We start from the raw sequence: 44275 nt of genomic DNA, 5'->3' as shown, positions 1-44275 counted from the left end.
CGCGACCGCAGGGAGCGCCCTTGACAGGCCGGCCCGACACGGAGAGACGATGAGACTGACGGGAAACCCCCAAACCCTCCCTGATGCCGCCCCGCAGGCTCCCGACCCCCGAAGCCACCGACCAGCAGAACGGACCCGCCTCACCGATCTCCGCCCCCAGAGCCCGGCCCCGGCCCGCCCCGTAGGCCCCGAGGCTCATGCGCCCGTTCGTCGTGTTCGGATGGGGGACAGGGCTATCGGGACGAAGGTCAGGGACAGGATGGCGGCTCCCGTCCACAGGGTCGTGCGGAGGGTGGTTAGCTCCGCCAAGATGCCCGAGGCGGCGGAGCCCAGGGCCAGGGCGCCCGTCAGCATGAAGCGGAAAGTGGCGTTCATGCGGCCGAGGAGGGGGTCCGGGGTCAGGTGTTGGCGGAGGCTGACTCCCAGGACGTTGTCCGAGCCGGTCTTCATGGTGGACAGCATCCAGCCCGCGCCCGCCAGCCAGAGCCACGGCCCGTGGTCCAGCAGCGGGACCAGCAGGGCCGCCGGGCTCAGGCCCAGCAGCAGGGCGCGGCCGTAGCCCACGCGGGCCGCGAAGGGCCGGGCCAGCCGGGCGCCCAGGAGCAGCCCCAGGCCGCCCGCGGCCCAGAACAGGCCCAGGGAGGCTGGGGACAGGCCGAGCTCCCGGATGAAGAGGATCGGCAGCATGGCGTTGATCACCGAGCCGCCCAGGTTGTTCAGCGTGGCCGCCAGTGCCAGGGCCCGTAGTTCGGGGTGGCCCAGTACGTGCTGGAGGCCCTCCTTGATCTGGGCCGGCAGCGGGGTCCGGTCCTTCGCGGGCGGGGCAGGGGTGGGCCGGATCCGGGTGAGGCGCAGCGCCGAGGCGAGGTACACGGCAGAGGAGCAGGCCAGCGCGAGCGGAGCGGTGACGGCGGCGACCAGGGCGCCTCCGGCGCCGCGGCCGGCGATGTTGGCGGCGGCCATCAAGGTCACCATGGCGGCGTTCGCCCGGACCAGGCCGCCGCGGCCGACGAGCAGTGGCAGCACGCTCTGCGAGCCGACGTCCGAGAAGACGGTGGCGCAGCCGTTGAGGAGGACGACGGCGTACAGCTGCGGCAGGGTCAGCGCGTCGAGCCACCATGCGAGCGGGAGCGAGGCGAAGAGGGCGGCCCGGGCGAGGTCCGCCGTGATCAGGACGCCGCGGGTGCGCAGGCGGTCGACCCAGGCGCCGGCCGGCAGGCCGATGACGAGGAAGGCGAGCGTGGACAGCGCGGCGAGGGTGCCGACCTGGCCGGGGCTCGCGTCGAGGGCGGTGAGGGCGAGCAGCGGGACGGCGACGTAGCCGGTGTTGGTGCCGAGCTGGTTGAGGGTGGCGGCACCAAAGAGGGTGCGGAAGTCCCTGCTCTGCCAGGGAGAGGACGGAGAGGACGGAGAGGACGGAGAGGACGGAGAGGACGGAGAGGACGGAGAGGACGGAGAGGAGGGAGGGGAAGGAGGGGCAGCAGGGGAAGCAGGAGAGAGCGACGAAGGGGATGACGCGGATGAGGAAGGCGAGCCGGCAGCGAGTGAGGGGCCCGATAAAGCGACGGGCGACGGGCCAGCCGACGGGCCAGCCGTGCCCCCCGCCAAAGGAACAGGCGACGGCTCAGCTGCCATTGCCGCCGAGGCGACAGGCGAAGTACGGGTATGCCGCTCCCGCTCCCGGGGTTCGTGCGGCGTCGGTGTCATGGGCAGAACCGTGCCGAAGGCCGACACGCAGGACAAGTGAAAGCTTCTACATGATCATTTAAGCAGTGCTACGCGGCGTGTGAGTTCCGGGGTCGTGGCCGGAACCGAGCGGGGACATGGCAGGCTTGGGGGCATGGCCGCTCAGATTTTTCCCAGCATCCTGTCCGCCGACTTCGCCCGACTCGCCGAGGAGGCGAAGGCCGTCGAGGGAGCCGACTGGCTGCATGTCGACGTCATGGACAACCACTTCGTCCCGAACCTCACCCTCGGCATGCCGATCGTGGAGTCCCTGAGCAGGGCCACGGACATTCCGCTCGATCTCCATCTGATGATCGAGAACCCGGACCGCTGGGCCCCCCAGTACGTGGAGGCCGGTGCGGGTTCGGTCACCTTCCATGCCGAGGCGGCGGCCGCCCCGGTGCGGCTGGCGCGGGAGATCCGGGCCAAGGGGGCGCGGGCGTCCATGGCGCTCAAGCCCGCGACCCCGATCGAGCAGTACGAGGACATCCTCCCCGAGCTCGACATGCTGCTGATCATGACGGTCGAGCCGGGCTTCGGCGGCCAGGCCTTCCTCGACATCATGCTGCCCAAGATCCGCCGTACCCGGGAGCTGATCACCAAGCACGGACTGGAGCTGTGGCTCCAGGTGGACGGCGGGGTCTCGGCGTCGACCATCGAACGCTGTGCCGAGGCCGGCGCCGACGTCTTCGTGGCGGGCAGCGCGGTCTACGGCGCGGTCGATCCGTCCGCCGCCGTACGTACGCTGCGTGAGCAGGCGGACGCGGCGATCTCCGTTGCGCCGTGGGCTTGCGACCACTGAGCCAAGCGTTGATGGACGGCTCGGTGAACGGAAGCTGTCCAGGCTGATCAACAGCCGTTGGATCTGACAGGATGAACGACGAGTCGAGAGTGTGAACACGAGAGTGTGAACAGCAGTGAGGAGAACGCGGTGTCTGCAATGTCGGCGGGACGGTCAGCCCTGCGGATGGGACCCGCGGAGCTGGTGCAGGCGGCGGCCATGGCGCGTCGCTTCTACCTCGAGGGCAAATCCAAGATCCAGATCGCCGAGGAGTTCGGCGTGAGCCGCTTCAAGGTGGCCCGGGTCCTGGAGACCGCGCTGGAGCGCGACCTCGTACGGATCGAGATCCGCGTACCGGCGGAACTGGACGCGGAGCGGTCGGACGCGCTCCGGGCCCGCTACGGGCTCCGGCACGCCGTCGTGGTGGAGTCGCCCGCCGATGCCACCGAGGACGCGCCCGATCCGGAGAACCTCGGCGCCGTCGCCGCCGATCTGCTGGGCGAGCTGGTGAACGAGGGCGACGTACTGGGCCTCGCGTGGGGGCGGTCGACCATCCACATGGCGGCCTCCCTGCACCGGCTGCCGCCGTGCACCGTGGTGCAGCTGACCGGTGTCTACGACGCGGGAACCGCCGAGCGTGGTTCGGTCGAGGCCGTGCGCCGGGCCGCCCAGGTCTCGGGCGGCGACGCGCACCCGATCTACGCGCCGATGCTGCTGCCCGATCCGGCGACCGCGGCCGCGCTGCGGAACCAGACCGGGATCGCGCGCGCCTTCGAGTACTTCGACAAGGTGACGGTCGCGGCCGTCTCCATCGGGTCGTGGGAGCCGGGCATCTCCACCGTCCACGACATGCTGACCGACGAGGAGCGCGCCCACTACGCCTCGCTCGGCGTGGCCGCCGAGATGTCCGCACACCTGTTCGACTCCGAGGGTCGGCGGGTCGGCCGGGACCTCGGCGAGCGCTGCATCACCGTCGAGGCGGACCGGCTGCGGCGGATCCCCGAGGTCGTGGCCATCGCGGGCGGGCTGCGCAAGGCCTCCGCGATCGGCGCGGTGCTGCGGTCGGGGCTGGTGACCAGCCTCGTCACGGACACGGCGGTCGCCGACTACCTGCTGACCGAGTCGGCCCCGGGCCTGCGGCCGGCGCTGGAGCGGGCCGACCCCGACGACCTGTAGGCGCGGTGGTCGCCGGGGACGCCGCCGTCGGTGCGGATGGTGCCGGAATTGAGATCCGAACGGCGGACCGCGCGGCGGCCTGCTGGGCGCATACTGGTTCCAATGACAAAGTCAGCAGTACCTCGCCGCCATTTGCCGTCCAGCCCGTTCAAGGCCCCCGTGGAACAGCCCATCCGGCAGTTCAGCGTCGGCGATCGGGTCACTCACGATGAGCACGGTCTCGGCCGTGTCGTCGGAATCGAGGAGGGGATCGCTGTTCTCGTCGACTTCGGTTCGGTCCAGAAACGAGTCCTGAGCCCATACACCAAGATGAACGCCCTCTGAGGGCACGGGGCGATTCGCAAGCGAATCGGATATTTGGCACGATCGGTGCATGATCTTTCGGAACGTGCCCCGATCGTTGCTGCGTTTGCTGGGGGCTGTGTTCCTCTGCGCCGCGCTGGTCGGTGCGGTGGGCTGTGGCGGGCAGAAGCCTGCGCCTGCCGCCGCCAGTGCCAGTGCCTCCGGTAGTGGGACCGCGGGGATCGGTGGCACCGCCGCGCCCGGGTGGGCCAAGGGGATGGCTACCGTACGGGCGGACGCGCTGCCGCAGCAGGCACGGGACGTGCTCGCGCTGATCGACAAGGGCGGGCCGTATCCGTACCGGCAGGACGGGACCGTCTTCGGGAACTTCGAGAAGGCCCTGCCCAAGCAGAAGCGTGGCTACTACCACGAGTTCACGGTGAGGACGCCGGGGGAGCGGGACCGCGGGGCCCGGCGGATCGTGACGGGTGAGGGTGGGGAGTTCTTCTACACGGACGACCACTACGACACCTTCAAGGCGGTTATCCGATGACCCCGTCCCTGGAACCGCAGCCGCTCGCACCGGCGCTCGAAGCCGCCGAGAAGGCGGGCTGGACGACCGTACGGCTGGACCTGGACGGCGTACGGAGCAAGGCCGAGCTGATGAGGCGCTGCGGGGATGCCTTGCGGCTGCCGGACTGGTTCGGGGGGAACTGGGATGCGCTGGCGGACTGCCTGATCGACCTGTCGTGGCTGCCGGATGCCGCGGGGCGGCTGGTGGCGGTGACGTCGTGGCGGGGCTTTGCCGATGCGCGGCCGCGCGACTGGCAGGTCCTGGTGGAGATCCTGGAGGAGGCCGTCGACTTCTGGCGGTCGCAGGACGAGGGTCCGGCGCTGACGGTGCTGCTGGCCGACTCGGCCGCCGCCGAGGCTCCGCCCCGGGCCCCGCGCCTCAAGCGCCGGCGGGGCTGAAAGGACCGGGGGCTCCGCCCCCGTACCCCCGCGCCTCAAACGCCGGCGGGGCTGGATGTGGCCGGGCGGGGGCGCGAAGCCTGGGGCTCGTCCCGCTGGAAAGACCTGGGGCTCCGCCCCGGGCCCCGCGCCTCAAACGCCGGCGGGGCTGGATTCCCCGCGCCGCATGCGTCGGCGAAGGTGGAGTCAGACCCCGCCTCACACGCTGGCGAAGCAGGATTGGGGCCGGGGCGGGGCCGTTAGTTCGTGGTGGTCTTCGGGATCCAGGGTGGGGTTTGGCCCCAGGACCAGACCGGGATCTTGGCCGCGTCGACCGGGGGCGGGTTGGGGCCCGAGTAGATCAGGGCCATGCGGGTGCCCCACTCGATGTAGTAGGCGAACACCGCGCGGAATTCGGGGTCCGTCGGGAGGCCGACCTCGTCGGCCGTGTCCATCAGGAGGTCCACCCAGCGGCGGCGCTGCTTCTCGGTGATGCCGCGGCCCAGGTGCTTGGTGGCCATGTGCTGGTGGCCGCCGTGGTGGGCGGTGTAGTCGGACGGGCCGCCGAAGACCTCCGACAGCCAGACCGCGACGTGCTGCGGGTGCTCCGAGTCCATGCCGGCGAAGACCGGGGCCAGGATCTCGTCCCGCAGGGCGTGGGCGTAGAAGGCGTCGGTGAGGCGGTTCATCGCCTCCGCGCCGCCCATCCACTCGTAGATGGTGGGTGTGGTGCTCATGGCTATGCGGAGGCCTTTCCCGTTCCCACGACGCCGGTCACGAGGTAGTGCTGCATCTCCTCGATGGCCGTCACGTACGGACGGATCGCGCTGAAGAAGGCAGGGAAGTGCTCGCCCTTGCGGAAGCCGCCCAGGTGGGCGTCGATCGAGGTCCAGCGGATGCGGAGGATGTAGCGCTCCTTCTCCTCGTCGCAGCGGGCCAGCTCGTAGTCGATGCACTCGGGCGAAGCGGCCAGGGCCTCGGCGGCCCGGGCGTAGGCGTCCTCGAAGGCCGGCTGGTCGTCCAATGCGATCCGGTAGCGGATGTATTCGACGGTGGTGGTCATGGTGCGTGCCCTCCCTGGGTGGTGGTCGTGGCCAGCCTTACGCGATCATGCGCCGGCGTGGGGCTGTTTACTCATTCGGACTCGGACTTCATGGAGTCAGGCGCGTCCGGGCCCTGTGCGCGGACCTGGCGGACCTTGTCCAGGGAGTCGCGCAGTTCCGTGAGCCACGCGTCGGTGTTGCGTCCGACGAGGCGGACGCACCAGGCGAGGGCGTCGGCCCGGCTGCGGGCGACGCCGGCGGCGACCAGGGTGTCGAGGACCTGGCGTTCGGACTGGCGCAGGCGGGTCATCACCGGGACGGCGAGGTGGGTGAAGAGGGTCGTCTCCTCACCCACCCGTACGCCCCAGGCGACCTTGCGCCGGTAGAGCTCCTCGGCCTCGCGGGCCACGTCGATGCGCTGCTCGCGGGTGCGTTCGCGGAACGCCTTGGCCGACTCGGTCGCCGGGATGGTGCCGACGACCGTGATCTCCTCGCGGTCGACCGTGACCGAGACGAGGGATTCGTAGATGTCCACCGGCAGGCGCTCGGCGAACCATGCGCGGAGCTGTTCGCTCTGTTCGGCTGTAATCATGTAATCAACGTTGCATCCGATGCCTTCTTGATCGCAAGGGCGTGGCGTTCGCTCTCAGCCCATCGAGCGGTAGCGGTGGATGAGGGAGACCGCCATCGCGCCCTCGCCGACGCCCGAGGCGACCCGCTTCACCGAGTGGGCGCGGACGTCGCCCGCGGCGAAGACGCCGGGGACGCTCGTCTCGAGCGGGTACGGGGCGCGTTCCAGGCTCCACTCGGCCGGGAGTTCGCCGCCGTTCGAGATCAGGTCCGAGCCGGTGAGGACGAAGCCGTACTCGTCCCGCTCGACGACGCCGGACAGCCAGTCGGTGTGCGGGCGGGCGCCGATGAAGGTGAACATGAACCGGGCCGGGACCTCCTTGTCCTCGCCCGTCGCGGCGTCGTGCAGGGTCAGCCGTTCGAGGTGCTCGTCGCCGTCCAGGCTCACCACCGTCGTGCGGACCTTCACCTCGATGTTCGGGGTGCGGTCGATCTCGTCGATCAGGTAGCGGGACATGCTCGCGTCCAGGGAGGCCGCGCGGACCAGGATCGTCACGCGGGCGGCGTACTTGGCGAAGTGGACCGCCGCCTGGCCGGCCGAGTTGGCGCCGCCCACGATGAACACGTGCTGCGAGATGCAGGCGGAGCTCTCGGTGGTGGCCGCGCCGTAGTAGAGCCCCGCGCCCTCGAAGCGGTCCGCGCCGGGCGCCTCCAGGCGGTTGTACGAGACCCCGGTTGCCAGCAGGACCGTCTCCGCGGAGATCTCCGTGCCGTCGGCCAGCGTGAGGATCTTCGCGGGGTCGTCCCGGGTCAGCGAGACCACCTCCACCGGGTGCAGGATCTCGGCGCCGAACCGGGAGGCCTGGATGGTGGCGCGGCGGGTCAGGTCGCCGCCCGAGAGGCCGGAGGGGAAGCCGAGGTAGTTCTCGATCAGGCTGGAGGTGCCGGCCTGGCCGCCCGGGGCGCGGGAGTCCAGCATCAGGGTGGACAGGCCCTCGGAGGCCGAGTAGACGCCCGCCGCCAGGCCGGCCGGGCCCGCGCCGACGATGACGCACTCGTAGTGCGGGCGGGAGGCCGTGGTGGCCAGGCCCAGGCGCTGGGCGAGCTGGGTGTCGGTGGGCGCGGAGAGCACCGATCCGTCCGGGAAGCGGACGAGGGGGAGCGCGGCGTCGGGCTGGGCGGCGATCAGGGTCAGGGCTTCCGGGTCCCGTTCGACGTTGAGGAAGCGGAACGGCTGGCCGTTGCGGGTGAAGAAGTCCCGGACGGCGTGGGTGCCGGGGGAGACCAGGTGGCCGGCGACGATGATCCCGTCGTACGCGGGGCGGTAGGTGGCCAGCCAGTCCGACAGCAGGTCGTCGAGGACCGGGAAGAGCCGCTCGTGCGGCGGGTCCCACGGCTTGAGCAGGTAGTAGTCCAGCCGGACCCGGTTGATGGCGGTGATCGCCGCGTCCGTCTCCGCGTACGCCGTGAGCAGCACGCGGCGGGCGTCGGGGAAGCGGCTGACCGCTTCGAGGAGGAACTCCACGCCGGTGACGTCGGGCATCCGCTGGTCGACGAGGAACAGCGCCGGGTCGTGGCCGCGTTCGTCGAGGGAGTCCAGGATCTTCAGGGCGTCGGCGGCGGAGGACGCGCCGAGGACCCGGTAGCGGTCGCCGTAGGCGCTGCGCAGGTCGCGGCGGACGGCGCGCAGCACCTGCGGGTCGTCGTCCACGGCCAGGATGACCGGCTTCCTGTTCTCGGCGCGTTCGGCGGCCGCTTCGGTCGTGACGGCGGCGGCGCCGTGGTCCGGGGCCGCGCTCACGCCGGGTCCAGCATCAGCTTGTCGGCGTAGCACCAGGCCCAGTCCTCGCCGGGCTCGTGCGAGGCCGCGATGGGGTGTTCGGTGCCGCGGTAGTGCCGGGTGGCGTGACGGTTCTTCGAGGAGTCGCAGCATCCGACATGCCCGCAGCTCAGGCACATGCGCAGGTGCACCCAGGTGTCGCCGGCGATGAGGCATTCCTCGCAGCCCTCGGTGCCGGGCTTCACCGGACGTATCTGATCGATGTGTGTGCACAACAGGTCCATCGTCATCGTCCCCGTCCCTCTCCTCGTGCTCATGCTCGTTCGTTGGCACAGCCCGCGCGCCCGTGAATCCCGGCGCGTCCAGACCATAAGACGGGGTCCCGGTAATGGTTCACTGATTCAGCCGAAGTCAGGTAGTCCTGAAGCTACTTCATGACGTCGCGGGACGACTTCCTGAGGTGCCCCCATGACCTGGTCCGCTACCTCACGAAGTCGCATACCCGCGCTTTGACGCAGCCTCCGGGCCCGGCCAGTGTGGTGGACGCCAACGACAACAGGCGGCGCCTGGAGGAATACGTGAGCAGAAAGATTCTGGTCATTGTCTCCGAACACGGTTACTGGGCCGAGGAACTGATAGGGCCCGTATCGAAGTTCGACGAACGCGGCTACGAGGTCATATTCGCCACGCCGACCGGAAAGCGTGCGCACGCTCTTCCGCCGAGCCTCGACGCGAACTACATCGATCCTCCACTGGGACGCTCGGTCACCACCGAGGAGAACGCCCGGCTGGGACGGGAGTTCGAGCAGTCGAGCCGGCTGGACTCGCCGCTGGACATCGAGGCGTGGGTCCCCGAGCGCCCGTACACGAGTGACGAGGGCTACCTGCGCAAGCTGGAGCAGTACCACCGCGATCTGGACAAGCTCGACGCCGACATCGCCGGCTACGACGCGATCCTCATCGTCGGCGGCAGCGGCCCGATCGCCGACCTCGCCAACAACGAGCGCGTGCACGCCCTGATCCTGGCCTTCAAGAGGGCCGGCAAGGTCGTGGCCGCGGAGTGCTACGGGGTCGCCTGCCTGGCCTTCGCCCGGGACTGGAGCGACCGCAAGAGCATCATCTGGGGCAAGCACGTGACCGGCCACTGCAAGGAGTACGACTACAAGGACGGCACCGGATTCCTCGGTACCGACTTCAACATGGGGCCGCCCCCGTATCCGCTGGAGTACATCCTGCGCGACGCCACGGGCCCGCGCGGCGCGTACCACGGGAATTTCGGCAAGCCCGTTTCGGTCATCGTCGACTTCCCGTTCGTGACCGGACGGTCCACCCCTGACTCGTACCTCACGGGACAGAAGATCGTGGAAGTCCTGGAGGACGGTCTCACCCGTTACGGCTGGTAATTCCGGCAACTCGTGGGAATGAGGGGGAGTTCGATGAATACCGGAGCCACTCCCGGACGGGAAAGGCTGATCGAGCAGTTCAAGGCCGACGGCCTGAAGGTGATGTTCGGAAATCCCGGGACGGTGGAGCAGGGATTCCTCGACGCGGTGGACGCGGCCGAGGACTTCAGTTACGTCCTCGCCCTCCAGGAGACCGTGGCCGCCGGTATCGCCGACGGATACGCCCGGGCGACCGGCGGCGCGGCCCTCCTCCAGCTGCACTCCGGGGTGGGGCTGGGCAACGGCATCGGGATGCTCTACCAGTCGCTGCGCGGCCACACCCCGCTCGTCGTGGTCGCCGGCGACGCCGGGGTGCGCTACGACGCCATGGACGCGCAGATGGCGTCCGATCTGGTGGCGATGGCGAAGCCGGTGACCAAGTACGCGACGCGGGTCACCGACCCGCGGTCCGTGCTCCGCACCATCCGGCGGGCCGTGAAGATCGCGCTCACCCCGCCCCGCGGGCCCGTGTTCGTGGCGCTGCCCATGGACGTGCTGGACGAGCTCAACTCCGAGCCCGTGCTGCCCGCCACGGTGCCGCTCACCGACGTGGCGCCCTCGCCGGCCTCGGTGGGGCGGGCGGCCGAGCTGCTCGCCTCCGCCGAGCGCCCGGTCGTCCTCATCGGCGACGGGGTCTCCCTCTCCGGGGCGCAGAACGAACTCGTCGCCGTCGCCGAGCTGCTGGGCGCCGACGTGTACGAGGTCGACTCCTCGGAGGTCAACATCGCGGCCTCGCACCCGCTGCGGCGGGGCCAGACGGGCCACATGTTCGGCCCGCACAGCAAGGACCTCGTGGGCGACGCCGACGGGGTGCTGATCGTCGGCACCTATGTCTTCCCGGAGGTGTTCCCCGAGCTGGAGAGCCCCTTCCGGGCGGGCGCGAAGGTCGTCCACATCGACCTCAACGCCTATGAGATCGCCAAGAACCACCCCGTGGACCTGGGCCTCGCCGCGGATCCCAGGCAGGCGCTGCGCGCGCTGGCCGGCGTACTGGAGCACCGGCTGACCCCGCAGCGCCGGGCCGCCGCGGCCGCCCGGCTCGACGTACGGACCCGGGAGCGGGTCCGCGAAGCGCAGGCGGTGACGGACGAGGACACGGCGATGTCCGCCTTCCTGCGGACGCTGGCCGAGCGCACCGGCGGGGACCTCATCGTCTTCGACGAGGCGCTGACCACCTCCCCGCTGGTCACGAAGTACCTGCCGCCGGAGCGCCCGGGCGACTACCACCTCACCCGGGGCGGTTCGCTGGGCGTGGGCTTCCCGGGCGCGGTCGGCGCCAAGCTCGCCCACCCGGACCGGCTCGTCGTCGGCTTCGCGGGCGACGGCGGGTCGATGTACACCTACCAGGCGCTGTGGACGGCGGTCCGGCACGGGATCGACGCCAAGTTCGTGGTCTGCAACAACCGCAAGTACCGGCTGCTGGACGACAACATCGCCCAGTACTGGCGCGAGCGGGACATCCCGGAGCACGGATTCCCGGGCTCCTTCGACCTCTCCCACCCCGAGATCGACTTCGCCGGGCTGGCCCGGTCCCTCGGCGCCGGCGGGATACGGGTGGAGAAGCCGGACGAGGCGGTCACCGCCGTGAGCCGGATGCTGGCCCACCCCGGACCGTTCCTCGTCGACATCCAGATCTGAGACACCCACCGGACAGGAGGAGACCGCATGCCCGCCGAGCGGCAGTTGACCGAGGACGCGATCCGCAGGTTCGCCGAGGACTGGTACGTGGCGCTGGACCGGCACGTAGAGCTCGATCAGGTGCTCGCCCTGATCACGGACGACCTGGAGTTCAAGGTCCCCGAGGACACCTTCCTCGGACACCAGGGCTTCGGCCGCTGGTACGAGGCCGTCACCAACCGGTTCTTCGACGAGGTGCACACTGTCACCAAGGTGGAGCCGGTCATCGAGGGCGACCGGGCGGTCGTCCGGGTCCTCGTCAACTGGCAGGCGAAGATCTGGGACCCGCCGGCCGCCCGCAGCGAGTGGCTCGGCTTCGACGCCGACCAGACGTGGACCGTGGTGGCCGGTCCCGACGGACCGCTGATCAAGCAGTACACCGTCAACGACCTGGCTCCGATGCCCGGTTCCGGCTCGCTCTGACCGCCGGCGAAGGAGAAGCGACGATGACCGAAGTGACACGGGAGCGGGTCGAGGCGGCCTACGCCGCCCTCGGCTCCGGCGACCGGGCGCGCATCCTGGAGTACTACTCCGAGGACCTGCGCTGGCTGGTGCCGGGCAACCACCCGCTCGCCGGCTGGTACGAGAGCCTGGACGCCTTCCTGGAGCTGATGGGGCAGACCCACAAGCTCACGGGCGGCACCTTCCGGATGGACCTGGAGGCGATCCTCGTCGGCGAGGACTGTTCCGCGGACGTGTGCCGCAACGTCGCCCTGCGGGACGGCGCGGCCCAGGACAGCCGGTCCCCGTACGAGCGGATGGACTACCCCGTCTTCCACTTCTTGCGCTGGCAGGGCGGCCGGGTCGTGGAGGGCCGCGACGGGCTCTTCGGCGACACGGCCTCCGCCTTCAGCCAGTTCTGGGCGCCGTTCGCGCCTGACGGAACCCGCAGGGACCGATAGGGGGATGAGCGCGATGGAAGCGAAGCAGATCCTGCAGAAGTACTACGAGTACGCCAACGCCGGGGACTGGGACCGCTGGTGCGACCTGTTCGCCGACGACCAGGTCATGGACGAGCAGCTCGCCGGCCACATCGAGGGCCTGGACGTCCTGCGCTCGATGATGAAGGGCATGGGCACGATGTACCGGGTCTTCCGGAACGAGCCCGTGCACTTCCTGGTCGACGGGGAGAAGGCCGCGGCCGTCTCGCACCTGACGGCCGTCAGCGCCTCCGGCGAGGCCATCGAGGCCGAGGTCATGAACTTCTTCCGGATCGTGGACGGGAAGATCGCCTACATGGCGAACTACCACGACACCGTCCCCTTCCAGGTGCTGAACCAGGGCTGAGGGGGGCCGATCCGTGAGCGCTGAAGAGTACGACTACATCGTTGTGGGATCCGGCACCGCCGGCAGCGTGCTGGCCAACCGGCTCTCCGAGGACCCGGACGTCTCCGTCCTCGTCCTGGAGGCGGGCGGTTCCCGGATCCCGCCCGAGGTGGACGATCCGTCCTCCTGGTACAAGCTGCTCGGCGGGCCCGTGGACTGGGGCTACACCAGCACCCCGCAGCCCGGCCTGGGCGGCCGCCGTACGTACGAACCGCGCGGCAAGGCCCCGGGCGGCAGCAGCAACCTCTACATCATGATGCACATCCGGGGCCACGCCTCGGACTTCGACAACTGGGCCTACCAGGGCGCGGCCGGCTGGGCGTACGAGGACGTGCTCCCGTACTTCGCCCTGCTGGAGGGCCAGGAGGACGCCACCGCCGCCACCACCGGCACCCGGGGACCGCAGCGGATCACCCACGCCGGGCGGCACAGCCCCAACCCGGCCTCCCGCGCCTTCATCGACGCGGCCGTCGAGCTGGGGCACGAGGAGATCGCCGACTTCAACACCGACGGCCCGCGGCGCGGCCTGTTCGGCACCGGCTGGCACCACATCGACGTCGCCGACGGCCGCCGCCAGGGCACCCTCGCCGCCTATCTGGAGCCCGCGCTCGACCGCTCCAACCTGACCCTGCGCACCAGCGCGCAGTCCACCCGGCTGCTCTTCGACGGGGACACCTGCACGGGCGTCGAGTACGTCCAGCTGCAGGCCCCCGCCACGCTTTCGGGCAGCGACGTCCCGGGCCGGACCGTGCGCGACGGCCACAGCTCCGCCGCGGCCCCCGGGCTGCACACCGTACGGGCCCGCCGGGAGGTGATCGTGGCCGCCGGGGCGATCGAGTCCCCCAAGCTGCTGCTGCTCTCCGGCATCGGCCACCCGCACCAGCTGCGCGAGCACGGCATCGAGGTCACCGCGGCCCTGCCCGGGGTCGGCGAGAACTTCCACAACCACGTCCTGACCGGGCTGATGGCAGAGGTCACCCAGGAGCTGCCGCCGCCGGCGCAGAACCTGTCGGAGAGCGCTCTGTTCCTGTCCTCCCGGCCGGGGCTGCCCGCGCCGGACCTGCAGATCGCCTTCGTCCACGTCCCGTTCGACGTGATCGTCGGCCAGGACCACCCGAACACGGTGTCCATCCTGCCCGGTGTCGTACGCCCGGTCTCGCGCGGCTGGATCAAGCTGGCGAGCGCCGACCCGCTGGCCCACCCGCTGATCAACCCGAACTACCTGGGCGACCGGTGGGACCTGGAGCGCATGGTGCAGGGCGTCAAGATCGCCCGTGAGCTCTTCGCGACCTCCGCGTTCTCGCCCTGGTACAAGCAGGAGCTCCAGCCAGGACCCGGCTACGTGACCGACGACGACCTGCGCTCCTTCGTGAAGCAGAAGTCGGAGAGCTACCACCACCAGGCCGGCTCCTGCCGCATGGGCATCGACGACCTCGCCGTCGTCGACCCCGAGCTGCGCGTGCACGGCGTACGGAACCTGCGCGTCGTCGACGCGAGCGTGATGCCCGCGGTTCCCTCGGGCAACTGCCACACCGCCATCGCGATGATCGCCGAGCGCGCGGCGGACTTCCTGAAGGGGGTGTCCCGTGTCTGATGTCGTGCTGCGCGAGGGTGCGCTGAGCGGGACCCGGATCGCGGTCCTGGTCGAGAGCGACTTCTACGAACCGGAGATCTTCTACTACCAGCACCGGTTCGCGGAGGAGGGCGCCGAGGTCGATTTCCTGACCCGGCTGTGGGGCAACGACTCCATCACCTTCTCCGGGCACGAGTACCGGGCGCCGTTCACCGCCAGCCAGTCCCTGGAGGGGCTGAGCGACGAGGAACTGCGCCGGTACGCGGCGATCATCGTGCCCTCCGGCATGGTGGCCGACCGGCTGCGCTACACCGAGGACGTGGACGTGCTGGCTCCGGCGACGGAGCTGCTGCGCCGGGCCTTCGAGGAGCCGACGGTCCTCAAGGGGATCATCTGCCACGGCATGTGGCTGGCCTCCTCGATCCCCGGCAAGATCCGCGGCCGCAAGGTGGTCTGCCACAACAACCTCATCGGCGACGTCCGCAACATGGGCGGCCAGTACGTCGACGAGGACGTGGTCGTCGACGGGGACCTGGTCACCGGCCGCACCGGCGCCCACCACCACCTCTTCGCCCGCCGGATCATCGAGCTCATCGCGGCCGGGCGGGGCCGGGGGGCCGGCTGATGGCGGCCGGGCTGCGCTGGTCGCACGTGGGCCTGAACTGCACGGACCAGAAGACCACCGAGGAGTTCTACACCCGGTACTTCGGCTTCGCCCGGGCCCGGGTGGTCGATCTCGGGGAGTCGCAGATCGTGTTCCTGCGCAAGGGGGACGCGTACCTGGAGCTCTTCGCGGTCGGCGCCGAACCGGCGCGCGCGGCGCTGGGGGTCCCCCCCGCGGTAGCTGGGGGAGACGGGCCGCAGGCCCCGGGCCGGATGCGCCACCTGGCCTTTCAGACCGACGACGTGGACGCGTTCCTGGCGCAGCTGGGAGACGCGGCCGAAGTGACCCTGGGGCCGCTGGACTTCGACGACTTCATCTGCGGCTGGCGGACCGTGTGGGTCCGCGACCCGGACGGGGTGATCGTCGAAGTCAGCCAGGGATACGAGGACGACCCGGCCAACGACCCCACGCACGACAGCACTCACGAGGGCTCTCACGACAAGGACGGTGCATGACATGGCGGACGCCGTGAGCTTCTCCTTCTCCGACACCATCGCCGGCTACGTCGAACGCTTCGACTCCGGGTCGCGCGTGCTGCGCCTGAAGACCTCCGACGGCCGCGGGTTCGACGTCTCGCTCGCCGGCGACCCCAGCGCCGAGCTGGTGCGCAACCTCGACGAGCCCTACATCGACGCCTCCGGGCACATCGACGAGATGCTCTCGCCGGGCCGGTTCCTCTTCGTCTACGGCGTCCACTACCCGGAGCACGGCGGGCGCTTCGACGCCAAGCGCCTGGTGTTCCTGGGCCGCGGGGCCGAGGACTACCGCTTCGAGGAGCCCAGCTGGTGGATCAAGCAGATCGAATCGCTGGCCGACTTCTACAAGCGGGCGCAGTTCGGCGACGGGCCGGTGGACTTCACCGAGTACCGCACCGAGATCCGGCTCGGCGGCGACAAGACCGCCAGCCACGTCCAGGAGACGGACACGATCTCCCGCCTGGTCTACGGCATGGCCTCGGCCTACCTGCTGACCGGCAAGGACGAGTACCTGGAGGTCGCCGAGCGCGGCACCGAGTACCTGCGCAAGCACATGCGGGTCGTGGACAGCGAGGAGGACGTGGTCTTCTGGTACCACGGCATCAGCGTGGACGGGGACAGCGAGCGCAAGCTGTTCACCTCGGAGTTCTCCGACGACTACGACGCGATCCCGATGTACGAGCAGATCTACGCGCTGGCCGGCCCGATCCAGACGTACCGGGTCACCGGTGACATCCGGATCAAGAACGACGCGGACGCCACCATCCGGCTGTTCGACAAGTTCTTCTTCGACCCGGAGCAGGGCGGCTACTACTCGCACATCGACCCGATCCTCTTCAGCGCCGACCACGAGTCCCTGGGCGAGAACGCCGAGCGCAAGAACTGGAACTCGGTCGGCGACCACGCGCCCGCCTACCTCATCAACCTGTACCTGGCGACCGGCGACCAGAAGTACGCCGACTTCCTCGAGTACACCTTCGACACCATCGCGGACAAGTTCCCGGACTACAAGAACAGCCCCTTCGTCCAGGAGCGCTTCAACCGCGACTGGTCCCACGACAAGGCGCACAGCTGGCAGCAGGACCGCGCCGTGGTCGGCCACAACCTCAAGATCGCCTGGAACCTGATGCGGATGAACTCGCTGAAGGCCAAGCCGGCCTACGAGGAGCTCGCCAAGAAGATCGGCGAGATCATGCCGGCGGTCGGCAGCGACGTGCAGCGCGGCGGCTGGTACGACGTCGTCGAGCGCATCAAGTCCGGGGACCAGGAGACGTATCGTTTCGCCTGGCACGACCGCAAGGCCTGGTGGCAGCAGGAGCAGGCGATCCTCGCCTACCTCATCCTGAACGGCACGGTCGGCGGCGACGCCAACCTGCGCGAGGCCCGGCAGGCGCAGGCCTTCTACAACACCTTCTTCCTCGACCACGACGAGGGAGCCGTCTACTTCAACGTGCTCGCCAGCGGTACGCCGTACCTGCTCGGCACGGAGCGGCTCAAGGGCAGCCACTCGATGTCCATGTACCACTCGGCGGAGCTCTGCTACCTCTCCGCCGTCTACAACAACCTGCTCATCAACGGCCGGGAGATGGACTTCCACTTCCAGCCCGACCCGACCAACCTGCCCGACCGCGTCCTGCGCGTCTCGCCCGACCTGCTCCCGGCCGGCTCGGTGCGGATCGCGTCCGTGGAGATCGACGAGAAGCCGTACGACGACTTCGACGCCGATGCCCTCACCGTACGGCTGCCCGACGTCCAGGGGCGGGTGAAGGTCAAGGTCCGGCTGCGTCCAGTGGCCAAGAAGTAGCGCTCAACGGGGGGCGCCCCAACCAGAGGGGAATGCAATGACTCTCAACGTCAAGGAACGCCGGAACAAGACGGGCACCGTGCTCGTCGCCACCGGCGAGATCAACAGCGAGACATCCGGCTCGCTGCTCCAGGCCCTGCTGCCGCTCGTCCGCGAGGGCAAGCCGCTGAAGATCGACCTCACCGCCGTCACCTACGTCTCCAGCGCGGGCCTGCGCACCCTGCTCGTCGTCTACCGCGAGGCCCAGCACGCCGGCGTCGCCGTCACCCTGTACGGGGTGAGCGAGGAAGTCCGGTTCGTCATGTCGGCCACCGGCTTCCTCGACTTCTTCGAGACCGGCGAGGCGGCGGCCGCGGCCGCCAAGGCCAAGGCCAAGGCCGCACGATGAGCGAGGCACAGTCCGAGCAGGTCCTGCGCGTCGACGCGTACCCGACCCACGAGGTGGGCGGGTACCGCGTCCGCGCCGGCAAACCGTTCCCCTTCGGGGCCAATGTGGTCCCCGGCGGGGTCAGCTTCTCCGTCTTCTCCGACCAGGCCACCTCCATGACCCTGGTCATCTACAAGCGCGGAGAGCCCGAGCCGATGGCCGAGCTGGAATTCCCCGAGGAATTCCGCACCGGCAGCGTCTTCGCCATGACGGTCTTCGGCCTCGACCACGAGAACATCGAGTACGGGTACCGGGCCGACGGCCCCTACGACCCGGTCACCGGGCACCGCTTCGACGCCCGCCAGGTCCTCTCCGACCCGTACGCCCGGCTGATCGCGGGCCGTGACGTGTGGGGCGTGGAGCCCGACCGCAGCCGCGGTTACCAGTACCGCTCCCGCGTCTGCCTCCAGGACTTCGACTGGGGCGACGACACCCCGCTGGGCATCCCCGCCGAGGATCTCGTCGTCTACGAGACCCACGTGCGCGGCTTCACCCGGCACCCCTCCTCGCAGGTCACCGCACCCGGCACCTTCGCGGGGCTGCGCGAGAAGATCCCGTACCTCAAGGAACTCGGGGTGAACTGCATCGAGCTCCTGCCCGTGTTCGAGTTCGACGAGAGCGACAACCCGCGCACCAACCCGGAGACCGGCGAGCAGCTCTTCGACTACTGGGGCTACAACACTGTCTCGTTCTTCGCGCCCAAGGCCGGCTACGCGGCCACCGGACGCTACGGGATGCAGGGCGACGAGTTCCGCACCCTCATCAAGGACCTGCACGCGGCCGGCATCGAGGTCATCCTCGACGTCGTCTTCAACCACACCGCCGAGGGCAACGAGCAGGGCCCGACGATCTCCTTCAAGGGGCTCGACAACGCCACGTACTACATGCTCACGCCCGAGGGGTACTACTTCAACTTCAGCGGCACCGGCAACACCGTCAACTGCAACCACCCCGTCGTGCGCAACTACGTGCTCGACTGCCTGCGCCACTGGGTCGCCGACTACCACATCGACGGCTTCCGCTTCGACCTCGCGGCCATCCTCGGCCGGGCCCTGGACGGCACCCCGCTGCCCAACCCGCCGCTGCTGGAACTGCTCGCCTACGACCCGGTCCTGCGGCACACCAAGCTCATCGCCGAGGCCTGGGACGCGGGCGGCCTCTACGAGGTCGGCAACTTCCCGGCGTACGGCCGCTGGGCGGAGTGGAACGGCAAGTACCGCGACACCGTACGCCGCTGGCTCAAGGGCGACTCCGGGGTCACCGGCGAACTGGCCACCCGCATCGCCGGCTCGCCCGACCTCTACTCCAGCCGCGGCACCGCCGCCTCGGTCAACTTCCTGACCGCGCACGACGGCTTCACCCTCGCCGACCTGGTCTCCTACAACGACAAGCACAACGAGGCCAACGGCGAGAACAACAACGACGGCGCCAACGACAACAACAGCTGGAACTGCGGCGCCGAGGGGCCCACCGACGACCCCGACGTCAACGCGCTGCGCACCCGGCAGATGAAGAACGCGATCGCCATCCTCTTCACCAGCCAGGGCATCCCGATGCTGCTGTCCGGCGACGAGGTCGCCCGGACACAGCAGGGCAACAACAACACGTACTGCCAGGACAACGAGCTCTCCTGGTTCGACTGGAGCCAGGTCGACGACAACGCCGAACTGCTCCGGTTCACCCGGGAGATGATCGCCTTCCGCAAGCACCACCGCGAGCTGCGCTCCACCGCCCACCCCACCGGACAGGTCCGCGAGAACCTCGGCCTGCCCGACATCAGCTGGCACGGGGAGCGGGCCTGGCAGCCCGACTGGTCGCAGGAGAGCCGGCTGCTGGCGGTGGCCCGCTGCGGTACCGGGGACGACGACGTGGTGTACGTGGCCATGAACTCGCACTGGGAGTCGCACGACCTGGAACTGCCCGCCCTGCCCGGCGGCCGGAGCTGGCACCTGTTCGCCGACACCAGTGCGGAGGCGCCGCACGACATCCGCACCCCGGGCACCGAGCAGGAACTGGACAACGCCGGCAAGTACCTGATCGGCCCGCGGTCGGTCGTGATCCTGGTCGGCCGCACCAATGATCCCGAGATGCCTTGACCGAAGGAGACCTGACATGCCGCTTTCCGTGTCCCTGAGCATCGAGGGCGACACCACCGTGATCGAGCTGACCGGCGAACTGGACGCCAAGACGGCCCCCGACTTCCACCAGACCATCGAGAAGGCCGCGGGCCACGGCACCAGCACCGTCGAGATCAGGATGGCCGGCGTCGGCTACATGGCCAGCGCCGGACTGCGCTCCCTGGTCTTCGCCCAGCAGAAGGTCGCGAACAACGTCACCATCAAGGTGGTCGGTGCCATCGAGCCCGTGTCCCGGACCATCCGGACGGCAGGACTCGACCGCAGCATCGTGCTCTCCGATGAGTGACCACCGTGACTACGGGCCCGATGAATGACGTGGTCGAACTGGCGAGGACGTCCGCCGCACTGGAGGTGCCCGCGACGGTGGGGGCACTGGGCGAGATCGCCGCGTTCGTCCTGCGGCTGGCCGGACGGGCGGGCCTGGACAAGGGCTCCGCCTACCGGATCCGGCTGGCCGTGGACGAGCTGGCCACGAACATCGTGATGCACGGGTACCGGGGCGGCGACGGACGGATCACCGTCCGCGGCCGCTCCGGCCCGGGCGGGGTGCAGATCACCCTTTTGGACTCCGCACCCCCCTTCGACCCCGTCGAAGGCCGCCTTCCGCCCGCCCCCGGGGTTCCCCCGCAGGACCGGCGGATCGGCGGCCTCGGCATCCACCTGGCGCTGACCAGCGTGGACGAATTCAGCTACGTGCACAGGGACGGCCGCAACATCAGCAAGCTGACGGTGAAGGCTAGAGGGACTGAGGGGACGGACCCATGCCCTCCACGACCGTGATCATCCTCGACGAGTACCCGCCACCGCCGCCCGAACTGCTCGACGCGCTGCGGAGCATGGACGCGGAACTCGTCACCCGGACGCTGACGGAGCTCCGCGAAGGCCCGCAGGAGCTGCTGCCCGTCGCGGACGTGCTGCTCGCCCCGGCCGAGTCCGACGGGGAGTCCGTACGGATGGCCGTACGCCGGCTGCGCCGCTGGGCCGGGGCCCCCATCGTGGTCGTCTGGACGGTGACGGAGTTCGCCGCCCTGGAGGAGCACGTCCGGATCGGCCACGACTACCTCGTACCGCCCTTCCTGCCCGCCCTCGTCGGGGCCCGGCTGCACAGCTGCTCGGAGCGCGCCGGACTCGGCCGCACCCTGCGCGAAGCCGACGCCCGCGCCGAACTCATGGGATACGAGAAGGAACTGGAGATCGGCCGGGAGATCCAGGCCGGCTTCCTGCCCGAATCCCTGCCCGTCCCGGACGGCTGGGAGATCGACGTCCGCTTCCGGCCCGCACGCCAGGTCGCCGGCGACTTCTACGACGTCTTCGAGATCTCCCGCGGCCGCCGGCTCGCCTTCGTCGTCGCCGACGTCTGTGACAAGGGGGTCGGCGCCGCGCTCTTCATGGCGCTCATCCGCTCCCTGCTCCGGCACACCGCCGAGAACAGCGGCCTCCAACACCTGGTGGCCGCCGGGCGCACCGGCGGCAGCCGCCGCATCCCGGTCGTCGGCGCCACCCCGCTGCTCAACGCGGTCACCGCCACCAACGGCTACCTCACCCGCAACCACCTGCGGCAGGGCTACTTCGCCACCCTGTTCTTCGGGGTGCTGGACCCGCTCACCGGCAGCCTCGTCTACATCAACGGCGGCCACAACCCGCCCCTGCTGCTCCGCGCCGACGGCAGCCGGCCCATCGCGCTCGACGTCACCGGGCCGGCGGTCGGGGTACTGCCCGACTGCGTCTACACCCTGGGCTACGCCCAGCTGAACCACGGCGACACCCTCTTCGCCTTCACGGACGGAGTCCCCGAGGCCCGCTGCCCGAACGGCAGCTTCCTCGGTGACGAACGGATGCTGGAACTGCTCGCCGGCACCCCGGTGAGCGGCAAGGACGTGGTCGACCGGATGGACCTGGCGGTGCGCGAGCACACGGGCACCGCCGAACAGCACGACGACGTCACCATGCTGGCCCTGCACCGGCCTCGTGCGGCGCGGGGGCCGCATGCGGACGGTACCGGCTACCGGGTGGTGGCCTGATGACCCGCACCATCGTGGTGCACTCGCACCGCGGTGGCACCGGGAAGTCCTCGGTCCTGGCGAACCTGGCGCTGCTGATCGCGGCCGAGGGACGCCGGGTCGGGGTGGTGGACACCGACATCCAGTCACCCACCCTCGACCTGCTGTTCCGTCTCGGGCCGGGCCCCTCGCTGGCCGACTACCTGCTCGGCCGCTGCGAGATCGAGGCCGCCGCCCAGCAGGTGGCCGTGCCCGGGCTGTACGTCGTACCGGCCAGGACCGGCACCGCCGCCCTGCGGGAGATCATGACCAGCGGGTACGACGTGGGGCTGCTCCCGGAGGGCTTCGACCGGCTCGCCGAGCACTACGCGCTCGACGTGCTGCTGCTCGACACCCACGCCGGTCTCAACAACGAGTCGGTGACCGCGATGGCGAGCGCCGACGTACTGATGATCATGGCTCGGGCCGATCGGATCGACCTCTCCGGAGTGGAGGAGACGATCGCCCTCGCCGGGCGCCTGGCCTGCCGGCGGACCCTGGTGCTGAGCATGGCCCCCGAGGGGATCGACCGCGTGGAGGCCAGGCGGCGCACCGAGGAGGTCTACGGGGCGCCGCTGGCCGGAATCCTTCCGTACTCGCCGGAAATGGCGGCTCTGTACGGTGAACGCATATTCGCAGAAGCCCATCCCGACCACCCACTGGTCGGTGAATTCCGCACCATCATCTCGGCGTTGGACGCACGTGACGAAGTATCGCGTGCCTGACGCCGCCCCCTTACGCCCCCCGCGCGGGGCCGTGTTGAATCGGCAGCGAATCCAGAACAAGGAGAGAATCATGAAGATTCTCGTCGTCATGACGGCCAAGGCCACGCTCCATCTGCTGGACGGCGAACAGCACCCCTCGGGATTCTGGGCCGAGGAATTCGTCGTTCCCTACCAGTTGTTCAAGGCCGCCGGCCACACCGTGGACGTGGCGACGATCGGGGGCCGGGCACCCACGGTCGACCAGACGAGCATCGACCCCCAGTTCCTCCAGTGGGTACGCCCGCAGGGCTCCCCGAACGAGGACGCGGCCAACGCCGCCGAATACGTCCGGGTCATCGAGAACACCCCGCAGCTCAAGGCGCCGATCGCACTCGAAGCCCTGACCGAGAAGGACATCGCCGACTACGACGGCGTCTACGTCAGCGGCGGCCACGGAGCCATCGGCGACCTCCCGAAGTCCGACGAACTCGCCCAGATCCTGCGCTGGGTCGTCGCCCAGGACAAGCCGCTCGCCACCGTCTGCCACGGCCACACCTCGCTGCTCGCCCTGCGCGACGGCGAAGGCCGCTGGCCCTTCGAGGGCTACCGGATGACGGCCTTCTCGCACAGCGAGGAACTGGTCACCAACATGGCCGGCCGCCTCCCGCTGATCCTCGAGGTCGAGCTCACCCGGCTCGGCGCCCGCTACGAGAAGGCCGAAGCGATCTGGGACTCGCACGTGGTCGTGGACCGCAAGCTGACCACCGGCCAGAACCCGTACTCCTCCAAAGCCCTCGCGGAGACGTTCTTAACGCAGCTCGCGAAGGGCTAGTACCGCCCCCGCATCCGACACCGGAAGGCAGCCATGACCAAGCGCGCGCTCAGCGACCAGCCCTTGGCCAACCCCGGGAAGCTGTTCATCGGCGGCAAATGGGTCTCGGCCCAGGACGGCCGTACCGAACCCGACATCAGCCCCGTGGACGGCCAGGAGATCGTGCCGGTGGCCCAGGCCACCGCCGCCGACGCGGACGCGGCCGTCGCCGCGGCCCGCAAGGCGTACGAGGAAGGTCCGTGGAGCAGACTGTCCGCGCAGGAGCGCGCGCTGCGGCTGAACCGGGTCGGTGAGCTCATCGAGCGCGACCTGGAGGAGATCGCCCTGCTGGAGACCGTGGACATGGGCAAGCCGTTCGCCTTCTCCAGCACGGTCGACGCCCCCATGGCCGCGCAGCTCATGCACTACTACGCCGGCGCCGTGACCCGCGTCGACGGCTCCTCGCGGGCCCCGGCCGGCGGACAGCTGGCCTACACCCTGCGCGAACCGCTGGGCGTGGTCTGCGCCATCACCCCGTTCAACTTCCCGCTCCTGCTGTCGATGACGAAGATCGCACCGGCGCTGGCGGCGGGGAACACGGTCGTCCACAAGCCCTCCCCGGCCACCCCGCTCACCGCCCTGAAGATCGCCGAGCTCTTCCAGGAGGCGGAGATCCCGGACGGCGTGCTGAACGTGATCACGGGTCCCGGCGTGGAACTGGGCGAGACCCTCACCGATCACCCGGACATCGACAAGATCGCGTTCACCGGCTCCACCTCCGTCGGCCAGTCCATCATCCGCAAGGCGGCCGGCACCCTGAAGAAGGTGACGATGGAGCTCGGCGGCAAGTCCGCCAACATCGTCTTCGCCGACGCCGACCTCGACGCGGCCGAGGAGCTCGCCTTCTTCGGCATCTACTACAACAAGGGCGAGATCTGCACCGCCGGCTCCCGCCTGCTCCTGCACCGGCCCATCCACGACGAGATGGTCGAACGCCTGGTCCGCCGGGCCGCCGCCCTCAAGCCGGGCGACCCGCGCGACCCCGCCACGCTGTTCGGGCCGCTGGCCCACCGCGGCCAGTTCGACAAGGTCAGCTCCTACATCGAGGTCGGCGAGAAGGAAGGCGCGATCCTGCGCACCGGCGGCACCGGGTGGACCCCCGAGGGCGCCTCCAGCCAGGGCCTGTACTTCCTGCCGACCGTCTTCACCGGCGTCGACAACGGCATGCGGATCGCCCAGGAGGAGATCTTCGGGCCGGTCCTGTCGATCATCCCCTTCGACACCGAGGAGGACGCCGTGCGCATCGCCAACGACAGCGCGTACGGCCTCGCCGCCGGCGTCCACACCAAGGACCTGCGGCGCGCCCACCGCGTCGCCTCGCAGATCAAGGCCGGCACGGTCTGGGTCAATTGCTACAACCAGTACGACCCCTCCGTGCCGTACGGCGGCTACAAGGCCTCCGGCTACGGCCGCGAGTGCGGACCCGAGTCGCTGGAGAGCTACACCCAGACCAAGTCGGTCTGGATCGGCATGGACTGACACCCCCTTCCCGAGGAGCGTCAATGCGGACAGGCATCATCGGCACCGGGCGGATCGGCACGGTCCTCGCACGGATCCTCGTGGCGGCAGGACACGACGTCGTGCTCGCCAATGCCCGGGGCCCGCAGACCCTCGGCCCGCTCGTGGCCGAACTGGGACCGGCCGCCTCGGCGGCGCACCCGGCCGAGGCGGCCGGCCGGGCCGACCTGCTGGTGCTGATGGTGCCCTTCGCGACCGTACGGGGGCTGCTCCCGCCGCACGTCGTACAGGACAAGGTGCTGGTGGACGCGACGAACGCGTTCGCCGGCGCCGGCGCCCCCGCCGATCTGGGCGGGCGGGGCTCCAGCGATCTGGTCGCCGAGTGGTATCCCGGCGCCCAGGTCGTGAAATCCCTGAACACCATGCACTTCGAAACTCTCGCCGTCGCCGGCACCGCGTCCGGTGAGCGCCTGGCGCATTTCACGGCGGGCGACGACGGGAAATCGAAGGAAATCGTCGCGGGAATCATCACGGATCTCGGATTCGCACCCGTCGACACCGGCCCGCTGCACACCGGGGGAATTCTCCAACAGCCCGGCGGGCCCCTCTTCAACCGGCCGCTCACGGAAGCGCAGGCGCTGGCATGGATATCACACTGAACGTGAACGGAAGACCCGAACAGTTCTCGGCGCAACCGAACGAACTGCTCGTGGAACGGCTCCGCGACGGCCTCGGTCTGACCGGTACCAAGGTCGGCTGCGACACCGGCCAGTGCGGCTCCTGCGTCGTCCGGCTCGACGGCCGCTCCGTGAAGAGCTGCCTGATCCTCACCGTCTCGGCAGCCGGCTCCGAGGTGGCCACCATCGAGGGCGTCACCCCCGCGGGCGGCGAACTCTCCGGCCTCCAGGAAGCCCTGCGCCAGGAACACGGCACCCAGTGCGGGTTCTGCACGCCCGGCATGGTCATGGCGCTCGGCGAGCTCGTCGAATCCACCGCCGGCGGCGAAGCCCCCACCGAGCCCGAGATCCGCGAGTGGCTCACCGGCAACCTGTGCCGCTGCACCGGCTACCACAGCGTCGTACGGGGAGTGCAGCGCGCCTGCGCACCCGCGGCGGAGCCGCTTGTCGACACAGTGAGACAGGAGGTGTGAGGACATGACCGCAGTGACGGGGGAGCAGACGGCCCAGCCGCAGGAGGCAGAAGCAGGACCCGCACCCGAGCCCGAGCACACCGTGCTGGGGCAGCCGCTCGACAGCCGCGAGGACCCGCAGCTGCTGCGCGGCGAAGCCACGTACGTCGCCGACATCGACCTGCCGGGCACCGCGCACATGGCGATCCTGGGCAGCCCGGTCGCCCACGCGAGGATCCTCTCCATCGAGACCAAGGCCGCCGAGCAGCTGCCCGGAGTGCTGAAGGTGGCCACCGCCGCCGACTTCACCGACGTGATGCCGCTGCCCTGCATCTGGATCCCCGGCGGCGTCGAGAGCCACTTCCCGCCCCACCCCTACGGACTTCCCGGCGCCCGCCCGGTCCTGACCGGCGACGCCGTCCGCCACGTGGGCGATCCCATCGCCGTGGTCGTCGCCGAGACCCCGCGCCAGGCCGCCGCCGCGCTGGCCGCCATCGCCGTCGAGTACGAGCCGCTGCCCGTGGTCACCCGGGCCGACGAGGCGCTCGCCGACGGCGCGCCCCAGCTGCACGAGGCGGTCCCGGGCAACCTGAACGCGTACTGGACCTGCGGCGACAAGGACCGCACCGACGCGGCCATCGCCGAGGCCGAGGTCACCGTAGAGCTGGACCTGGTCAACCAGCGCACCATCAACAGCCCCATCGAGCCCCGCGGCGCGGTCGGCGACTACAACGCCGCCACCGGCGAGTACACGCTCTACGCCTCCACCCAGGGGCCGCACAACCACCGCTTCCTGCTCTCCGCGCTGGTCCTCGGCATCCCCTTCAACAAGCTCCGCGTGGTCGCCCCGACCGTCGGCGGCAGCTTCGGCACCAAGGGGTACCTGTACCCCGACATGGCGCTGGTCCTGCTGCTGTCCAAGGCGCTCGGCCGGCCCGTGAAGTGGGTGGACACCCGTACCGGGCTGATGAACTCCACCGTCCAGGGCCGCGACCACCGCCAGCACGTCACCCTCGCCGGCACCCGCGACGGCCGCATCACGGCCGTGCGCTGCACCAGCTACGCCAATCTCGGCGCCTACCCGTCGACGATCGGCCCCGGTGTCGCCACCGCCCTGATGGGCCGCTCCATCAGCGGGATGTACGACATCGACGCCGCCTTCTGCGAGGTCTACGCCGCCTTCACCAACACCGTCTCGCTCGGCGCCCAGCGCGGCAGCGGGCGCGCCGAGGCCGCCTTCCTCATGGAGCGCCTGGTCGACCGGTACGCCTCCGAGATCGGCATGGACCCGGCGGCGGTGCGGCGCAAGAACCTGGTGCCGAAGGAGAAGTTCCCGTACGACAACGGTCTGGGCTGGACCTACGACTCCGGGAACTACCAGCTGAACTTCGACCGGGCCATCGAGCTGTCCGGCTACGCCGACATGCCCGCCCGCAAGGCCGAGGCCCGCACCCGCGGCAAGCGGCTCGGCGTGGGTCTGGCCACCTACGTGGCGATCTGCGGGGTCGGCCCCTCCACCCGGATGTCCAAGGAGGGCATGCTCGGCGGCACGTGGGAGAGCGCGAACATCCGCGTCCACCCGACCGGCGAGGTCACCGTCACCGTCGGCTCCGCCTCCACCGGGCAGAGCCACGGCACCGTCTTCGCGCAGGTCGCCGCCGACGAGCTGGGCATCGACCCGGCCCAGGTCCAGGTGTACGAGGGCGACACCCTCAAGGCGCCCTACGGGCAGGGCACCTACGGCTCGCGCTCCTACAGCATGGCCGCGCCCGCCGTCGCCCTCACCGCCCGGAAGATCAAGAGCAAGCTGGTCAAGGCCGGCGCCGTCTTCCTGGGAGTCCCCGAGGGCAAGGTCGTCTACGCCGGCGGCAAGGTCTACGAAGAGGGCAACGAGGAGAACACCAAGACCTTCGCCGAGCTGGCGATGGCCATGTGGTACGGCTGGGGGCTGCCCCCGGAGATCGAGCCGGCCCTCGACGAGACCACCCACTTCGACCCGCCGGACTTCAACTACCCCTTCGGCACGCACGTCGCCGTCGTCGAGATCGACGAACTCACCGGCGAGACCGAGGTGGTGGCCTACACCGCCGTCGACGACGCCGGGAACATCGGCAACCCGAAGGTGGTCCTCGGCCAGATCGAGGGCAGCATCGTGCACGGCCTCGGCCAGGCGCTGATGGAGGCCGCCGAATACGACGAGAACGGACTGCTCGTCACCGCCGACCTCACCACCTACGCCCTGCCGCGCGCCGCCGACGTGCCGTTCTTCGCGCTCGACAAGACCGTCACGCCCAGCCCGCACAACCCGCTGGGAGCCAAGGGCGCCGGCGAGATCGCCACCGTCCCGCCCGCCGCGGCGGTCGTCAACGCCGTCGTCGACGCCCTGTCCGACCTGGGCGTGCAGCACATCGACATGCCGCTCACGCCCGAGAAGGTCTGGCGCCGCCTGCGAGGAGAAGCACAGTGATCCTCACCGAGTTCGACTACGTCCGGCCCGTCGGCCTCGACGAGGCGCTGACCCTGCTCGCCGGGACGCCCGGCGCCCGGGTGCTCGCCGGCGGACAGAGCCTGCTGCCCGATCTGCGGACCGGCGCCGCCGCGTTCGACCGGGAGGGGCCCGGCCTGCTCGTCGACGTACGCCGGCTGGAGGAGCTCCGGGGGATCGGCCGCACCGCCGACGGGATCCGGATCGGTGCGCTCACCACGCTCGCCGAGCTCTCCGCCGACCCGCTGGTCCTCGCGCAGGCTCCGGAGCTGGCCGCCGCGGCCCGCGCCAACGGCGACCCCCAGGTCCGCAACCTCGGCACCGCCGGCGGCAACCTCGCCGCCGGCGGGCGCGCCACCGACCTGCCGGTTGCCGCGATCGCCGCCGACGCGGTGGTCGAACTGGCCGGTCCCGGCGGGCGCAGCACCGTACCGGCCGAGGAGTTCGCGGCCTCCGGCGTGCCTGCCGGAGCCGTGCTCACCGCGCTGCTGGTGCCCGCCGCCGGACGGGCCGCCGCCTTCGAGAAGACCGCCGACCGGGCCACCCGCTACCCGGTGTGCGCCACCGCCGTACGGGTCACCCCGGACGGGCCGCGCATCGCCGTCACCGGGGCCACCGCCCGCCCGCTGCGGCTGCGCGGGGTCGAAGCCCGGCTGCGCGGCGGCCCGTACACCACCCACGCCGTGCTCGCGGCCTTCCGCGCCGAGCCCCGGGAGCTCTTCGTCCCCGGGCGCGGCACCTCGGCCGAGTACCTCGGCCATCTGGCGGGGGTGCTCACGGCCCGCGCGCTGGCGAGGGCCCAGGCCCTCGCCTGACCACCGTCCACAACGGGGAGTTGAAAGCAGTGGCCGACACATCCAAGACGACCACGGGAGTTGCCGTGCACCCAGCCGCAGCGGCGGCCAGTGCACCCAGAGGTTCCGGCTTCTGGGTGGTGGGCGCGGTCCTCGTCCTGCTGATGCTCTCCTCCTCCGTGCCCTCCGCCCTGTACGTGCTCTACCAGCAGAGATGGGGGCTGTCCTCGGGCATGATCACGGTCGTCTTCGCCCTCTACGCCGTGACCGTGCTCGCCGGGCTCCTGCTGTTCGGCTCGCTGTCCGACACCCTCGGCCGGCGCCCGGTCCTGGCCGCCGGGCTGGTCCTCGCGATCGTCTCGATGGGACTGTTCGCGGGGGCCCAGGGGCTGGGGCTGCTGCTGGCCGCCCGCGCCGTACAGGGGCTGGCCGTGGGCCTCGCCACCGGGGCCATGGGCGCGGCCCTGCTGGAACTCGCCCCGCGCTCACGGCCGGCGCTCGGCGCCCAGGTCAACAGCGCGGGGCCGACCGTGGGGATCGGGCTCGGCGGGATCGGGGCCGGACTCCTCGTCCAGTACGCGCCCGCGCCGACCGTCCTGAGCTACCTGCTGCTGGTCGGGGCCTTCGCCGTGACCCTGGTGGGCGTGGCCCGGATGCGGGAGAGCGCTCCCGGCGCGGGCGGCCGCTTCCGGGTGGTCCCGCACCGGATCCACGTGCCCGCCGGCGCCCGCGGCCGGTTCGCCGTCCTCGTGCTGACCATCGTCGCCGTCTGGTCGGTGGGCGGCTTCTACCTCTCGCTGGGCCCGCACCTGGCCCTGTCCCTGCTCGAGTCCGACAACTACCTCGTCGGCGGCGCCACGGTCGCCCTGCTCGCCGGGGCCGCCACCGTCGCCCAGCTGGTGCTCGGCCGCACCGAGGCGCTGCGCACCGCCGTCCTCGGACTGCTGGGGCTGCTCGCGGGGCTCGGCCTGGTCCTGCTCGCGCTGGGCCTCGGCTCCGCCACCGTGTTCCTGGTGGCCACCGCGGTCCTCGGCAGCGGCTGGGGCGCCGCCTTCCTGGGCTCCTTCCGGGCCCTGAGCGCGCTCGCCGACCCGGCGCACCGCGGCGAACTGACCGCCGCCGTCTACGTCTTCGCGTACCTCGCGATGAGCGTGCCGGCGGTCCTCGCCGGGATGCTGACCAACATCCACGGGCTGCACCGCACCTCGGTCGGCTTCATGGCCGCCGTCGCCGGGGTGTGCGCGCTGGCCCTGCTGGTCACCCTGCGGCTGGCCGCCCGCACCCGGGCCGAGGGGAGCACGGCATGAACGCGTCGGAGCCCACGAAGCCCACGAAGCCCACGGAGTCTTCGGAGACTTCGGAGTCTTCGGAACTGAGGTCCGCCCTGCACGGGCTGGAGATCTTCGCCGGGATCACCGAGGAACAGCTGGACTGGCTGGTCTCGGTCTCCGAGCCCCGGGTCCTCGCCGACGGGGAGGTCCTCTTCCGGGACGGCGAGGAGGCCACCGGCTTCCACGTGCTGCTCTCGGGCGGGCTGGTCGTCACCAAGGTCGTGGACGGACGGGAGGAGGTCCTCACCCGGCACTCCACCGAGGAGGAGAGCGTCGCCGCCGAGGACCACGACGGCAAACCGTCGGCCGCCCACCGGTTCACCGGCGAACTCCCGCTGCTGACCGAGGGCGCTTACGTGGCCACGGCGGCCGCGAGCGGGCCGTCGACCACCGTCGTGGCGTACCCCAAGGCGGTGTTCTTCGAAATGCTGACCCGCTGCCACGGGGTGGCCGCCGTACTGATCCCCGTACTGGCCTGGCGGATCAAGTCCTCCGAGGTGCAGGCCCGCAAGCGGGCCACCGTGGAGGCGCTCGGCACCCTGGCCGCGGGGCTGGCCCACGAGCTCAACAACCCGGCGGCCGCCGTGGCCCGGGCCGCGCAGGAACTGGCTCCCGCCCTGGACCGGCTGACCCGCACCGCCCAGGCCTGGGGGGCCGCGGCCACCGGTTCGGAGCGCTCCGTGTTCGACCGGCTCGCCGACGAGCTGGACAAGCTGCCGCCGCCGGTGACCACCGACCCCTTCGCCCAGGCCGACGCCGAGGAGGAGATCGCCGACTGGGCGGAGGAGGCCGGCACCGAACGGCCCGGCCTGCTCGGCTCGGGCGTCTCCGACCTCGGGCTGGAGCTGGGCTGGCTGCTGGAGCGCCTGGAGGGCGTCGGCGAACCGGCCCTCGCCCCCGCCCTGGACCACCTGGCGGCGCTCCTGGAGATCCGCTCGCTCGCCGCCGAGCTGCGGGCGGCCGGCCCGCGCATCTCCCAACTCGTCGCCGCCACCCGCGATTACGCCAATCTCGACCGGGCCCCCGAACAGCGCTTCTCGGTGACCGACGGACTGGAGAACACGCTGGTCGTGCTGCGGTCCAAGCTCACCGGGATCAGCATCGTGCGCGCGTACGAGCCCGACCTGCCCGAACTGACGGGCTACCCGAGCGAGTTGAACCAGGTGTGGACCAACCTGGTCGACAACGCCGCCGAGGCGATGGAGGGCTCCGGCGTCCTCACGCTGCGCGCCCGCGCCGAAGGCGTCTGCATGGTCGTGGAGATCGGCGACACCGGGCGCGGAATCCCCGAGGACTCCCTGCCGCGCATCTTCGAACCCTTCTACACGACCAAGGACGTGGGCAAGGGCACGGGCCTGGGGCTGCACCTCAGCTACCGCATCGTGACCCAGCGCCACCACGGGTCGATCACGGCCCGCTCGCGTCCGGGGGAGACCCGGATGGTCGTCCGGCTGCCCTTCGCCGGCAGCGCCCAGGCCTGCCCGCCGCCCGCCGTCCCACCTGCCGATCCACCCGCCTCCACCAGTTCCCCCACCGGTTCATCCACCGGTTCCTCCACCAGTTGAACGAATGGGAGTCGACATGGCCAAGTACGACATCTCCAAGCTGCACCCGGTCTTCGTCCGCCAGATGGAAGCCCTGGCCGCCCTGGACATCGACGCGGTGATGAAGAACTACACCGACGACGCCGTGCTGTTGCGCTTCGAGGGCGTCTCGGTCGGCATCGACGCCGTTCGCGAGACGTTCACCGGCTATCTCACGGTCAAGCCCACCCTGGTCGAACTCCAGGAGTACATCGAGACGGACGACACCATCTTCTACCGCGCGATCATGAACCTGAACGGCGAACCGGAGCACGCGTTCGGGACACTTGTGGTCCGCGATGGCCGAATCTGGCGCCAGACCGCCGGATTCGGCGGCTGATCGGCGAAATCTGGGTAGCGTATGCGGGGAGGGCGGGGGACCTGCGCCCTCCCCGTATGTGTGGCAGGTCGTAGATATATGCAAGAAGTGGTGAAGGGGAGGCCATGGAAAGCGAAACCGGGCGGGTCGAGGCATTCAGCGACGGCGTATTCGCCGTCATCATCACCATCCTCGTTCTGGAATTGAAGGTTCCAGAAGAATCGGGATCGGAGTTCTGGCACGGCGTCCGGGAACAGTGGCCCCATTACGCCGCCTATGTCGTGAGTTTCCTCATCATCGGCGTGATGTGGGTGAACCACCACACCATCTTCAGTCACATCAAGAAGGTCGACCGCCCGCTGTTGTTCCTGAATCTCCTGGTGCTGATGGTGGTATCGGTGGTCCCGTACACCACCAACGTCCTCGCCGAGCACCTCATGGAGGAAGGCGGCTCCGCCAATCCGGCCGCCGTCCTCTACAGCGCCGTCACCGTGGCCTACGCCTTGGCGTTCCTGGCCTTCTGGTGGTACGTCACCCGCGTCGGCCACCTCTTCCACGAGCAGGTGGACAAGGAGGGGGCCCGGGCCACCCGGGTGCGCTTCGGCCTCGGCGCCATCGCCTACCCCCTCACCGTCGTACTGGCCTTCTACTCCGCAACGCTCACCCTTGTCGCACACTTCCTGATCGCGCTCTACTATGCGGCGAACCAGATCCCCATCCCCCTCGTGATAGAGGAAGAGCGGCTCGATTCTGCCAGCGACCTCAGGAAGTAGCCGCCGGGGCCTACGGCCGTTCTCTGCGGTCAAGTAGGGTATTGGATCTAGCTGGTCGCGGGGGAGGCCCAGATGGCTCGCGTAGTCCTGCCGGAGGATTCCACGAAGGAAATCTCCGAATTGATCGACGTCCTGATCTCTCTTCTTTTCGAGTCCTTACCCCGGCGGGACCAGCGAAACTGGGCCCGCGTTTATCTGAACGGCCTCGTGCGGACCACCGGGAAGAAAACAATCCGCAACATCGCCGGAACAGGGGCCAGTTCCGTCGAGCAGAGCCTCCAGCAGTTCATCAGCAAGTCCCCCTGGGACTGGACCCCGGTCCGCCGCTCCCTCGCCCAGCACCTCGAACGCACCGCGCAGCGCCCGCTGGCCTGGGTGCTCCAGCCCATGGTCATAGAGAAGGCCGGCGACCGCTCGGTCGGCGTCGGCCGGCAGTTCGTCCCCCAGCTCGGCCGCACCGCCAACTGTCAGCAGGCCAGCGGCATCTGGCTCGCCTCCAGCGAAGCCAGCTTCCCGGTCGAATGGACCCTCACCCTCCCCGGGCCCTGGACCAGTGAACTCCTCCGCCGCCGCCGTGCCGGCATCCCCGACACCGCCCGCTCGCTCACCCCCGCCCAGGACGCCGTACACGCCGTCCAGCGGATGGCCGCCACCTGGCAACTCCAGCGCCGGCCCGTGGTGATGGAGGTCGCCAACTCCGATCTGCCGCAGAGCATCGAATCCTTCGCCCTCCAGGACATCCCCTTCGTCTTCAAGGTCGACGGCTCCCTGCCCGTCTCCTTCGGCGGCGCCGGCCGGCACAAACCCGGGCCGCACACCGCGCCCGCCCGCGAACTCATCGACTCCCTGCGCTCCCAGCGCCGCGTCGTCGAATGGACCCGCCACGGCCGGGCCGAGGGCGCAGTGACCCTGCTGACCTCGGCCTCCATCCTCGCCACCCCCTGCGAGGACCGGCCCGTGCCCGCGCCGCCCACCCCGCTGCTGCTCGTCGGCGCCTGGACCGAAGCCGCCCTGCTGCCCTCCGAGTTCTGGATCACCAACATCGGCGACCGGCCGCTCGCCCAGCTCTTCCTGCTCGCCAAACTGACCGACCGCGTCTCCCTCGACTTCGCCGAGACCTGCGAACCCGTGGGCATCCGCGACTTCGAAGGCCGCTCCTTCCGGGGCTGGCACCACCACGCCACCCTCGCGAGCGTCGCCCACGCCGCGAAGCTCCTCGGAACGCGCGGCCGGGCACCCGAGGGATACGCCGGCCCCGCCCGCTCCGCCGCCACCCGGACGGCCGTCCCGGGGGCGGCCCGACCGCCCGCCGCCCGGCCCCCCACCCCGGCCGCGCTGCCTCCCCGGCCCCTCATCCCCGGACAGGCCGCGCGCCGCGAGTACATCCGCTGATGCTCGACCTCACCGAAGAGCTACGCGCGTGGTGTGCCGCCCGGCGGGACTTCGCCCTGGCCACCATCGTCGCCGTCAGCGGCAGCGCCCCGCGCGGACCCGGCGCCTCCCTCGCCGTCGACGACCGGGGCACCGCGCTCGGCTCCCTCTCCGGGGGCTGTGTGGAGTCCGCCGTGCACGAGCTCTGCCTCGACGCGATCGAATCGGGCCGGGGCGGCGTGCACCGCTTCGGCTACAGCGACGACGACGCCTTCGCCGTGGGGCTGACCTGCGGGGGAGTCCTCGACGTCCTCGTCACCCCGGTCCGCGGGCACGATCCGGTACGGCCCGTCATCGGCTCCGTGCTCGACGCCGCCGCCGGCGGCAGACGGGTCGCGCTGGCCCGGGTGGTCTCCGGCCCGCCCCAGCAGCTCGGCCGCGCCCTCGCCGTCCACGCCGACGGATCCCACGAAGGCGGCCTCGGCGGCGGGGCCGCCCTGGACCGGGCCGCCGCCGCACAGGTACGCGACCTGCTGCTCGCCGGGCGCACCGGCACCGCCGAGCTCGGCACGGCGGGGGGACTGTGCGGTGAGCCGCTGACCCTGCTCGTCGAGTCGGCCGCCGAGCCGCCCCGGCTGATCGTCTACGGCGCCATCGACTTCGCCTCCGCCCTCACCCGGATCGGCGCCTTCCTGGGCCACCGGGTCACCGTGTGCGACGCCCGGCCCGTCTTCGCGACCCCGGCCCGCTTCCCCGACGCCCACGAGGTGATCGTCGACTGGCCGCACCGCCACCTGGCCGCGGAATGGGACGCCGGCCGGCTGGACACCCGTACGGCGGTCTGCGTCCTCACCCACGACGCCAAATTCGACGTACCGCTGCTGGAACTCGCCCTGCGACTGCCGCTCGCCTACGTCGGAGCCATGGGATCGCGGCGCACCCACGCCGAACGGGCCGAGCGGCTGCTGGAGGAAGGCGTCCCCCGGGCCGCCCTGGACCGGCTGCGCTCACCGATCGGCCTCGACCTCGGCGGCGGAACCCCCGAGGAGACCGCCCTGGCCATCGCCGCCGAACTCACGGCCGTCCGGTACGGGGGGTCGATCCTCCCGCTCACCGGCGGCAGGGGCCCCGTCCACCGCGCCAGGACCAAGGTCCCGTAGGAAAAGACCACAGGGCCCGGTATGTCCTGGACGATCAGCCCGGGCGTGGTAAACGCCGGGACGTGGGAGAATGAAGTACGTGCGTTTCCTCGGCTTGCCCTGACGGGCAGGGCCGGCCCCTCCGATCGACTGGGATGTTCAGCACGTGCGTTTCCTCAATGACCTGAAGCCGCCGTACGACCTCACGTACGACGATGTGTTCATGGTGCCGAGCCGCTCCGCGGTGGGTTCCCGCCAGGGCGTCGACCTCTCCTCGCCCGACGGAACCGGCACCACCATTCCGCTGGTCGTGGCGAACATGACCGCCATCGCGGGCCGCCGGATGGCCGAGACCGTCGCCCGCCGCGGCGGCATCGTCGTCATCCCCCAGGACATCCCGATCGAGATCGTCACCGACGTCATCTCCTGGGTGAAGACCCGCCACCACGTGCTCGACACCCCGATCACGCTGGCGCCCACCCAGACCGTCGCCGACGCGCTGTCCCTGCTGCCCAAGCGCGCCCACGGTGCCGGTGTCGTCGTCGACGCCGACAACCGCCCGATCGGCGTCGTCACCGACCACGACCTGACCGGCGTGGACCGCTTCACCCAGCTCTCCGAGGTCATGTCGAAGGAGCTGCTGCTCATCGACGCCGACATCGACCCCCGCGAGGCCTTCAACAAGCTCGACGCCGGCCACCGCAAGCTCGCCCCGGCCGTCGACAAGGACGGCAAGCTCGTCGGCCTCCTGACCCGCAAGGGCGCGCTGCGCGCGACCCTGTACACCCCGGCCACCGACGCCAACGGCAAGCTGCGCATCGCGGCCGCCGTCGGCATCAACGGCGACTTCGTGCAGAAGGCCAAGCAGCTGCTCGACGCGGGCGTGGACACGCTCGTCATCGACACGGCGCACGGCCACCAGGAGTCGATGATCAACGCGATCAAGGCCGTCCGCGCGCTGGACCCGAAGGTCCCGATCGTCGCGGGCAACATCGTCGCCGCCGAGGGCGTGCGCGACCTGATCGAGGCCGGCGCGGACATCATCAAGGTCGGTGTGGGCCCCGGCGCCATGTGCACCACCCGCATGATGACCGGCGTGGGCCGCCCGCAGTTCTCCGCGGTGCTGGAGTGCGCGGCGGAGGCGAAGAAGTTCGGCAAGCACGTGTGGGCCGACGGCGGTGTCCGTCACCCGCGCGACGTGGCGATGGCGCTGGCCGCCGGTGCGTCGAACGTGATGATCGGCTCCTGGTTCGCGGGGACGTACGAGTCCCCGGGCGACCTGCAGCAGTCCGCCGACGGGCGCCTGTACAAGGAGTCCTTCGGCATGGCGTCGGCGCGTGCGGTGCAGAACCGCACCTCGGAGGAGTCCGCGTACGACCGTGCCCGCAAGGGACTGTTCGAGGAGGGCATCTCCACCTCGCGCATGTTCCTGGACCCGGCCCGTCCGGGCGTCGAGGACCTGATCGACTCGATCATCGCGGGCGTCCGCTCCTCGTGCACCTACGCCGGTGCCGGCTCCCTCGCGGAGTTCGAGGAGAAGGCGGTCGTCGGTGTCCAGTCGGCGGCGGGCTACGCCGAGGGCAAGCCGCTGCACGCCAGCTGGAGCTAGCTCTTCCCCCGTGGCCCCGGCCCGCCCCTTCCCGGGCGGGCCGGGGCCACGGGCGTACCCGGGTGCGGGCGGCCGGTCTGCCGCTGCGCGGCGGTGTGGACCGGTCCGGGTGACCGTTCGGCGTGTGGGAGGACCGTTCGGCGCAGGCGGCGGGGGATACGCCAAGCGGCGGATAACTCACCGCGCGGGCCGCGGGACGCTCGGGGTATCCGACCTGGAAGGGGTACCCCGTGGCCAGAACCGACGCGCACGCCCTAGCCCGGCTGCACAGCGAGCACGGCAAGGCCCTCTACGGCTTCCTCCTCGGCCTGACCTTCGGCGATCGCCACCGCGCCGAGGACCTGCTCCAGGAGACCCTCTTCCGGGCCTGGAAGCACCCCGAGGCGCTGGAGAGCGGCCACGCCTCCATGCGGCCCTGGCTGTACACCGTCGCCCGGCGCCTCGCCATCGACGCGCGCCGGGCCCGGCTGGTGCGGCCCACCGAGGTCGGCCCGGAGGCCCTCACGCACTCCCCGGCCGCCGAGGACCGCACCGAGCAGTCCGTCGCAGCCCTCGACATCCGCGACGCCCTGAGCCTGCTCAGCCCCGAGCACCGCGCCGTACTCGTGCAGATCTACTACCGCGGAGCCTCCGTCTGCGAGGCCGCCGAGGCGCTCGGCGTACCCCCAGGGACCGTGAAGTCCCGTACGCACTACGCCCTGCGGGCCCTGCGCGCCGCCATGCCCGGCTACGGACCGAGGGACCGCGCCGCAGCCTGAGCCGCCACCGCCGCCCGCGTCCGCACCTGCAGCTTCGCCAGGATGTGCGAGACGTGCGTCTGCACCGTCCGGCGGGAGAGGAACAGGGCGTTCGCGATCTCCGGGTTCGACCGGCCCTGCGCGACGAGGAGGGCCACTTTCAGCTCGGCCGGGGTCAGCGCCTCCCAGCCGCTCGCCGGCCGCCGCCGCGAGGCCCGGCTGCCCCGGCGCACCCCCAGGCTCCGCAGCCGGGCATCGGCCCGGGCCACGTCCCACCGCGCGCCCAGCTCCTCGTACGCCGCCACCGCCCGCGACAGCGCCGCCCGGGCCCCGGCGAGGTCCCCGTGCCAGGCCCGGGCCACCGCCAGGTCCTCCAGGGTGTGGCCCAGCACCAGCGGCCACCCGCCCCGCTCACCGCGCGCCACCGCCTCCGCCAGCAGCCCCGGATCCTGCGCGAACAGCCCCCGGCAGCGCAGCAGGGCCAGCGCCGGACCCGGATACTCCGGCAGCGCCGCCGCCGCGCGCCCGCACGCCGCCACCGCCGCCCGCGCCGTGGCCGCCTCCCCGCTCTCCAGCGCGAGCCGGACGATCTCCGACAGCACCCAGGGGCGCTCGTACGCGGCCTCCTCCTCCGCCCCGTCGGCCAGCTCCGGCAGCAGCGCCCGCAGGGCGTCGCCCGGACGGCCGTCCCGCTCCGCCAGCAAGGCCCGCGCCAGCAGCACATGGGAGGCGTAGCGGCGCGCCGAGGGCGTGCCGAAGGCATCCGCCGGCAGCACCGCGAGCTCGGCCCGCGCCGCCTCCCGCTCGTCGCGGTGGCCCAGCACCAGCGCCCGCAGCCCGTGTACCACCACCGGCAGCCAGCCGTCGGACACCGGCAGCGCGCACGCCCGGGCCACCCCTTCGAGCGCCTGGTCCCAGTCGCCGAGCCGGTAGTGGAACTCGGCGAGCCGGGCCTCGGTCACCACCAGCCGCCCCGTCGAACGGGTCTCGGCCGCCAGCGCCCGCGCCTCCCGCAGGGCCTCCGCCACGACCTGCGGCTCGTCGAAGCGCATGTGGCCCTCCGCCTGGTTCGCCAACAGCAGCAGCCGCATGTCGTTGGCGTCCGCGCTGCGCCGCGCGCACGCGATGCCCTCCGCGACGTGCCGCAGCGATTCCCGCCCCCGGCCCAGGTGGAACAGTGCGAAGGACAGGGCGTGATGGGCCTCCGCCCCGCACAGCGGATCCCCCAGGCCGCGGGCCTGCTCCACCACCGGCCCGGCCAGTGCCAGCGCCTCGGCCGCCCGGTGCAGATCGGCCAGTGCCAGCACCCGGCAGGCCTCCAGCCGCAGCCGCCACACCGCCGACGGGAACGCCCCCGCCAGGGCCCGTTCGGTGACCGTCAGCGCGCCCGCCATGTCCCCCTGGATCATCAGCGCGGACACCAGCTTGAACTCCACCGCCGCCCGCCCGTCGGGGTCCGTCGTCCGGGCCCGCAAGGTGCCCAGCAGCGCCACCGACTCCGGGCGGCGCAGCATCAGCGCGGCGTCCGCCAGCTGCTCCTCCAGCGCGTCCAGGGTCACCCGCTCCCCGGAGCCGCCCTGGGCGATGGCCCGCTCCAGCAGCTCCGCCGCCGGCCCCGGAGCCCCGGCGATCAGCGCCGGCGCCGAGGCGGCCAGCCAGCGCACCGCCCACGGGCTCAGCCGGCCGCCGCGCACCAGCTGCCCGGCGGTCCGCGCCGGATCCACCCCCGCCTCGGCGAAGGCCCGCGCGGCGTCCTGGTGCAGGGCCGTCCGCAGCGGGCCGGGGGTCTGCGCGTACAGCGCCCGCCGCAGCGCCGGATGGCGGAAGCGCAGCCGGTCCCCGGTGTCCTCCAGCAGCCCGGCCAGCAGCGGCTCCTCCAGCTCCGCGAGCAACTCCCGGGCGGGCCGCGCCCGTACGAGGGCCAGCTCGCGCGCGGTGAAGGCCCGGCCCAGCAGCGCCGCATGCCGCAGGAGGGTGCGCGCCGGTTCGGAGAGGCAGTCCGCCCCCCGGGCAGCGGAGGCGGGCAGCGGTGGCAACTCCTGCTCCGCGACGGACAGTTCCGCGCAGCCGCCCTCGATCCGGATCAGCCCCGACCAGTGCGCCAGGAGCTCCCGCAGCAGCCGGGGGTTGCCGCCCGCCTGCTCCGCCGCCTCCCGCAGCCGGGGCCCGGGCGGCGCCCCCAGCACACCGCGGACCAGCTCGGCCCGCTCCGCCCCGGACAGCGGCTCCAGCCGCACCGTGCGCCCGCCCGGCGCCGCACACAGCCCCTGCGCCTCCGCAGCCCGGGGCAGCGGCGCCCGGGTCGCCGCCAGCAGCAGCGGCAGCCGTCCCTCCGCCGCGGTCCGGGCCAGCCGCCGCCACAGCGCCAGGCTGGCCGGGTCCGCCCGGTGCGCGTCGTCCAGCACCAGCAGCAGCGGCCGCTGGGCACACCACTCCTCGACGCCGGCCGCCAGCAGGTCCATCGCCGCCAGCAGCGCCCCGCCGGGCACCGCGGCCCCCTCGGCCTCCCGCAGCAGGGCGACCACCGCCGCCCGGCCGGGACCCGCCGGATGCAGGCAGTCCAGGGCGGCGCGCAGCGGCAGGTCCACCGCGAACGCGTCGGCCGCCGCGTAGCGCACCCGGCAGCCGAGCGCCGCCGCCTGTGCCAGGGCCTCCCGTACGAAGGCGGTCCGGCCCGCACCCGGCTCGCCCTCCACGGTCAGGCAGGCTCCACCGCCCTCCGCACCCCCGCGCACCCATTCCCGTAACTCGTCACGAAGCTGTTCCCGCCCGACCCGCACGCCGGCGTTCCTTCCGGTCACATCGCGCCGGTCGTCAGGATGCCACGCCGCGGGCCGATCAGTACCGGGGCGGCTGGTGGCCTGGCGGTGAACTGTGCACACCGGCACGGTACTTCGGGATCCGCACGGTCACCTTCATGCCCGCGCCCACCCCCGTCTCGATCACCGGCCCGTACGCGTCCCCGTACACCTGCCGGATCCGCTCGTCGACGTTGGGCAGCCCGATGCCGGAGGAGCCGCCGCCGCCCTCCCCGGCCAGGATCCGGCGCAGCAGGGCCGGATCCATCCCGATCCCGTTGTCCTCGACGGTGATCACCGCCTCCGAGCCGGCGTCCCGCGCGGTGATGGTGATCCGGCACTCCGCGGTGGAGTCCTCCAGCCCGTGCTTGACGGCGTTCTCCACCAGCGGCTGGAGGCACAGGAACGGCAGCGCCACCGGCAGCACCTCCGGCGCCACCTGCAAGGTCACCTTCAGCCGGTCCCCGAACCGGGCCCCGGCCAGCGCCAGGTACTGCTCGATGGAGCGCAACTCCTCGGCGAGCGTGGTGAATTCACCGTGCCGCCGGAAGGAGTACCGGGTGAAGTCCGCGAACTCCAGCAGCAGGTCCCGGGCCCGCTCCGGATCCGTCCGCACGAACGAGGCGATCGCGGCGAGGGAGTTGAAGATGAAATGCGGGGAGATCTGCGCCCGCAGCGCCGTGATCTCCGCCTCCATCAGCCGGGTCCGCGACCGGTCCAGCTCGGACAGCTCCAGCTGTACGGACACCCACCGCGCGACCTCCGTCGCGGCCCGCACCAGCACCGCCGACTCCCGCGACCCGTACGCCACCAGAGCGCCCAGCATCCCGTCCTCGCCGGTCAGCGGAGCCACCACCGCCCACTTCAGCGGACACTCCGGCCGCTGGCACTCGGTCCGCACGCTCTGGCTGCGCCCCGACTCCAGCATCACCGCCACCCGGGCCATCGCCCGCCGCTGGTGGTGATCGGCGCCCGGGCCGTCCCAGGCCAGCACCGCCTCCCGGTCGGTCAGGCACAGCGCCTCCGTGCCCAGCAGCGAGCGCAGCCGCCGGGCCGCCTTGCGCGCGGCGTCCTCCGTCAGCCCCGCGCGCAGCGGGGGAGCGGCCAGCGAAGCCGTGTGCAGGGTGTGGAACGTCGCCCGCTCCACCGGGGTCCCCAGAGCCGGCCCGGCCGCCCGCTCGCCCCGCCGGGCCTGCCACCGGCCCGCCGCCCAGCCCGCGCCCAGCAGCAGGGCAGAGCCCGCCACCGCCGGCAAGACGAGCAGGGCCGGTCCCACCGCGCTCACCGGCCGCTCCCCACCCGGTCCCCGGCCACGTTCTCCGGCAGGTGCAGCCGAGCCAGCGTGGCCGCCGTCCCGGCCGGGATCCGCGACCGGGTACCCAGCGACACCAGCACCATCGTCAGGAACCCGAGCGGCACCGACCAGGCCGCCGGCCACGCCAGCAGCGTGTGCACCCAGCCCGCCGGGGCCAGCCCGGCCCGCGTCGCCAGCACCGCGCTCAACGCCGCCCCGCCACCCGTCACCAGCCCCGCCACCGCGCCCGGCGGGGTCAGCCCGCGCCACCAGATGCCCAGCACCAGCAGCGGACAGAACGACGACGCCGACACCGCGAACGCCAGGCCCACCGCGTCCGCCACCGGCACGTCGCGGGCCGCCACGCTCCCGGCCAGCGGCACGAGCACCGCCACGAGCACCGCGAAACGGAAGCTGCGCACCCCGCGCGCCGGCAGCAGGTCCTGGTGCAGCACCCCGGCCACCGCCATCGTCAGCCCCGAAGCCGTCGACAGGAACGCCGCGAACGCACCCCCGGCCAGCAGCGCCCCCAGCAGCTCCCCGAGCAGCCCGCCCAGCATCCGTTCGGGCAGCACCAGCACCGCGGCGTCCGCGTCGCCGGTCAGCGCCAGCTCGGGGGCGTAGATCCGGCCCAGCGCCCCGTACACCGGAGGCAGCAGGTAGAACACCCCGACCAGCCCGAGCACCACCAGCGTGGTGCGGCGCGCCGCCCGGCCGTTGGGGCTGGTGTAGAAGCGCACGGCGACGTGCGGCAGGCCCATGGTGCCGAGGAAGGTCGCCAGGATCAGCCCGTACGTCGCGTACAGCCGGTACTCGGGCCGGTCCCCGGACAGCGGCTCCGACCAGCTGGACACGCCCAGACCGGCCTCCGCCCGGGTCTCCGGGACCACCGAGCCCGGGGTGAACTCCAGCCGCGCGTGGGCCCGTACGGAATGCTGCCCGGCCGCGAGCGTCAGCGGGGCCGCCTCGTACTGCCGCCCGTCCACCTGCCCGGTGACCGTCAGCGTCAGCGGCGCGTCCACCGACATCCGGACGTCCTCGGCGAGCGTGACGGCCGTGTGCGCGCGGAAGACCGCCGGTGCGTCGAAGGTGGCCCGCGGCGCGCCGTCCCCGGCCCAGGCGGCGATGAGGAAGAAGGCGGGGACGAGGAGGGCGGTGAGCTTGAGCCAGTACTGGAAGGCCTGCACGAAGGTGATGCTGCGCATCCCGCCGGCGGCGACGGCCGCGCTCACCACGAAGGCGACGACCACCCCGCCCACCCAGTGCGGGGCCCCCGTGAGGATCTCCAGGGTCAGCCCCGCGCCCTGCAACTGCGGCAGCAGGTACAGCCACCCCACCCCGACCACGAACAGCACCGCGATCCGGCGCACCGCCGGGGATTCCAGACGGGCCTCGGCGAAGTCGGGCAGCGTGTACGCCCCCGAGCGGCGCAGCGGGGCCGCGACGAGCACGAGCAGCACGAGGTACCCGGCGGTGTAGCCGACCGGATACCAGAGCATCTCGGGCCCCTGGAGCAGCACCAGCCCGGCGACTCCGAGGAAGGACGCGGCGGAGAGGTACTCCCCGCTGATGGCGGCCGCGTTGAGGCGGGGCCCGACGGTGCGGGAGGCGACGTAGAAGTCGGAGGTGGTCCGGGATATGCGCAGGCCGAGCGCGCCGACGAGGACGGTGGCGAGGACGACGACGGCGACGGCGGTCAGCGCGTACGTCTGGTTCACCGGGGGTCCTTCGGACGGGGGCGGGTTACGGGAGTCTATGCAGGGCCGCGGACCCGCAACAGGCGTGATCCGGCCCGTGCGGGTGCCGCTGCGCGCGGCTGGTCCCCTGCCCGCCCTTCCACCTCCCCCAGACTCCGTCCGGGAGGGGCCCCCACCCGGGGCTCCGCCCCAGACCCCGTACGTGCGCTGCGCGCCCGTGCCCTCAAACGCCGGGCGGGCTGGAATTGCCGCGCGGCGGCATATCCAGCCTCGCCGGCGTTTGAGGCGCGGGGTCTGGGGCGGAGCCCC

The 44275-nt window shown here is 71.5% G+C and carries 43 protein-coding genes; 34 read left to right on the top strand and 9 right to left on the bottom strand.

All coding sequences use genetic code 11. The annotated features are described in order from the left end of the window. Positions 1–195 precede the first annotated feature (195 nt). The gene (locus ACFWBN_RS33485; protein WP_385183427.1) at positions 196–1608 is read right to left on the bottom strand and encodes an MFS transporter; all 1413 of its coding nucleotides are present in this window, start codon (positions 1606–1608) and stop codon (positions 196–198) included. A gap of 232 nt (positions 1609–1840) precedes the next feature. On the opposite strand from ACFWBN_RS33485, the gene rpe reads away from it, so the two are divergent. The 5 genes from rpe to ACFWBN_RS33460 all read left to right on the top strand — a co-directional run bounded on the left by rpe (position 1841) and on the right by ACFWBN_RS33460 (position 4936). After that, a complete protein-coding gene (gene rpe / locus ACFWBN_RS33480; RefSeq protein WP_385183425.1) occupies positions 1841–2527 on the top strand; it encodes a ribulose-phosphate 3-epimerase in 687 nt (228 codons plus the stop codon). A 105-nt stretch (positions 2528–2632) separates the two neighbouring features. After that, complete coding sequence (locus ACFWBN_RS33475; RefSeq protein WP_362298050.1) at positions 2633–3682, top strand: sugar-binding domain-containing protein; 1050 nt, start codon at positions 2633–2635, stop codon at positions 3680–3682. A gap of 102 nt (positions 3683–3784) precedes the next feature. Continuing rightward, positions 3785–4006 (top strand): CarD family transcriptional regulator, encoded by a 222-nt coding sequence (locus tag ACFWBN_RS33470; RefSeq protein WP_385183421.1) that lies wholly within the window; start codon positions 3785–3787, stop codon positions 4004–4006. A gap of 49 nt (positions 4007–4055) precedes the next feature. Further along, the gene (locus tag ACFWBN_RS33465) at positions 4056–4517 is read left to right on the top strand and encodes a ribonuclease domain-containing protein (protein WP_385183418.1); all 462 of its coding nucleotides are present in this window, start codon (positions 4056–4058) and stop codon (positions 4515–4517) included. Next, positions 4514–4936 (top strand): barstar family protein, encoded by a 423-nt coding sequence (locus ACFWBN_RS33460; protein ID WP_385183415.1) that lies wholly within the window; start codon positions 4514–4516, stop codon positions 4934–4936. Before ACFWBN_RS33465 ends, ACFWBN_RS33460 begins: the two co-directional genes overlap by 4 nt. Before the next feature lie 239 nt (positions 4937–5175). Here the strand turns inward: ACFWBN_RS33460 and ACFWBN_RS33455 are convergent, their stop codons facing one another. The 5 genes from ACFWBN_RS33455 to ACFWBN_RS33435 form a co-directional block, all read right to left on the bottom strand. Continuing rightward, a complete protein-coding gene (locus ACFWBN_RS33455; RefSeq protein ID WP_385183412.1) occupies positions 5176–5652 on the bottom strand; it encodes a group II truncated hemoglobin in 477 nt (158 codons plus the stop codon). 2 nt (positions 5653–5654) lie between these two features. After that, positions 5655–5978 carry a putative quinol monooxygenase gene (locus ACFWBN_RS33450; protein WP_385183409.1) on the bottom strand — a complete coding sequence of 108 codons (324 nt, stop codon included), beginning with the start codon at positions 5976–5978 and terminating at the stop codon, positions 5655–5657. A gap of 71 nt (positions 5979–6049) precedes the next feature. Next, complete coding sequence (locus tag ACFWBN_RS33445; protein ID WP_385183406.1) at positions 6050–6550, bottom strand: hypothetical protein; 501 nt, start codon at positions 6548–6550, stop codon at positions 6050–6052. Between the two features lie 54 nt (positions 6551–6604). Then, a complete protein-coding gene (locus ACFWBN_RS33440) occupies positions 6605–8329 on the bottom strand; it encodes an FAD-dependent oxidoreductase (protein ID WP_385183403.1) in 1725 nt (574 codons plus the stop codon). Beyond that, a complete protein-coding gene (locus ACFWBN_RS33435; protein WP_385183400.1) occupies positions 8326–8625 on the bottom strand; it encodes a UBP-type zinc finger domain-containing protein in 300 nt (99 codons plus the stop codon). Before ACFWBN_RS33435 ends, ACFWBN_RS33440 begins: the two co-directional genes overlap by 4 nt. A 261-nt stretch (positions 8626–8886) precedes the next feature. Between ACFWBN_RS33435 and ACFWBN_RS33430 the strand changes: the two genes are divergently transcribed. The 29 genes from ACFWBN_RS33430 (at position 8887) to ACFWBN_RS33290 (ending at position 38198) form a co-directional block, all read left to right on the top strand. Continuing rightward, the gene (locus ACFWBN_RS33430) at positions 8887–9711 is read left to right on the top strand and encodes a type 1 glutamine amidotransferase domain-containing protein (protein ID WP_385183397.1); all 825 of its coding nucleotides are present in this window, start codon (positions 8887–8889) and stop codon (positions 9709–9711) included. A gap of 33 nt (positions 9712–9744) precedes the next feature. Continuing rightward, complete coding sequence (locus ACFWBN_RS33425; protein ID WP_385183394.1) at positions 9745–11388, top strand: thiamine pyrophosphate-binding protein; 1644 nt, start codon at positions 9745–9747, stop codon at positions 11386–11388. Positions 11389–11415: 27 nt separating this feature from the next. Continuing rightward, the gene (locus ACFWBN_RS33420) at positions 11416–11850 is read left to right on the top strand and encodes a nuclear transport factor 2 family protein (protein WP_385183391.1); all 435 of its coding nucleotides are present in this window, start codon (positions 11416–11418) and stop codon (positions 11848–11850) included. Between the two features lie 23 nt (positions 11851–11873). After that, positions 11874–12329 carry a nuclear transport factor 2 family protein gene (locus ACFWBN_RS33415; protein ID WP_385183388.1) on the top strand — a complete coding sequence of 152 codons (456 nt, stop codon included), beginning with the start codon at positions 11874–11876 and terminating at the stop codon, positions 12327–12329. A gap of 4 nt (positions 12330–12333) precedes the next feature. Next, positions 12334–12714 (top strand): nuclear transport factor 2 family protein, encoded by a 381-nt coding sequence (locus tag ACFWBN_RS33410; RefSeq protein WP_385183385.1) that lies wholly within the window; start codon positions 12334–12336, stop codon positions 12712–12714. 13 nt (positions 12715–12727) lie between these two features. Beyond that, positions 12728–14347 carry a GMC family oxidoreductase gene (locus ACFWBN_RS33405; protein ID WP_385183382.1) on the top strand — a complete coding sequence of 540 codons (1620 nt, stop codon included), beginning with the start codon at positions 12728–12730 and terminating at the stop codon, positions 14345–14347. Continuing rightward, positions 14340–14951, top strand: coding sequence for a DJ-1/PfpI family protein (locus ACFWBN_RS33400; RefSeq protein WP_385183379.1), 612 nt, complete (start codon positions 14340–14342; stop codon positions 14949–14951). The genes ACFWBN_RS33405 and ACFWBN_RS33400 overlap by 8 nt, the downstream gene beginning before the upstream one ends. Further along, complete coding sequence (locus ACFWBN_RS33395) at positions 14951–15445, top strand: VOC family protein (RefSeq protein ID WP_385183376.1); 495 nt, start codon at positions 14951–14953, stop codon at positions 15443–15445. The genes ACFWBN_RS33400 and ACFWBN_RS33395 overlap by 1 nt, the downstream gene beginning before the upstream one ends. 1 nt (position 15446) lies before the next feature. After that, positions 15447–17270, top strand: coding sequence for an AGE family epimerase/isomerase (locus ACFWBN_RS33390; protein ID WP_385183373.1), 1824 nt, complete (start codon positions 15447–15449; stop codon positions 17268–17270). A gap of 37 nt (positions 17271–17307) precedes the next feature. Then, positions 17308–17658 (top strand): STAS domain-containing protein, encoded by a 351-nt coding sequence (locus tag ACFWBN_RS33385; RefSeq protein ID WP_215147956.1) that lies wholly within the window; start codon positions 17308–17310, stop codon positions 17656–17658. Next, on the top strand, positions 17655–19793 hold the full coding sequence (gene glgX, locus ACFWBN_RS33380; protein WP_385183370.1) for a glycogen debranching protein GlgX: 2139 nt from the start codon (positions 17655–17657) through the stop codon (positions 19791–19793). The genes ACFWBN_RS33385 and glgX overlap by 4 nt, the downstream gene beginning before the upstream one ends. 16 nt (positions 19794–19809) lie before the next feature. After that, positions 19810–20121, top strand: coding sequence for an STAS domain-containing protein (locus ACFWBN_RS33375; protein WP_215147958.1), 312 nt, complete (start codon positions 19810–19812; stop codon positions 20119–20121). After that, positions 20118–20615 carry an ATP-binding protein gene (locus ACFWBN_RS33370; protein ID WP_385183367.1) on the top strand — a complete coding sequence of 166 codons (498 nt, stop codon included), beginning with the start codon at positions 20118–20120 and terminating at the stop codon, positions 20613–20615. The genes ACFWBN_RS33375 and ACFWBN_RS33370 overlap by 4 nt, the downstream gene beginning before the upstream one ends. After that, complete coding sequence (locus ACFWBN_RS33365) at positions 20597–21856, top strand: PP2C family protein-serine/threonine phosphatase (RefSeq protein ID WP_385183364.1); 1260 nt, start codon at positions 20597–20599, stop codon at positions 21854–21856. Before ACFWBN_RS33370 ends, ACFWBN_RS33365 begins: the two co-directional genes overlap by 19 nt. Next, the gene (locus ACFWBN_RS33360; protein WP_385183361.1) at positions 21856–22599 is read left to right on the top strand and encodes an AAA family ATPase; all 744 of its coding nucleotides are present in this window, start codon (positions 21856–21858) and stop codon (positions 22597–22599) included. Before ACFWBN_RS33365 ends, ACFWBN_RS33360 begins: the two co-directional genes overlap by 1 nt. Positions 22600–22669: 70 nt before the next feature. Further along, positions 22670–23410, top strand: coding sequence for a type 1 glutamine amidotransferase domain-containing protein (locus ACFWBN_RS33355; protein WP_385183358.1), 741 nt, complete (start codon positions 22670–22672; stop codon positions 23408–23410). Between the two features lie 33 nt (positions 23411–23443). After that, on the top strand, positions 23444–24928 hold the full coding sequence (locus tag ACFWBN_RS33350) for an aldehyde dehydrogenase family protein (RefSeq protein WP_385183356.1): 1485 nt from the start codon (positions 23444–23446) through the stop codon (positions 24926–24928). A 23-nt stretch (positions 24929–24951) separates the two neighbouring features. After that, the gene (locus ACFWBN_RS33345) at positions 24952–25566 is read left to right on the top strand and encodes an NADPH-dependent F420 reductase (RefSeq protein WP_385183353.1); all 615 of its coding nucleotides are present in this window, start codon (positions 24952–24954) and stop codon (positions 25564–25566) included. Further along, positions 25551–26057, top strand: a complete 507-nt coding sequence (locus ACFWBN_RS33340) for a (2Fe-2S)-binding protein (protein ID WP_385183350.1) — start codon at positions 25551–25553, stop codon at positions 26055–26057. The genes ACFWBN_RS33345 and ACFWBN_RS33340 overlap by 16 nt, the downstream gene beginning before the upstream one ends. Before the next feature lie 4 nt (positions 26058–26061). Next, entirely contained in the window at positions 26062–28503 is a 2442-nt protein-coding gene (locus ACFWBN_RS33335) for a xanthine dehydrogenase family protein molybdopterin-binding subunit (protein WP_385183348.1), read from the top strand. After that, positions 28500–29336, top strand: a complete 837-nt coding sequence (locus ACFWBN_RS33330) for an FAD binding domain-containing protein (RefSeq protein WP_385183345.1) — start codon at positions 28500–28502, stop codon at positions 29334–29336. The genes ACFWBN_RS33335 and ACFWBN_RS33330 overlap by 4 nt, the downstream gene beginning before the upstream one ends. 65 nt (positions 29337–29401) lie before the next feature. Further along, the gene (locus ACFWBN_RS33325) at positions 29402–30622 is read left to right on the top strand and encodes an MFS transporter (protein WP_385183342.1); all 1221 of its coding nucleotides are present in this window, start codon (positions 29402–29404) and stop codon (positions 30620–30622) included. Next, complete coding sequence (locus tag ACFWBN_RS33320) at positions 30619–32211, top strand: ATP-binding protein (RefSeq protein WP_385183339.1); 1593 nt, start codon at positions 30619–30621, stop codon at positions 32209–32211. The genes ACFWBN_RS33325 and ACFWBN_RS33320 overlap by 4 nt, the downstream gene beginning before the upstream one ends. Before the next feature lie 16 nt (positions 32212–32227). Further along, entirely contained in the window at positions 32228–32569 is a 342-nt protein-coding gene (locus ACFWBN_RS33315; RefSeq protein ID WP_385183337.1) for a nuclear transport factor 2 family protein, read from the top strand. Positions 32570–32673: 104 nt separating this feature from the next. Then, positions 32674–33321 (top strand): TMEM175 family protein, encoded by a 648-nt coding sequence (locus tag ACFWBN_RS33310; RefSeq protein ID WP_385183334.1) that lies wholly within the window; start codon positions 32674–32676, stop codon positions 33319–33321. A 72-nt stretch (positions 33322–33393) separates the two neighbouring features. Then, on the top strand, positions 33394–34713 hold the full coding sequence (locus ACFWBN_RS33305; protein ID WP_385183331.1) for an IS701 family transposase: 1320 nt from the start codon (positions 33394–33396) through the stop codon (positions 34711–34713). Continuing rightward, entirely contained in the window at positions 34713–35852 is a 1140-nt protein-coding gene (locus ACFWBN_RS33300) for an XdhC family protein (RefSeq protein ID WP_385183328.1), read from the top strand. Before ACFWBN_RS33305 ends, ACFWBN_RS33300 begins: the two co-directional genes overlap by 1 nt. Before the next feature lie 145 nt (positions 35853–35997). Continuing rightward, entirely contained in the window at positions 35998–37440 is a 1443-nt protein-coding gene (locus tag ACFWBN_RS33295) for a GuaB1 family IMP dehydrogenase-related protein (protein WP_385183326.1), read from the top strand. A 230-nt stretch (positions 37441–37670) separates the two neighbouring features. After that, on the top strand, positions 37671–38198 hold the full coding sequence (locus ACFWBN_RS33290; RefSeq protein ID WP_385183322.1) for a sigma-70 family RNA polymerase sigma factor: 528 nt from the start codon (positions 37671–37673) through the stop codon (positions 38196–38198). On the opposite strand, the gene ACFWBN_RS33285 is transcribed toward ACFWBN_RS33290, so the two are convergent. From ACFWBN_RS33285 to ACFWBN_RS33275, 3 genes are read right to left on the bottom strand one after another with little or no spacing between them, the layout of a single operon-like run. Next, positions 38168–40957 carry a LuxR C-terminal-related transcriptional regulator gene (locus ACFWBN_RS33285; protein ID WP_385183320.1) on the bottom strand — a complete coding sequence of 930 codons (2790 nt, stop codon included), beginning with the start codon at positions 40955–40957 and terminating at the stop codon, positions 38168–38170. The two genes, ACFWBN_RS33290 and ACFWBN_RS33285, sit on opposite strands and share 31 nt — an antisense overlap. Positions 40958–41015: 58 nt before the next feature. Next, positions 41016–42260: a sensor histidine kinase gene (locus ACFWBN_RS33280; protein WP_385183317.1), complete on the bottom strand. Its 1245-nt coding sequence runs from the start codon at positions 42258–42260 to the stop codon at positions 41016–41018. After that, entirely contained in the window at positions 42257–43987 is a 1731-nt protein-coding gene (locus ACFWBN_RS33275) for a cation acetate symporter (protein WP_385183313.1), read from the bottom strand. The genes ACFWBN_RS33280 and ACFWBN_RS33275 overlap by 4 nt, the downstream gene beginning before the upstream one ends. Positions 43988–44275 lie beyond the last annotated feature (288 nt).

The sequence above is a fragment of the Streptomyces sp. NPDC059989 genome (genome assembly GCF_042736975.1).
Lineage (GTDB): Bacteria > Actinomycetota > Actinomycetes > Streptomycetales > Streptomycetaceae > Streptomyces.
This window is presented reverse-complemented; position numbering and strand designations above follow the sequence as displayed.

What these genes read in the sequence shown, in the direction of transcription:
- rpe (WP_385183425.1), top strand. Translation starts at nt 1,841, where the DNA reads ATGGCCGCTCAGATTTTTCCCAGCATCCTGTCCGCCGACTTCGCCCGA.
- ACFWBN_RS33470 (WP_385183421.1), top strand. Translation starts at nt 3,785, where the DNA reads ATGACAAAGTCAGCAGTACCTCGCCGCCATTTGCCGTCCAGCCCGTTC.
- ACFWBN_RS33465 (WP_385183418.1), top strand. Translation starts at nt 4,056, where the DNA reads ATGATCTTTCGGAACGTGCCCCGATCGTTGCTGCGTTTGCTGGGGGCT.
- ACFWBN_RS33460 (WP_385183415.1), top strand. Translation starts at nt 4,514, where the DNA reads ATGACCCCGTCCCTGGAACCGCAGCCGCTCGCACCGGCGCTCGAAGCC.
- ACFWBN_RS33455 (WP_385183412.1), bottom strand. Translation starts at nt 5,652, where the DNA reads ATGAGCACCACACCCACCATCTACGAGTGGATGGGCGGCGCGGAGGCG.
- ACFWBN_RS33450 (WP_385183409.1), bottom strand. Translation starts at nt 5,978, where the DNA reads ATGACCACCACCGTCGAATACATCCGCTACCGGATCGCATTGGACGAC.
- ACFWBN_RS33445 (WP_385183406.1), bottom strand. Translation starts at nt 6,550, where the DNA reads ATGATTACAGCCGAACAGAGCGAACAGCTCCGCGCATGGTTCGCCGAG.
- ACFWBN_RS33435 (WP_385183400.1), bottom strand. Translation starts at nt 8,625, where the DNA reads ATGAGCACGAGGAGAGGGACGGGGACGATGACGATGGACCTGTTGTGC.
- ACFWBN_RS33425 (WP_385183394.1), top strand. Translation starts at nt 9,745, where the DNA reads ATGAATACCGGAGCCACTCCCGGACGGGAAAGGCTGATCGAGCAGTTC.
- ACFWBN_RS33420 (WP_385183391.1), top strand. Translation starts at nt 11,416, where the DNA reads ATGCCCGCCGAGCGGCAGTTGACCGAGGACGCGATCCGCAGGTTCGCC.
- ACFWBN_RS33415 (WP_385183388.1), top strand. Translation starts at nt 11,874, where the DNA reads ATGACCGAAGTGACACGGGAGCGGGTCGAGGCGGCCTACGCCGCCCTC.
- ACFWBN_RS33410 (WP_385183385.1), top strand. Translation starts at nt 12,334, where the DNA reads ATGAGCGCGATGGAAGCGAAGCAGATCCTGCAGAAGTACTACGAGTAC.
- ACFWBN_RS33395 (WP_385183376.1), top strand. Translation starts at nt 14,951, where the DNA reads ATGGCGGCCGGGCTGCGCTGGTCGCACGTGGGCCTGAACTGCACGGAC.
- ACFWBN_RS33390 (WP_385183373.1), top strand. Translation starts at nt 15,447, where the DNA reads ATGGCGGACGCCGTGAGCTTCTCCTTCTCCGACACCATCGCCGGCTAC.
- ACFWBN_RS33385 (WP_215147956.1), top strand. Translation starts at nt 17,308, where the DNA reads ATGACTCTCAACGTCAAGGAACGCCGGAACAAGACGGGCACCGTGCTC.
- glgX (WP_385183370.1), top strand. Translation starts at nt 17,655, where the DNA reads ATGAGCGAGGCACAGTCCGAGCAGGTCCTGCGCGTCGACGCGTACCCG.
- ACFWBN_RS33375 (WP_215147958.1), top strand. Translation starts at nt 19,810, where the DNA reads ATGCCGCTTTCCGTGTCCCTGAGCATCGAGGGCGACACCACCGTGATC.
- ACFWBN_RS33365 (WP_385183364.1), top strand. Translation starts at nt 20,597, where the DNA reads ATGCCCTCCACGACCGTGATCATCCTCGACGAGTACCCGCCACCGCCG.
- ACFWBN_RS33360 (WP_385183361.1), top strand. Translation starts at nt 21,856, where the DNA reads ATGACCCGCACCATCGTGGTGCACTCGCACCGCGGTGGCACCGGGAAG.
- ACFWBN_RS33355 (WP_385183358.1), top strand. Translation starts at nt 22,670, where the DNA reads ATGAAGATTCTCGTCGTCATGACGGCCAAGGCCACGCTCCATCTGCTG.
- ACFWBN_RS33350 (WP_385183356.1), top strand. Translation starts at nt 23,444, where the DNA reads ATGACCAAGCGCGCGCTCAGCGACCAGCCCTTGGCCAACCCCGGGAAG.
- ACFWBN_RS33345 (WP_385183353.1), top strand. Translation starts at nt 24,952, where the DNA reads ATGCGGACAGGCATCATCGGCACCGGGCGGATCGGCACGGTCCTCGCA.
- ACFWBN_RS33340 (WP_385183350.1), top strand. Translation starts at nt 25,551, where the DNA reads ATGGATATCACACTGAACGTGAACGGAAGACCCGAACAGTTCTCGGCG.
- ACFWBN_RS33335 (WP_385183348.1), top strand. Translation starts at nt 26,062, where the DNA reads ATGACCGCAGTGACGGGGGAGCAGACGGCCCAGCCGCAGGAGGCAGAA.
- ACFWBN_RS33320 (WP_385183339.1), top strand. Translation starts at nt 30,619, where the DNA reads ATGAACGCGTCGGAGCCCACGAAGCCCACGAAGCCCACGGAGTCTTCG.
- ACFWBN_RS33315 (WP_385183337.1), top strand. Translation starts at nt 32,228, where the DNA reads ATGGCCAAGTACGACATCTCCAAGCTGCACCCGGTCTTCGTCCGCCAG.
- ACFWBN_RS33310 (WP_385183334.1), top strand. Translation starts at nt 32,674, where the DNA reads ATGGAAAGCGAAACCGGGCGGGTCGAGGCATTCAGCGACGGCGTATTC.
- ACFWBN_RS33305 (WP_385183331.1), top strand. Translation starts at nt 33,394, where the DNA reads ATGGCTCGCGTAGTCCTGCCGGAGGATTCCACGAAGGAAATCTCCGAA.
- ACFWBN_RS33300 (WP_385183328.1), top strand. Translation starts at nt 34,713, where the DNA reads ATGCTCGACCTCACCGAAGAGCTACGCGCGTGGTGTGCCGCCCGGCGG.